Origin of the sequence: Chryseobacterium sp. Mn2064, assembly GCF_049319685.1 — a bacterium.
Taxonomy (GTDB): Bacteria; Bacteroidota; Bacteroidia; order Flavobacteriales; family Weeksellaceae; genus Chryseobacterium.
Map to the genome: position 1 here is coordinate 1 of NZ_JBMOUE010000005.1, position 57,671 is coordinate 57,671.

The following is a 57,671-nucleotide window of genomic DNA, read 5'->3' on the forward strand; positions in this document are numbered from 1 at the left end:
ACAAGTTTATTTAACATAAAATTCATCTTGAAGTAATATTAATTCCTTAAACAGCTGATAAACAAAATGAAAAATTTTAAACATTTGTTTGGAGAAGAGAAATGAGGGATGAACGAGGGTGAGAGTTGGAGGGTTTGAAGGGATGAATAGTGAAAGGTATACTCTATATAATAAGGTCATTGTGTGTTTATAAACCACAGATCACGCAGATTGACACAGATGATTGGGTTTTTATTGGGTGATAGGGAAATGGGTTTTAGAAGGAAGGAGGGATTTTGGGGGTATTTTTAATTTTCGATAAGGATTATAGCCCTGATAGTAATGATTACCCCGCAGCAGGTGTTAGAAAGCTGATGGATTTGGTGAGGAAAGCATTGGAGCGAGGAGTAAAAATGGATAGCAGGAAATAGCTTCTAAAAAACATCTTATATATTAGGAATGAAAATACCTGTTATTAATTACCTTATCAGATTGAATTAGTGTTATAGTTATATGTCTATTTCTTATAAGGGTGTTTATTTTTTAGTGATTTACCTTTTCAACTGTAATAATAGATGCAATAGTAGTGAAAACAGAAAAGTATTTTTTTTCAATTCCTTACATTTGTATTACGTTCTGAATTTTGAAGAATGAAATCTATATCTATGATCGACAAAAAATATAAGGAAACGGCTCACACCGATCCCAACCATTACGAATATACAACCATTACCCACGACGAGAATAAAGTAAGAATCTATACGTTGAAAAACGGACTTAAAGTTTTTCTTGCACAAAATTTTGATGCCCCAAGGATTCAAACTTTTATCCCGGTAAGAACTGGGAGCAATAATGATCCGGCTGACAACACCGGTCTTGCCCACTATCTTGAACATATGATGTTTAAAGGTACCTCCAAAATAGGTACTCAAAACTGGGAAAAAGAAAGTCAGCTGATTGAGCAGATCTCCTCATTGTATGAAGAGCATAAAGCTGAACAGGATGCTGAGAAGAAAAAAGAAATCTATAAAAAGATTGATGAAATCTCTCAAAAAGCCAGTGAATATGCTATTGCCAATGAATACGACAAAGCTATTTCTTCTTTGGGTGCAAGCGGTACCAATGCCCATACCTGGTTTGACGAAACGGTTTACAAGAACAATATTCCGAACAATGAGCTTGAAAAGTGGCTGAAAATAGAAAAAGAAAGGTTTTCTGAGATCGTGCTGCGTCTTTTCCATACAGAGCTGGAATCTGTGTACGAAGAATTCAACAGAGCACAGGATAATGATACGAGACTTGTGAATTATGAACTGATGGACGCTTTATTCCCTACTCATCCCAACGGGCAGCAGACCACTTTAGGAAACCCTGAACATTTGAAGAACCCTTCCATGAAGGCAATTCATAAATATTTTGATGAATATTATGTTCCCAACAACTATGCAATGGTCTTGGTTGGTGATCTCAATTTTGAGGAAACCATTCAGCTGATTGATCAGTATTTTGGTGTTTTACCTTATAGAGAATTACCTAAGAAAACACCTATTATTGAAAAACCTATTACAGAAGTTGTAACAAGAACAGTAAAAAGTCCTACTACTCCACGGGTTCAACTGGCCTGGGGAACAGAAAGCTACGGAACAAGAGAGGCCATGCTGGCTGATGTGGTTGCTAATATTCTTAGTAACAGAGGGGAAGCCGGTTTATTGGACCTTCACATCAATCAGACTCAAAAAATGCTTTGGGCACAGGCTTTTTCTGTAGGGTTAAGACAATACGGCTATTTCTCTATTGTAGCTGTTCCTAGGGAGACTCAAACATTAGAACAAGCAAAAGAAATGGTTTTGGAGGAAATTGAACTTATCAAAAAAGGAGATTTCCCGGATTGGATGCTTCCGGCTATCATTAATGATTTCAAACTTCAGCGAATGAAAGGCCTAGAAACTGCAGAAGGCTTGGCCACCAATCTTTATGATACCTATATAAAAGGAAGAACCTGGGAACAGGAACTGAATGAAATGGATGAATACGCAAACTTTACCAAAGAAGACGTGGTGAATTTTGCGAATAGCTTTTTCAAAGAAAACTATGTGGTTGTGAATAAAGAGAAAGGAGTTAACGACAGACTTATCAGGGTTGAAAATCCAGGAATTACCCCTGTAAAAATCAACCGCGAAGCTCAATCTGAGTTTTTACAAGAGATCTTGTCTGATACAACCGAAGACATCCAGCCTGAATTTATTGATTATCAAAAAGAAATTATTACAGACGATATTAAAGGTAAAAAATTAAGTTTCGTAAAAAATAAATACAACGATATTGCTCAGGTACATTTTATTTTCCCTCTGGGAAGTGATCATGACCGTGATCTGGGAATTTCAACTCAATTATTGCAATATTTAGGAACAGAACGTCTTTCGCCGGAAGATCTGAAGAAAGAGTTCTTTAAAATAGGGATCAGTAATGATTTTAAAACCAGCAATGATCAGTTGATTATTTCTCTAAGCGGATTGGAAGAAAATATAGAAAAAGGAATTGCTCTTCTGCAACACTGGATGCACGATGTGAAACCTGATCAGGAAGTGTATCTTCAGTTTGTAGGTACTGTATTGGAAAACCGCCAGGCCGTGAAGAAGGACAAAAACCGCATCATGACTGCTTTAACGAATTATACTAAATTGGGTAACAATTCACGTTTTACCGATGTTATTTCGAAAGAAGAATTGGAGAGCAGCTCTTCTGAAGTCTTCACCAACCGTATGAAAACTCTTTTCCAATATCCTTATCAGATATTCTTCTACGGAAAAAATATTGAAGGATTCAAAGGATATATCGGAAAGTATACAGAAAATGAAAGCCTTCAGATCCCGGAACCAAAGAAATATCCTGAACCTGCGACAGGAGGTAATGTATATTTCATTAATTATGATATGGTTCAAATGGAAATGAGTAAAATAGGAAAAGGAAACCTTGTAAATACCAACTATTTTGGAAAGATCAATGTTTTCAACGAATATTTCGGAAGAGGATTGTCTTCAATTGTTTTCCAGGAGATTCGTGAAAGCAAAAGCTTGGCATATTCAGCCTATGTATCTTATGCTGCCAATTCTCAATTGAATCATCCTGATTATATTTCTACCTACATCGGAACTCAACCTGATAAACTGATGATTGCTGTAGACACCATGAATGAGCTGATGAACGAGCTTCCAGAAGTAACGATACAGTTTGAAAATGCTAAAAATGCAGCTCTGAAGCAGATTGCTTCTACCAGAGTTACCCGAAATAATGTATTCTTTAATACATTAAGGCTAAAAAAACTGAATATTCATCATGATTTCAGAAAGGATATTTACCATCAGATACAGGATTTAAAGTTTGATGACATCAGGGAGTTTTATCAGACAGAGATTAAATCAGTGCATTTTAACACTGCTATTATCGGGAAAAAGGAAAACCTAGATATGGAAGCGGTAAGCAAAATGGGTACTTTTAAAGAAGTAGAACTGAAAGATATTTTCGGACACTAAAAAACAGAAACGCTCAACACATAATTTGTTGAGCGTTTTTTTATGTCTATAATATTCTCTGCCGAATTGGCCGTGGATACTTCACTACTTTCTCAGGTCATCATACAATCGGCATCACCATCCTGAAATTGAGGATTAAAATCGGCAGGCAATTCCTTGAGTAAGTCTTTATGAAAAAGATATTCTCTTTTGAAGTTTCTTTCATAGATTTTCGGAAATGATTTTGAATGCCCGATCGCCTCATTTAAACGAGTCTGATAGCTGGTAAAACCTTTCACTTTATTTTTAACAATAAAATAATGAAGAAATTGGACAACCTTATTCAAATCTGTATTGGAAAAAAGGTACGGAATTTTAAGATATCCATCCCGAAGCTGGAGCAAAAAACAGTCTGTAATAATATTATTCTCATCAAAAATCTTGATCCAGAAATATTGAAATTTCCTGGCAAAGCTTGAAAAGAGATACTTCGGATCTTTTTTCCCTTCCAAAACCCATGGACGCTCTATAAAAATATTGATTGTTTCCGCATCGCGTACACTCGGAAATGATTTGATAAAACGACTGCTTTCATCATCAATACGGGTAAGAACTTCGTAACGAAAATTCGGTTTTTCTGCTCCCATGTTTTTGATAGAGATCAAAGAGTTGGCAACAGCATCCAAAACATGGAAAAAAGGTTTCCACTTTTCTGTCTTCGGGTTTTTCTCGGGAACGATGGTAGCAGCATCCGTTCTGAAATAATACCGTTTTCCGTTTTTTGGGAAGACATCATCAAAAACACCCATAATTGTATACAAAGCTTCTGCTTCTTTCGTAAATTCTGTAATGGCAATTTTTCCGTGATACTCTTCAAAAACTTTTTTCAGTAAAATTTTCGAAGGCCTTTTTTTCCTGAATTCCGGGTTTACATAGAGTGTGCTGAGCCAGGCATAATGAATCGTTTTTCCATCTGCAATCAATTGATCAGGAAAACAACCCACATATCCAATGAGCTGATCTTCAAAAAAAGCCAAAATAAGAAGAGTATCTTCATCCGATGCCTTAGGATTTCTGACTTGTGACAAAGCCCTGTGTTTTGTAATAGGAAGAAAGTCATACTGCTGATAAGCTCCAGATACAACAAACTCTTCCAGTTCTTTTCTGTTGAACGTTTTCAGCTGTATCATTTTCTTAGAATCGTATTTTTATTGATCAGCTTTTTCAGCTTGAAGTAGGCTATTTCCTTTTTAAGAATAGCTTCACTACTCTCCCCCATTTCCATAGGAATTCGCTGGAAATTTCGCTTTTCGCTATCCAGTTTTACTCCGGCACATCCAAAGCTACAGTACATTTCTTTGTTTTTAAAAAGCTCATCAAAGAAATCCTTTTTCACCTCAAAATCGGTAAAAGGGAAAGCAAAACTTTCATACAGAAATCCATTATCTTTTAAATAAGTAAAAGTTTGGTCTGTAGTTTCCATCTGCTCTTTTAATGACAAGTCCTTGTATTTTGGATGATCCCAGCTGTGAGAGGAAATTCCGAATCCTTTACCGGTAAGTGTTTTCAATTCTTCGAAACTTAAATAAGGTTTATATTCTGCGGAATATGCTTTGAAATCAACCTCAAGTTTCTCTGCAAGCCACTCCAGAATATTTCTTTCCTGATAATTGACAGTTAAAATTTTCTTTTGTAAAATTGCTTTATCCGCATCTTTAAGTGATAATGCAAGATATATGTCGGGATCTATAGTTTTCTTTTTCTCAACAGCATCGGCAATAAGGCTGGCTTTGCACCTGAACATCATCTCCTTATTATCTACAAAAGCCGGATTGATAAAATTGCAGGCATAAATTCCTTTGCGTTCCAGAATAGGAGCAATAATATCGTAAAATTGACTGAAACCATCGTCAAAAGTAAGTAGTGCTATTTTTTTCTTCGGATTGAAGTTTCCTGAAGTAAAGTCTTTAAACTCTCTCCAGTCTACAAACTGAAAATGCCGTGAGATATAGTCCAGATCTTGTTCAAACTGTTTTGTCGTCTTATATCGGATCACATTCCGAATATGGGGAAGGTCCTGATCAGAAACGGTATGATAAAGCGGCAAACAGTAATCCAGTGGAAAAGATTTCCCAAGATGGTCTGTTTCGAGCGCAGCCAGTGCATTAATGATCTTATCTTTCATCATGATTATAATAAAAAAGAATCTATTCAAAACTTAATTTAAATAGATTCTTTAAAGGTATAACTTTTAAAAATTATTTTATAATCTTCATTTCGTCAACAAGCCATTTAGAATCGGCAAATTTCTCGATGATGAAAAGGATATATTTTGTATCTACCATGATATTTCTGCTGAAACGAGGATCAAAATTGATATCACTCATCGTTCCTTCCCACTGTCTGTCGAAGTTAAGCCCTACAAGGTTTCCGTTAGCATCCAGCGCCGGGCTCCCTGAGTTTCCTCCTGTTGTGTGGTTGGTAGCAGTAAATCCTACCGGAACATCACCTGTTTTATCTTTATAGATTCCAAAATCTTTTTTGTTGTAAAGATCGATCAGTTTTTTAGGAACATCAAATTCATAATCTCCAGGAACATATTTTTCCATAACTCCGGCTAAGTGGGTCTGATAACCGTAAGAAACGGCATCTCTAGGAGTAGATCCCTTTACTTTACCATACGTTACACGAAGTGTTGAATTCGCATCCGGGAAGAATTTTCTGTCTTTATCGGTCTGCATCTGCTGTGCCATGAATTTTTTCTGCAACGCATCAATTTTTGTCTGCATAGAAGTAAACTGAGGATCAGCAGTCTTCATATACGTCTCTCTTATAGAAACATACAACTGATAAATAGGGTCTTTTTTCAGGGTTTTGATCAGCTTATCCTGATTAGAGAATGCTTTTTCAATATCTGTATTTAATGCCGCTCCGTTTACAGCAGTTCTTCCTGTAATGATGGAGTTTTTAGACATATCTTCCACCACAGGGATATTTGGAGCTTCATCTTTATATTTGTTGAAACCAGCTGGTAAAAACTGTGGTGCTGTTTTATTAACATATAATGCCAATAATTTTGCCGTCACCTTTGCATCCAGCTCTGCACTGTAATCTTTGTAGAAAGACGTCAGTTTTGTTTTAAGCTTCGCAAGTTCTTTTTCGTCCATTCTTCCGGCTTCAACGGAAGTGATAAAGTCGTAATAATCTCCTGCCAACTTCAATGTTTCAGCATTTCTTATTACTTCTGTATAGTAAGCATTGTTTAATGCATAAGGAGCCTGATCATTGTAAAACTTGTTCAGTTGGTCTAAAGTCGTTTTGATTTCTGGATTTTTAGCCACTAAAGATCCTTCATACATTACTTTTTTCTCTACAGCATTAGATTTTTTCAAACCTTCTACTTCTCCTATCCATTTTTTCCAGTAGTTTGCTACTGATGCATATTTTGATGCATATTTGATACGCGTTTCGTTATCAACACGCATTTTCTCGTCCAATGTTTTTAAAGCAACATCACGTACGGCAATTCTTGCAGGATCTATTTCCTTCATGATCTTCTCTACCGCTACAGCAGGAAGATATTCCGTAGTTTTTCCAGGGAAACCGAATACAAAAGTGAAATCGTTTTCGTTTTTATCTTTTATAGAAACCGGAAGGTAATGTTTGGGAACGTAAGGTACGTTGTCTTTTGAATATTCTGCCGGTTTATTGTCTTTACCTGCATAGATTCTGAACATTGAGAAATCTCCGGTATGTCTAGGCCAAACCCAGTTATCGGTATCACTACCGAATTTACCGATACTTTGAGGCGGTGCTCCTACAAGACGGATATCTTTATAGGTTTCGGTGGTGTATGCATAGTATTTGTTACCATAATACATCGGCTTTACCAAAATCGACTGGTACGATTCAATTTTCTGAGAATTTTTATACACCTCAATATTATTATTGATCTTTTTAGTAAGTTCAGGTTCTGTAAGATTATCTGTACCTTCTAAAATCTGATCACTAACGTCTTTTATATCTACTATAAAATCTACTTTTACTCCCGGGTTAGGAAGTTCTCCTTCTGTATTTTTTGCCCAAAATCCATTTGAAAGAAGGTCATTCTGAACGGTAGAATGTGCCTGAATCTGTCCAAAACCACAGTGGTGGTTGGTAAGTAGCAATCCTTTAGGTGAAATGATTTCTGCTGTACATCCACCATTAAACTGTACCACCGCATCCTTTATGCTCGGCTTCTGAGGGTTGAAAATATCTTTAGCAGAAATTTTCATTCCCAAATCCTTCATTTCCTTTTCATTCAGCTCTGTAGGAATCCACATTCCTCCATATTGTTGTGCAAATGCCATTGCAGCCGGCAAAAGAAATACAGATAAAAGTATCTTTTTTGTCATAATCAAAATTTTGCCCGAATTTACGAAGAAAAATATGAATGGGCTCCATAAAACTGGCGGAAAAGTTATTATGAGGTCGTTTTTAAAAATAAAGATCGTCAATAGTAAATTTTGCTTCCCGAATAAATGGTGAATCTTTACAATCATATGGAACTTCCAGATTGATTATAAATTCATTAAAAACTGACAAGCGAAGCGAATTCACCGTTCACTTATATTTCCTTCCGTGGCTTGGTTTTTGTTGATTGGAAGTCATTTCACTTTTAAAAACCATTATTATGATGAAAAGCAAAATGCTTATTGCCGGAATGGGAGCTGCTGTATTCTTGGCTTCCTGTACTAAAAACGAAAAAGCCGGAGAATCGGTTGGTGCAGGATCAGATTCAATTGCTGTTGTTCAGCCTGCTCTTTCAGACAGTATAACCAAAGCAACTCCAACAGCTGCAGGTGATACTTCTGAAAATGCACTGGACTGGGCCGGAACCTATACCGCTACTTTACCATGTGCAGACTGCCCGGGAATAAAAACGTCTTTATTATTGAACGATGATAAGACCTTCAGCATTACGGAAGAATATATCGACAGAAACTCAAAGAATCAGGATAAGGGAATTTTTTCCTGGGACAGTACTGGAAGTAAGATTATTTTAAAAGGTAAAACAACCAATTATCAATATAAAGTCGGCGAAAATATGCTCATCCAACTAGATATGGAAGGTAAAGAGATTGAAGGCCCCAACAAGGACATGTATATTTTCAGAAAAAAATAAAAAATAAGGGCTCCGGCCTTTATTTTTTTATTTAAAATTGATAAGCTGTAATTTTCGGATCATCTACCAAACGTCTGATGACTTCTTCATGATATGTATTTTTCCCCGTAATTCTCCAAGTAACTGCCAAACTTCCCTGACTATACATCTGTTTGATCATCAAAAAACTTAGATGATGTTCTTTGAAAATAGTCTCACAATACTGAATATCTTTGGAAGTTGTTAATGATATTCTATATTCCCTTACTTTATGATAGTTATCTATAAAATTCTGAAGATACGTTAAAGCGCTCAGAATAAGAAGCACCAAGGCTGTTCCTAAAAGTGAAAGATAAACATATCCGGAACCTACAGCCATCCCTATAGAAGCCGTTGCCCAGATTGTAGTTGCTGTGGTAATTCCTTCAATCTTATTTTCTCCCTTAAAGATAACCCCTGCTCCAAGAAAACCAATTCCTGTAATGATATTGGCCGCCAAACGGTCCGGGTTGGCGACTCCTATTTTGATGGAAAGAATCGTAAACAAACAAGCCCCAAAGCAGACTAAAATAAAGGTTCGAAGGCCTGCAGACTTATTCCTGTACTCTCTTTCTGCTCCGATCAGTAATCCCAGAATCACAGAGATAAAGATAAGTACCAATTCGTTTTTTACAGCATAGTGATCCTGAAGAAAATCCATTGTTTTTTATAATTTAAACCAAAAATAAAATTACAATAAAAAAAATTACAGAACTATTTTTGATGCGAGAATTTGTTCTGTTACTCCAACTGGTTTCCCGGAAATCTTTTGTAATATTATATTTCGATATTGAAACTCTGTATGAAAAACCTTGCGTTTACATGGATTGTGCTTATCTTTGGAAGTTCATTTTTCTGTGTGCAAAAAGCATTTGAGGAATGACTTTTGGGAATTCAACATTCCGTCTGTATGATCTGAATACCGGAGATTTTATCAATCAGGACTTAGAGAAACTCAATGTTAATATTGGAGCTTCACCAGGAATTTCGATGATAACAGGGATGCTATACATTTAGGAAAAGTCCCACTTATTAAAAAATATAAAAAACAAAACGTATATAAAACTTCACTTATGGATAAAGAAATTTCACACTTCTGGTTAGGGTATTTTAAGACCGAAGAAGACTTTTATAATTTTGTAGAAGAGGATGAAAACTATTATATAGAAGAGGAAAATGAAGACCTGTATATGTCTAAATTTGCAGAATCACAAAACATTCAATGGTTTGATGACGACTTCATGGAGTATGGCTTCGAAAATGAAAACTTAGGTCTTTACGAAAAGTTCTCAGAGTATTCTTATGCAGATGAATGGCTTCCGATCCTTGAAAACAAACTGAACGAAATGAATCTGGATACACCTGTGAATGCTATTATTTTTGCGAGCAGATTTGTTATCCCTAACCCGGTTTCTGTAGATGGAGAAGAAAACAAACTCTATTATATGGGAGAAATTGAATTCAATACCTAAATTATTCTGAGATTTCATTATTTCTTTTATGGAATTCATATCAACAATATCCCGGAATATTGACTGCAAAAGTTGATGTTCCGGGATATTTTGTAAGAATATATCTATTAAAGATTAACTTCCTGAAGGTCTTTCCTGTTATTAGTTTTATCTTTACTATTATTTATTTTTACTTTTATCTGTTGAGAAATTTCTTCAATGATTCTCAAAAACTAAATATACCATGGCAATAGCAAAAAAAGGACTCAGAAAGATTGTTGTAAAGAACGAAGTTTTCTACTGGAAAATAAGGCGAAAAATCTCTCATAATGAACAACATAACAGTGATTATGAGATTCCCATACGACATGAAAGTGAAGGACGGTTTCTATTAATCAGCGTAGGTTTTTGCAGATCTATATCGTATGGACGCGAGCCCATGCAAATCACTCCTCAGCTTATTCAATCCAAAATATCTGAAGCGATTGATCTTGGATGGGTTTATAATGAACCCGGAGCCTCTGTTCAACTCATCCATGGAAAACTTTTTTATCCGGAAAAATAAATAATCCTTCCTTTCTCTATAATACCCATGAAAGTATATTCTACCCTTCAAATCGGAGACTATCATACGCTCCACTGTGAAGATGACCTTATCATCAAAAAAATAAGTACCGACAAAATGATATGCGCTGTAATGGATGGCTGCTCCACTGCTATGGACAGTCATTTTGCCTCTACTTTAATTGGGAAAATCCTTCGTAAGATTATCGTCGAATGCGGGTACAGGGAATTATATGAAAAAGATAGCAGCCTAAGTCTTGATCAACAGCTTAAAGATATTATAAAAAGTCTTTTTGAAGAAATGAGGTTTATGAAAAAGTATCTCATGTTGGACGAAAAGGAGTTACTGAGTACTCTTATTATTCTGTTTTATGACCATTCTCAAAACAAAGGAATTATTTTATCTATAGGTGACGGCATCGTTTGTATTAATGGAGAAATCACTGAATTTGACCGTGATAATAAACCTGATTATTTGGCGTATCATCTAAATAAAAATTTTGAAGAATGGTATAAGTCTCTTCATCAGAAAATACATTTTGATCATCTGGATGATGTGTCTATTGCTACTGATGGAATCCTTACTTTTTCTCAAGTAAAAAAACAGATATTGATGAATCTATCAATGGTATAGAATATCTTATGATAGGTCCAATCGATGATGAGTCCGATGAAATGCTGAATAAAAAAATAAAAAAGCTGGAACATCATTATGGAATGAAGCCAACAGACGACCTGGCATTAATAAGATTAATAAAAAAATAAAACACGTTTATATTTTGGAAAGGACTGAACCCAAATCTCACCGTTTTTTAATCTTTTTGAAGAAAATATCAATCAGCATTCTGATCATTTTCGCAATTACTATGATACAGTTCTACTGGTCGATGGGTTATCTTTCCGATCATATGTCAAGTGGCTGTCTGGAATGCAGTTTTCTAGAAGATGCTGTTTTTATGTCCTTTTTTACAGGAATGTTTCTTTCTTCTGTTTTTATTCTGTTTTCATTTATAAAAAAAATTTTTGTCCGAATTGCTATTGAATTTCTGATGTTATGTTTTGTCTGGATTTTTTGGAACTATTCTATTTTTGTAGACAGAGAGTCTTTGTGGAGCACTTACGATTTTAACGCTGAACTCTATTATACTATCTCTTCATCCATTTTTCCTGTGATTACTCTTGGATTCATCAGTATTTGTTTGCTTCATTATAGAAAAATTAAGGAAAAACTCATGCCCTGATTCCTTATCAGACGCTTCTATTACTTTCTTATAAGAATATTTCAGTTACGGATTTCCGTAAGTATATCCTCAAAATACGTCATAGATTTGATGATATAATAACAATGTCATGAAGCGTATTCTCAACTTATTTTTCTTTTTTATCCTTTGTATTGCTCCATTATCCTGCTCCACCAATTATTACACTGTTTTATTATCTGAAGAAGCCAAAATCTATAATGCTACAGATTCTTCCAATGTAGTTATGGTAATTCCTAAAAACACAGAAATTTACCTTTCTTCAAATTCGAATAAGAACAGTTATAAAAAGGTAAAATGGGGAAATTATTCCGGCTGGCTCTACAATCCGGTATATACTTCTTATAGTAACTATACTTCATTGAGCAAAAGCCCTTCTCCTGCTTCAACGTCTCAATACAAACCAAGCAGCGGTTTCTCGGGAGGAAGTGTGAGCGTAAAAGGCTATTACAGAAAAAATGGAACTTATGTAAATCCTCATACCAGAAGTGCTCCTTCAAGAAGAAGATAGTTTCATCCACAAAAAAACTTCCGCAGGGCTGCGGAAGTTTTTTATGTTTTACAATGATGGAGAGGTTATTCATTCTTTACCCATTCTCCATTCTGATATTCAAATATTTTGACGGATTTCTTACCGTTGATATATTGGTTTACTTCAACCTTATATCCTAATACATTCTGAAAATCAAAGAAAAGAGTGTCCATTACTTCTTCAGAAGATATTACCAAAGGGGTCTTATCTTTTTTAGAGTAATAAAAAAATTCTCTTTCACTTTCTTCTTTTTTTCCTTTTTTAAAACTGTTAAATATAGAACTCGTTTCTTCATCAGTATAATAAAATCCTTCTTTATAACCGAATCCGCTGCTTTTTTTACTCGGAATGATAATTTTGTCGTCAAAAACACTTCCCAGATATTTCAGGTCACCGGCAGTCCAGCTTTTACGACTGTAAAAAGGATCTTTAGTATTATATTCTTTAATACAGTTATATTCTTCCGGATCTACAGTATCACATAAAAGTTGAGAAAACTGATAACAAAAATTAATATATTTCCTTGTAAACTGTGTTTTATCCAGATCGTTAATAATGGCTCTCGTCAACTCATAGAAGTCCATTTCTGAAGCTTCTTTTTTCAATCTCATATATTCGGCCTTATCTTTTTGATTCTGCTCCTGACATTTTATCCTCTGAGAATTATACCATTCTTTCTCGGGGCTGCGTTTTGCCTGAGAAGGAATAAGAACCGGAAAAATAAAAAGAATATATAAGATTTTAACTTTCATATCTTGTTGTTTAGTGAGCTTCCAGCCAGTTGTCTCCTACTCCGATTTCTACCAGTAATGGAACCTGTGTTTTTAAAGCACTTTCCATTTCTGTTTTTATTAATTTTGAAGCAGCTTCAACCTCATCAATTGGAGATTCAAATACCAATTCGTCATGTACCTGAAGCAACATTTTGGTTTCTAATTTTTGTTCTTTCAGCTCTTTATCAATTTTAATCATGGCCATTTTTACGATATCCGCTGCACTTCCCTGTACCGGAGCGTTTACCGCATTTCTTTCGGCATGGCCTCTTACTACAAAATTGTTGGAGTTGATGTCTTTCAAGTGTCTTTTTCTTCCTAAAATAGTTTCCACATATCCTATTTCACGAGCTCTATTTACCTGTCCGGCCATGTATTCTTTCAGTTTTGGATAGGTCTCGAAATAAGCTTCGATCATTTGCTTGGCTTCTGTACGGGATAAACCGGTTTGTTCTGCTAACGCAAAAGCTCCCTGTCCATAGATGATTCCAAAGTTTACTGTTTTCGCCTGACTTCTCTGCGTTTTGGAAACTTCTTCTAAAGGAATTTTAAAGAGTTTGGCCGCTGTAGAAGCGTGAATATCTTCGCCATCCTGGAAGGCTTTGATCATATTGTCTTCTCCTGAGATCTCAGCAATAAGACGAAGTTCGATCTGGGAATAATCGGCAGAGATAATCTTTTTTCCTTCTCCTGAAACAAAAGCTCCACGAATCTGCTGTCCTCTCAAAGTTCTGATCGGGATGTTCTGCAGGTTCGGGTTCACACTGGCAAGACGTCCTGTGGCAGCCGTGGTTTGGGAGAAATTAGTATGGACTCTGTTATCTTGTTTATCAATCTGTGAAGGTAAAGCGTCTACATAGGTTGATTTTAATTTCTGATAGGTTCTGTATTCGAGAATATGTTTGATGATCTCATGTTTTGAAGACAGTTTCTGAAGTACGTCTTCTGAAGTTGCATATTGTCCGGTTTTAGTTTTCTTAGCTTTTGGATCAAGCTGCATTTTTTCGAACAAGATTTCTCCAAGCTGCTTGGGTGAGTTCATGTTGAATTCTTCTTCTGAAAGTTCGAAAATCTTAGCTTCCAACTGTTTCAAATCGTTTTCAAGATCAACACTTTCCTGCGCCAGCCATTTTTCGTCCAGAGAAATTCCGATAAGTTCCATTTTGGCTAAAACTTCCATCAGAGGCATTTCTATGTTGTAGAAAAGTTCTTCAAGGTTTTCTTTTTTCAGTTGCGGTGCGAACAGCTCATATAACTGGAATGTTACATCGGCATCTTCAGCAGCATAATCTGTCTGTGTTCTCAAATCTGCATCTCTGAAAGTTCCTTGTTTTTTGCCTTTTTTCCCGATAATAGTTTCTATGGATACAGGTTTATAATTCAGATATACTTCTGAAAGGTAATCCATTCCGTGTCTGCCATCTGGATTTAAGAGATAATGGGCAATCATGGTATCAAACATGGCTCCTTTTACGGTAATGTCGTACTGTCTAAGGATTTTATAATCGAATTTCAGATTATGAGCAATTTTCAATAGGTCTTCTTTCTCAAAAAACGGTCTGAAAATCTCCAAAGTCTGCAATACTTCTTCCCTGTTTTCAGATAAAGGAATGTAATAGGCAAGTCCTTTTTTATAAGAAAAGCTCATTCCTACCAACTCTGCTTCCAGCTCATTCAGAGAAGTGGTTTCTGTATCAAAACAGACGGCTCTTTGTTTCAATAGATTTTCTACCAATTTTTTCTGAGCCTTAGGATTATCTATGAACTGATAAAGATGGTCGTTGTGCTCAATATTAGATTTTGTAGAGGTAGCCTGATCGAGTTCTTCGAAATTGGCAAAAAGGTCAAGCTGCATGGCCTGTCCTTTCACCTCTGCTGCTGTGGGAGTCTGTTTTTCTTTTACCTCCACTTCGCTCACTACTGATGCAGTTTCTGTAGTTGCGGGAGCAAAAGCTCTGTAAAGGTTTTCATACAGCCTTCTAAATTCTATTTCTTCGAAAACTTCTTTTGCTTTTTCAAAATCAGGGGTTTCAAGATCATATTGTTCCTGATGAAATTCTACAGGAACATCACAGATAATGGTTGCTAATTTCTTAGACATGATACCGCGTTCTGCTGAAGCTTCTACTTTTTCTTTCAGTTTTCCTTTTAACTGGTCTGTATTAGCCAGAAGGTTTTCAATACTTCCATATTCTTTAAGGAACTTCATTGCGGTTTTCTCTCCTACTCCATCAAGACCTGGAATATTGTCTACCGCATCTCCCATCATGGCAAGATAATCGATCACCTGTTTTGGATCTTCAATTTCGTATTTTGCCTTCACCTCATCTACTCCAAGAATTTCTATATCCCCTCCTTTCAGACCTGGTTTATAGATTTTGATTTTGTCTGTTACCAACTGAGCAAAGTCTTTATCGGGCGTCACCATAAAGGTAGTATAGCCTTCTTTTTCTGCTTTACAAGCAATGGTACCAATTACATCATCGGCTTCATAGCCTTCTACTCCAAGAATTGGAATATGCATAGCTTCCAAAATTCTATGAATATATGGAACTGCAATTTTAATGGCTTCGGGAGTTTCGCTTCTGTTGGCTTTATAGTCTGCAAAATCATCTGTTCTTACACTTGCCTGTCCTACATCAAAAACGACTGCCAAATGGGTAGGTTTTTCTCTCCTAATCAATTCGATAAGAGAGTTTGTGAAACCAAAAATAGCAGAAGTATCCAGACCTTTGCTGGTTAATCTCGGATTCCTGATCAGTGCGTAATATCCTCTGAAAATCATCGCATAAGCATCGATGAGAAACAGCCTTTTATCTTGTGTTGCGTCCATATTATCTATAATGAACAAATATATGAAAATAGGATAGAAATTGGGAACTGAAAATGGAAAGTTGAAAACTAAAAATGAGTCCGAAATGGCTAAAAGTTTAGTACTTAAACGCTTTTGGACTCATTTTCTGAGGGTTTATTTTTGTCTTATGATTTAGCTGTTAACAGTCATGATTTTCATAGTTCAGCTTTTCCATTTTGTCTTCATAAGTCTGCATTTCTTTTTTACTTATGTTTACTTTTTTAAGCTGTACCGGGATTTGCTTTTTATTATCCGGGCTTATCCAGGTTCCGTTCATCATCTCTCCTTCTTTTTTCAAAATCATGAGACCGGTAAAACCTTCTTCTACCATGGCAAATTGTTGTTTTGCCCCTTCAGTTACATTAAGTTGCAGCCAATTGCTGACTTTTTCGTAGCGATACATACCGTTATAGAAAGGATCGCCTCCACAGCCATTTTCTACCGACTGTAGGAATAGGGTTACCTGCATTTTTCCATTTACGGTTCCTTTGTATAAAGTAGAAGTATTCTGTGCCTGTAAGGAGGTAAAGTAAGTTATAAAAGCAATAATGAGTAAAAATTTTCTGAACATTTTTTTATTTTAGATCTGAGGATTGATAACACAAAACAGTACACTCCATGAGCATACTGTTCTGTTGTAATTTTTTTATTAAAGTGTATCGGCTTATTTACCTGATGAAGGCCATAGTCCAGCGTACTCAGAAGTACCGTATCCGATAGTTTCTGCGCTTACTACGAAGCTGATCAGCATACTGTTGCTGTCGATAGCGTCAAAGTCTACTTCGTGTTGGATAACGTATCCGTTTTCCCATTTTAGAGTGATCAGCGTTCCTTCTTCGTGTGACTTGTTGAATGTAATTTCACCTACTGTAGGTTTGTATTTTCCGTTCAATAAGCTTTCTAGGATGTCTGATTTTTCAGTAGCTTCTACTGTAACTTTGATCAATGCGTTAGAAGGGTCTGATGCTACACGTCCAGATACGTCTGTAGATCTTGAAACGCTGTAGTTCATTTTTAACAGCTTCTGCCCTTCTCCGTTGTTGAATTTTAAGATTCCTCTTGAATTTCTTTCTGCCATGATTGTAAATTTTAATCGTTAGTAATAAATTGTAATTCAATAATTATATAACAAAGATAAAGCCCCAGGTTTTGAAAAAAAAGGTTTTGAGGGGAAATCTGAAAAAGTGTAGTAGTTCTACGATTTTGTGTCGTAATTCTACGACAATGGAGTTAATAAAACAACACAAATGTCTAGTAATAAATATTTTATATATCATATTGCAGAAATAAACAAGCGAAAATTAATACACAAAAATGGGAAATAAAATGAGTAAAAATGAGTACTTATTGGGTGTAAAATCCATTTTAATTTTATTCATTTATGAATAGATAGGGATTAAATAGTATGATATTTATTTTGGAGCTCCAAAACATACCCCATAATAAATAATAAACCCGCCAAGGAAAAATATCAGTTTGAATCCTAATTTTATATTATCAACATTATTGATTACAAATTTTATAGGATTTCTGTCTATATTCTGAGAGTTATTGGCCTGATGAAATCTTATTAAAACATTCTCTAAAATAGTATCAACAAAAAACAGAACAAAAAAACTAAAAAAGAATAATGAAATAATTCCCATGCATAGATTTAAAAACTGTTTTTCATACACTCGAAGGCTATTGTCATATTGGGAAGCATACATTAAAAAGACAAAATACGCTATCATTAAAAACATAAAACCGGCAATGATTCCCACTCCCGTAATGATTAAAACTTTTCTCTTTGAATATAATGTAGGGAGTTTGAAAAGAAGGAAACCATACAAAACTATAAATGTGACATATAATAAAATCTTCATTTTATCCAATTATTACGATTGTAGAACAGGCTAAATTTTTCTCTCAATAAATTTTGAACAACTTATTATATATTGATTATATATAAAACACATCCTATAGTTATTATCGAAATAAGTACTAATAACAATGGTAAATAGGCTATACAATCAACAATCAGATTTCTACTTTTTTTACCTTTCAATACTTTATCGATATATTTACTAAGCTGATCAACATTATTCGAATCTATTGTTGTGTAACTAGCCAAATCCTTTGAAACAATATAAAATATGCAGTTGCCTTTATCTGTTTTAATATGAAGTAAAAATCCAAGTCTTTTAGGTAGTATATTTCTATAATAATACTTATTTATCACATAAATATCTTCTAAAGTATTCTCATTCCCAACAACTACCAAATCAGTGTCAGCATTGAAATAAAAATTAACGACTTTGGATTTTTTTACATTGACACGATACATTATCAATGTATATAAACTTAGCCCAGCAATAATTATATAGGTTTGTTGAGTTGTATACTTCATCTCTGTACCCAAACAATAGAGAGTTCCACACAATAATATTGCCCCTATACATCCTAATATGGTGGTCCGTTTATTAGCTATTCTTACTTCAAAACTATTCATTATATTCTATTTCGAAAAGAAGATAGAAGTCAATTAAAAAATAGAATATAAATTATTATACTTTTACTGAATATATTCTATTTTTTTAACACCAGCTTTTATCTAAAAAAGACCTTTTCAGGTCTCTTATTTTATCTTTGCTTCCGCTCTAATGAATCCAATATTTTAAAATTAATTTCCAAATCAGAAGTACCTAACTGTCTGGCTTTTTCTAAAAATTGTTTGCCTTTTTCTAAATCTCCAGAATATAAATAGCTCATTCCTAAAGAAATCAAAACCTTTTCATAATCTTGAGTTCCTTTTCCATAGTCAATATCATAAGCTTTCTTTAAATTTTGAATTGCATTTCTATAATCACCAATTTTTAGGTAAGAAGATCCTAGCCCAACCAACACATCAGGTTTCTTAGTTGGATCAACATGGTTAAAATTGAAGATTGCCATTTCATATTGTTGTTTGTCATAGGCATCCCAACCATCATTATATGATTTTGTATTGGCATCAGTAAAAAAATTGTCTTTAATAATCACTATTAAAAAACCAAGTGCAATTACCCCTAAAATTATTTGTAGTATTTTTTTCATATCTTAAACTATTAAGTTGACAAACAAAAGAATAAAACATAAAATCATCATTCCACCTATTTTATGCTCTAATTGTGAGTCTTTATCTTCCTGTAATGAAACTTTAAAAATTTTCTTTGTTATAAAGATGATTATATAAGGCAATACAAGTAAGATAAAAGCAGTTAAAATAGAATAATTGTATTTCCAGATATCTAAAAATAAAAATAGTTTATTGGATTCCAAATATATTTTTCTTAGTCCAAAATAAGGGATAGGTTCTATTTCATTGAGTTCTCCACCAAAAATATCTTTCCGATGTTTTATTTCTTTGTTTTTAATTCTATCACTATCTTTTTGGCGGATATAAAAAGAAATATCGACTTTATTTTTCTTCTTATCAATATCCCAAAACCACGTATTAAGGCCTTCAAAAATTCCCGGATACTTTCTACTAATTCTTATTTCATTTCTTATAAAATTATAAGTAACAGTAGTACTTCTTCTACTGGAATAAACTGTTGTTTGATTTTCGGCCTGAATCCAATTTTCATGTTTTACATGAAAAAAATCATAGCCTGTAAGTACTAATGAGTATAAAAAATAAATTAGACAAAAGTATAATGTAATGAGATGGAATTTTGCGGCGTTTATTTTTTTCATATAATCAATCTTTCCCAGCCAATACTGTTATTTTTGCTCTTGCGGATGCTTCTTCATTTTGCATAGCCTTTATCAAATCTTCCGCTTGTCCTTTTAAAATAAAATTGGTTATTCCTTTATAAGTATCTTGTACTAATCCCATAAAAACTCCGCCTCCTTTCGGCCCTTCTTGCCTACTAAATGATGGAAGTCCTTTTTGATCCAAATAAGCATTTTTTAGTGAATTTCCAAATGTACCTGGAACATTTGATCTGCTTATTGGATTGTATTGAGAATTAGAAGTGAATTGATTTTCTTCAATAATCTGATACCGGCCTCCATAGTCTGATCCTGTTACAATTCTATAAGGAGTACCAACATTAGGGTTTCTACCTGGAATAGCTCCATCAATTCTGTTTGCTGACGATGTTTGCATTGCCCCTCTTTCTTCAATATCATCTAAACGGACCGATGAAGATGTTGTCTGCTCATAATATATTGATGTTCTATTCCCGACAGTTTCTTTTCCAACTCCTGCAGCTCCTCCTACATCATTTGTGTGTTCGTAAATGGCTTTGTCTCCATTAGAATTGGCAATTTTATAATTTTTCACTAATTCTTCTGGATCAGTTTCAAACCCATCTACATATGTTTTTACTGTATTCCCATCACCAGTAGGTACAATAGAGTAAACACCTCCTTTAGCCTGATCTATGCCCCAGCCAACACCATAAGCTGTTCCCGTTGTCAATGCAATTCCTCCTAAATAATTCCAGCCGGCAACAGCTCCGAAAGTTGCAAAAGTAGTTTTAACTGTAACCGCTGTTGTCCCTATTGCAGCCAATGCCGGATATAAAATATACGAAAGAGCTATTACTCCTACAGTATTTATAATTGTTTTTCCTAATGTAAGGTCAGTAAATTCATCTGCTGCTTTTTCAGAGTATAGTATCATCACGTTTCCACCTAGTCGACATGGTATTTGTGAATTTTCTAAAAGTGGATGTTTTCCAACAGTTAATACATCAGTATCAAAAGGAGTCCAACTATGAAGTAACATTCCACAAATTGATGGGATCAATGATGCTCCGGCTCCTGCAGCAGCTCCTGCCGCCGCAACAGCTGCAACGGCTAATGCTCCACCTGATAATATTGACCCTGCGACAAGAGCAAGACCTGCTACTGCCCCAATAATTGCTCCTGCAACAATCATCTTACCACACATAAAATTTCCACCAGGTCTATCATCTACCGTTGCTTTTAGGTATCCCCCTGCAATAGTCACTTTTCCCTGGCTGGTCACTTTTATCTGTTGTTTTTTCATTCCATTGGAGCATACCAACCATGCTCCGTCCGGCACATATAATTTAGCCATTTTTGTTGATTTTTGTAAGTTCTATTTTGTGCTCTGTCAAATGACTATATTTATTACTTGCCTGTTCTTTGATTTTAGAATGGCACAATAACATTTTACCTTGTAGAAAATCAAAATGATATTCCAAAGACCATGTTAATGAATAGCTGTAAGGCTCTTGCAAAAAGTCTTTCAATTTCGTATTATAAATTTCTCTTAAATGTCCATTTTTATTTGAATCAGACTCAGAATAGAATTTTATTTTAACAATATTTCCTTCTCTCTCCACTTTCCTTTTCTTAGAAAGAGTTACTTTTTCATTGGCAAATATTTGTGAAACATATTCCTGCTTTTCAAGTTCAGCAAAAATATTGAGTTCGGTGTACTCATAAAATACATCATTAAAAAACAAAGTATAAAGAACATTATTTTTTATCAAAGGCAAAGTATTACTGAAATCTTTATCCCCACCTTCAATCATATTTTTTTCTTCGAGTGTATTTCCGAGCTCAGGTTTTAAACTTTCTTTTAAGACATTCCAAGCTTGTCTTATTTCCTCCTGATTAGTCAGCGATTTAATATGACCTTCAGGAAAAAGTTCAACATTCAGATGTTCCAGGGGCTTATTAAATTTCTGCATATACTCGGCAAACTGTCGATAAATAGATTTAATATATTTTACCTGATGTGATTTCTGAATAATATCTCCATAAAAGCCATCCTCTTTTTTTATTTTATTAAAACCCCAGACTATTTCTGTCTCTGAATCTATCATACTGCTCCCAGCAACCTGCAAATCTATTGTTTGCAGAATAGTATACTGGCTTTCTTTAATTTCTTTCTGTGTAAGTATAACTTTTTCCGTAGACAATAAATCTTCTTTATTTTTTTTAAGAATTTCAACAGAATTCGGAATAATAATATAATCTGACCACGTAGGTAAAGTATTGTCAGCTTTAATCCATTCATGTGGCCTTGAACTATTATTATGATATTCTTTCAGTTCAGAAACAGTCAACCCAAGTTCTTGAGCTATTAAGACTAAAGTATCTGCTGTTTTTATGTAATATTTGTGTAATTCCAAATTTATATCTTAATTTTCTATGATTTGACTTCCAGAGATTGTCGTTTTTCCACTGAATAAAGCTTTTGCCGGGCTTGCACCTTCTATTGATGACGAAGTTTTTCCCTTTATTTCAATGACATCACTTTGAATGGTAATTTTTCCACTTGTGATTTCAATATAGCTGGTATCAGATACTTTTATCTTAACTGAGGTTTTCCCGCTCAAATCAATTACACCATCATTTCCCATTGTCAGGACACTTTGTCCATCTCCTACATTGTGAATACTCTTTGAAGTTACATTAACCGTGCTATTGTTTTTAATTTTCACCGTGCTATCATGTCCAATATCTTCCGTACTATCATTGCTTACCTCTGTCTTGATATTCCCGGTTCCACTCAATGTAACATGATTTCCACTCCTATCTTTAATTTCAATACCACATCCATCATGAAACTGAATGATATTACCACTTTTACTGCTTAGGCTCATCACATTATTTCCAGCTCCACCTCCAGCACCTATTCCGCCATGGAACATTCCACCCATCACAAACGGACGATCAGGATGCTGATGTACAAAGTTGACAATGACTTGATCTCCAACTTCAGGTATGGACATAAATCCTCTGTTTTTGTTCACTTTATCACTGCTTCCGGCATCAGGTGACATCACCCGGATAAATTCTGTAATATCCGGTCCGTTTTGCCAGTCAAACTGTACCTGAACTCTTCCTTGATTCTGAGGATCTGTATTGGAAATTACTTTGGCAAACTGTGCTTCCGCTCTTGGATTTTCGAACTCAGGTCTTGGAATGAAACCCGTATCTGCAGCAATGGCCTCAAAATGACCATCATAATATCCTCTGGCATCTACCTCATGAACCACTCCAATGATCATTAATTTAGTAAAATAGGCTGTATCATTAGTATCTGCTTTACGCATTTCAATGTCTGCAGTACATCCTGGATATAAAAAAGGGACAGTAGTGGTTCCCGAAGTGATAAAAACTTCTGACGCCTTACTTCCGGCCGTTCCTTTCTGAGAAGCATCAATATCCATAAAAGATGATGCCTTGATAGGTGCCACTCTTAAAGAAGGAGTGGTAAATGTTTTTTCTGAGATTTCATAAGCCCGTCTTGCAATATCTGAAGTGTGATTGATCTTTGAACTTCCGCCAGTTAATTTTTCATGCTTACTACTGTTGTATCCGTAGAAACTTGGACTTACATGCTGGGCTTTCATCTTAACAGCAATATCGCTTACGCTACTTCCATAGGTAAGTTTTATAGGTTTTTCCTGTGGAGGAAGCTTACCGAAGTGCAGCACTTCTCCATCATAATAGAACTGCTCGCCATAAGCCTCTGCCATTCTTGCAAGATAATTGTAATGGGTTTCTTCGTATTGTGAGCTGTAGGAAACATTTCCATGTTGGGCATCTACTCTAAAGTCAAATTTATTTTGTCCCAGCCCTTCCCTGATTACATGATCTGCAATACTGTTCAAACTTACAGGCTGACTGCCTCCAAAGCTTTGAATATGAGGGGCAGCATCCAATAATACGGTTGGGCTGTAACCTTTCAGTACAATATTTCCCAGACTGCCTTTTTCCTGGCTGAATCCTACTTCTGTAACGACTCCAACAAAGTTTCGTTCAGCACCTTTATCAATATCTTTATACTTGAAAACTACCGTTATTCTTTTTCCTAAAAAATTCTGTGCTTCTTCCAGGTTGTGGTTTTCTGCGCTTCCTAATGTGTCATGTGCCAATGTAAGACTGAATTCATGATGTTTGGCTGCGCTTTGTACCAATCTAAAATGTTTGAAGTGATTAATAATCTGACCTTCAATAACGATATCCAGTTTTACCACGCGGTTGATTCCCGCAATAAAACTTTCTGCAATGGCTTCTACATTATGTATTTTTGAGGTAGGCTGCTTGGCCCACACTTTATTTTCAACGATGGAAGGATTATTGGGAACGAAGGTCTGATTCATGAACAAATCTGCTCCCTGTACAGCGGCTACACTTTGTTGTCCTGTTGTTACAGTTTTTTTAATTTTTCCGCTTGCTTTACTCACTTTTTCTTCTGCTTTTTGAGTAATATTTTCTTTGACAGCATCTTTCAGCTGCTCTTTACCTGCCTTCAAGCTGGCATCGGAGTTTTCTACTCTAATTGTTTTGTCATCCTGAAACATAGTGTTTTGTGTTTTGGTTATATATTAAATAAATGATTGCTGATACAGCAAATACAGAATCAAGATATATTTTACAGCTATACTCACAAAGAATACGTCTGAAATATCATGGTATTATATGGAAAAAACAGAACAGTATACCCTTACGAGTGCACTGTCCTGTACCAATTTTATTTTTACTAAGATGATGAATAGGCTTATTTACCTGATGAAGGCCACAGTCCAGCGTACTCAGAAGTACCGTATCCGATAGTTTCTGCACTTACTACGAAGCTGATCAGCATACTGTTGCTGTCGATAGCGTCAAAGTCCACTTCGTGTTGGATAACGTATCCGTTTTCCCATTTTAAAGTGATCAAAGTTCCTTCTTCGTGTGATTTATTGAATGTGATTTCTCCTACTGTAGGCTTATATTTTCCATTCAATAAGCTTTCTAGGATGTCTGATTTTTCAGTAGCTTCTACTGTAACTTTAATCAATGCATTAGAAGGATCTGATGCTACACGTCCTGACACGTCTGTAGATCTTGCTACGCTGTAATTCATTTTTAACAGCTTCTGACCTTCTCCGTTGTTGAATTTTAAGATTCCTCTTGAATTTCTTTCTGCCATGATTTGTAAATTTTAATCGTTAATAATATTTTGTGATTTGGTGATTGTTCAACAAATATAGAAGGTCTTTTTTAGTAAAAAAAACTTTTGAATGTAAATCTGAAAAATTGTAGTAGTTCTACGATTTTGTGTCGTAATTCTACGACAATGCATTTAATAAACACGCTCAAATGGCTTCAGAAAAGCCTTTTTATATATGATTGATTACTTTAAAAAAAGGAAATTTTGCACATCACAGAGAAATAATCATGATTAAAGGGAAGAATTCTGTTCAAAAAAGGAGATCTTAAGCAACTATACTTAAACTATTTTCATAACTCTATTTTGTGCTATTTTTTTTACTATACTCAAAAGATCAATCCATAAGAAAAGATCTCCTTAATACGAAGGAGATCTCTATAATAAAAGTTTTTACTGTCATTTTATTGCTGAACGGCTGCTCCCACTTTTATGGAACGCATCAGTATTTTATTTTTTCTTAGCAGAAAATCCGGCATCAGATCAGTGGGAAGGAAAAATGTACTTTCACCTTTTTTCTGTAATTCTTCTACAATTCCAGGATTCCATGATAAAATTCGGTCTATCTCAACATTCAGTTCGTCTGCAACCACTTTCAGATTAAACCCTGCATTGATCTCTGTTTCGGCTAGGTTTTCAGTTACGGTTTTTCTATTTCCGTTTTCAAAGAATATCTTATTGATTCTTGCTGAATTATAGTTATTCAACACGCTTTGAAGTTCTCCTGTCGCATAGCAGGCATTAAGATACTTCTTTACGTGATTAATGGTCTCGGCCGGAAGATATTTATAAAATTCGTGGTATTGGGAAGACCCTGCAGCCTGCATTGCTTTCGCTATATTTCCTTCACCACAGTTATAGGCAGCTACTACAGTTACCCAATTGTTGTACTTTTTATAAAGATTACTCAAAGAGATCGTTGCTGTTTTGGTACTCTTATAAATATCTGTACGCCCTTGTTCCGTGAGCCCGTATTGATTGGCATGAGCGGTCATAAACTGCCAGATTCCCACAGCACCGGCTCCTGAGGTAATATTTTTATTAAAATGTGATTCTATAAGAGCCAGGTTTCTCAAATGCTTTGGAAGTCCTTTTTGAAGGAGCAACTGCTCAATAAATTCAACAAGATCTTTGTTGGCATTAATGATTCCCTGGTATCTTTTTACACTGCTTTCTGAGGTATCTGAAGCCTCCAGGAATTGTCCGTTTACAAAAACAACGGTTCCTAAAAGCATCACCCCTGTAAAAATGTTTCTGAAAATCGTTTTCATTTTAAATATATTTGAAAGGCAAAAAGGTAAAAAATGGATTCGTAAATTTACTTTTTTGCTTCATGATTAATCTACTTTCCAGCTTAGTTTTTCTTCTTCTTTATTCCAATCTACATGAATAGTCTGTCCGGATTTCACTTCTTCTCTAACGATCATTTTAGAGATTGGTCTTGCAAGCTGTGCACGGATAACTCCTGAGATCTGTCTGGCTCCATACTTACTGCTGAATCCTCCTAAAGCAAGGTTTCTTACGGCATCATCACTTATTTTTAAAGCAATTCCCAGTCTTGTCAGTGAAGTATGAAGTGATTTCAGCTGAATATTGAAAATTCTTTCTGCAATAGATTCTGTAATCGGAGCAAAAGGAATAATTTCTGTAATTCTGGCCAAAAATTCGGGTCTGAATCTTCCCGAGTTGGACATAATCTGCATCAACGAGGATGATTCCGGGATTTTCCCTTCTTCAAATTGTTTTACGATTTCTTCGCTTCCGATGTTTGAGGTAAAAAGGATCAAAGCATTGCTGAAGTCTCCTTCTTTTCCCAGTTTATCATGAACTTTTCCTTCGTCCATGATCTGAAGAAATACATCAAATACGGAATGGTGTGCTTTTTCAATTTCATCAAACAAAACAACGGTATAAGGCTGCTGTCTGATTTTATTCACCAGCATACCTCCTTCTTCATACCCAACATATCCCGGAGGCGCTCCATATAACAATGCTGCGGAATGTTCTTCTTTAAATTCCGACATATCGAAACGTACCATCGCTTTCTCATCATTGAAAAGCAATTCTGCCATAGATTTTGCCAGCTCTGTTTTTCCGGTACCGGTAGGCCCTAAAAGAAAGAATGATCCAATTGGCTGGCCTGGCTTATTCAGACCACTTCGGTTTTCAACGATAGCATCGGAAAGGATTTTCAGAGCATGATCCTGACCTACAACTCTGTTCAATAGCAGAGATTCCATATTTAGGAGTTTTTCCTTTTCCTGAGCCTGAATTTTTCCGATCGGGATATTAGTCTTTGCAGCCATTACTGCGGCCAGTTCAAGTCGGTCTACTTTCTCTCTCTTCTTAGCAGCGTGTTGTAAAAGTTCTGCGTAAGTATCTTCAATAATCTTCTGAATCTGATCTACAGGCATAGAATTATCTATCGCCGGCTGCTCACTGAGTGATCCCCAAAGAATAGGGCTTATTTTATCTCTCAGGAGATTGTAAGTCCAGATCAGTTCGTCTGCTTTATCTTTATTGTCTGTAAATTCTTCTTTTAAAATAGATTCATAGCTTTCTTTCCAGCTTTCCAGTTCTTTTTCGGAAAGTTCATCGAGCATTTTGATGGCAGCCATGGTTCTATCTAATAAATCGATGGCAGCATCTGGTAATTTTTTACCTTTTGCATATCTTTTTGCCAATCTTACACATTCCGGAAGGGCTGTTTTTTCAACTTCAATACCGTGGTGCTTTTTATAACCTTCCAGCAATACATCAATCATTTTCACACACGTTTTTTCATCCGGTTCGTTCACTGTTAACACTTCAAAACGACGGTTGAAAGCCTGTTCCGGTTCAATAATTTTTCTATATTCTTCCTGAGTGGTGGCTCCAATTACAGTAATTTCACCTCTTGCAAGTTCCGGTTTCAGAAGATTCGCTACATTTCCGATGCTTCCTTTTGGATCTAAAAGGGTATGGATTTCGTCAATAAACAAAATGGCCTTTTCAATTTTCTTACATTCATTGATCACCTTTTTCAGACGGTCTTCTATTTCACCTTTATATGAAGTTCCTGCTAATAGTGCTCCGGTGTCCAACTCCAAAAGGGTTCCGTTTTTCAACATTTCCGGTACATTTCCTTTGGTTATTTCGATGGCGAAACCTTCTACCAAAGCTGTTTTTCCAACACCGGGTTCACCGATGATGATGACATTTGGTTTGCTTCTGCGACAAAGGATTTCTACAAGCATTCTAAGCTCTTTATCTCTACCAATGATATTTTCAAGATCTCCTTTTCGGGCCTGTGCTGTTCTGTCTACACAATAGCTTTTAATGGATGGAAAAGATGAATCTGAATAGTCTGATCCATTTGAAAATACGGAAGAAAAATCTCCATCTTCTGAAATAGTAAAAGGTGTATCTTTTCTATACAGATTGAATATATCGTGTTCTCTTAGCGGAAGAGATTTTAACTGTTGGAGCGAGAATACGACTTGCGGCTTTACGATAGCTGTCAGAATACAGATGGGCGTAATCTCATCCAGTCCCAGTTTCAAGCGGATGTCGTCTGCTTCTTCGATAAGGGTGTCTACTGCATCATCCTGCCCCACTTCATCTGGGAGATGAGCTGTTTTAGGATATTCTTCAATACGAACATCTGCCCATTCATAGAAATAGCCTGGATCTTTATCTATACTTTTCAGGAATTCATTAAGTCCGATATCTTTATGCATCAACGCCTGCAGGATATGTGGTCCTCCATACGTTCCGTTATAGTTTTCCTTCGCTATCGACTGAGCAATGTGAAATAGTTGCTTTACTGTTTCGTTGGTTACTAGTACTCCCATTTATAATTTTTCTTATATTAATATATTTGCGTTCTGTTTTACTTTTTTCAGATGATTTGATGTCTGAATTTTCACTTTTCTCTTCCCTGGTGATGGAGGAATGAAAAACGAGTATTTTATTTTGCTAAAATTAAATATTTTATTCTAAATGTGATAAAGATAGTTAATTCTTCAGTCAGAGAAGTAATAGCCGTTGTTTTCCTCTCTTTGGGTGTGTTGTATGGTAAAGTTGAAACCTCCAATTTCTTCTTTTAATTTCCTTTCTTCTACCCAATAATTATATATTCAAAAAATACAGAAGAATCAAACTTATCCACTGAAGTCCAATGTAGATATAAAATATCATCGCAGAAGGTTCTGCTAATTCATGGAGCTTTTCCAGCAATTGGATTTTAATGATTTCTGAGAAGTCTGCATTTTCCGCTCCAAGATTCAATTCATCAAATTTTATCTTGTTGAGAGTATAACCAATGATCTTTTTGAGTATTTTGTTTTCAGAGCTGTTTTTAAATTCGTTCAGCAGTTTAACTTTCGCTATGGCAAAATCTGCACTGGACCTAACTACTGTAGGCTGCTTTGCTTTAAATACATTAATCACCTTATCAATAAAAGGAGTTACAATGGTTTTTGAATGATCCTGAAGCAATTTATGAATGACAACCGACATTGCATATTTCGTAGCAAAAACAGCGGTAAAAAACGGTGCAACAATTGTTAAAATATAAAATAAACCTGCAGACACCGGCTTTGCCATTACAGTTGCCACTAAAAAAGCAGCAGCTCCGCTATGTCCCAATGATGAGCCCAAAGTTTCTGAAAGGATATAAATTCCCAGAACCAGAGTAATAATGGTTGAAAAAACTCCTAATGCATAAATTTTAAAAAGGCTGAAAACAAAGACTGCGGAAAGTTTTGAAAAATATTTGAGGTGAGTGGTAATGGTATTCATTGATGGTTTAGTTTTTATATGATGTCTTAATGTAAAGGCTGTATAACCCTCTGCGTTCTTCTCTTTAAGAAACTTAGTAACAGAGTACATAGAGAAAAAAACGTTAGCACAATATACATTACATTTTCCAAAGCCTCAAATCTTGGATTGTAATAAAACAATTCAGAGATGTAGAATAATTCAAGAAAATATATCAAGATGATTCCTATACAAGCTATAATACGATGCCAGATGGATTCCTGCTCTATAAGAAATGCCGAAAAAAGCAATACGAAAATATTGACAATAAAAAGCAACAACATGGCTACGGCAGAGCCTAGTTTTATGATATTGAAAAATAAAACCAGCAGTACAACCATTAGATATTGATACTTCTTTTTTAGGATCAATCTTCCCGCTACTATTAGTATAAACAATAGAATCCAATTAAAAATAATGCTTTTTTGAGCCATTTCATAGCAGTCTGTACTCACATCGCAAAAAAGTCCTAAATCAAATGAAGAATTGTATACTAAACGATACCCAAAATAACTGACCATACCGATCAGAAGGTATATTAAAAAAAAACGGATTGTTGCTTTCATGGTTTGTTCTTAACGTATACTTTTTTGTTTTTTTGAATAGTACTAAAGATAAAAATAATTTACAAAACTGCCTTAAAACTAATTGATTTACAAAATATTGTATAAAAATTTCGCAGTCAAAAAAGACTGCCTTCAGTAGAGACAGTCTTTTTCTTATGAATGTTGATAATGTGTATAAATTCTAGCTGCTTGGCCAAAGTCCTGCATATTCTGAAGAACCGTAGTCGATAGTTTCTGCGCTTACTACGAAGCTGATCAGCATACTGTTGCTGTCGATAGCGTCAAAATCAACTTCATGCTGGATAACGTAACCGTTTTTCCAATTTAGTGTGATTAATGTTCCTTCTTCGTGTGATTTGTTGAATGTAACTTCTCCTACTGTTGGTTTGTATTTTCCGTTCAGTAAGCTTTCAAGAATATCAGATTTCTCAGTAGCTTCTACTGTGATTTTGATAAGAGCATTGGAAGGATCTGATGCTACGCGTCCGGAAACGTCTGTAGATCTAGAAACGCTGTAATTCATTTTTAACAGCTTCTGTCCTTCTCCGTTGTTGAATTTTAAGATTCCTCTCGAATTTCTTTCTGCCATGATTGGTAAATTTTAATCGTAATTAATATTTTGTGATTCGGTGATTGTTCAGCAAATATAGAAGGTCTTTTCCTGTAAAAAAAACTTTTCTTCATAAATCTGAAAAATTGTAGTAGTTCTACGATTTTGTGTCGTAATTCTACGACAATGGATTTAATAAAATCACTCAAACAAGCATTGGAAAGTATTTTAGAACTCCTAAAAAAACACAAATAAAAAGGATATTTTACACATAAAAGAGAAATAAACGCTCTAAAAAGCCAAAAATATTCATTATAAATGGATAATTCATCATACCCATTGAGGGCTCAAAATTTTAGTTTCAAAATGGCTCATCTTTGCAAAAACAGAGCTTCAATTTCTACTTTTATCTTCTCATTTTCAAAAAAAAATAAAAAAAGCAGAAGTACGAGCCTTCTGCTTTCAATAATTATAAAAATTAAATATTTGTTTTCTTTTAATGCTTAGTATATTCCGGTTGTTCCGTCGGAATTCTTGTTGGGGTAAAGTATTCGTTCAACCAATAGAAAGTCTGTCCGTTTTGCTGAATTTTTACCGCCGGGTTATTTCTGTTGGCAAGCATTCTATCCGCTAAATCTTTGTAATGATGGAAATAGTTTCTTACGGTTTCGCTGGAAACGATTTTTGATTTTTTCCATCCTTTCAATTTATACTTAGACATCAACTCTTCTTCTGAAAGGTCGAAACCTGTACTCATTCCGACAGCATAAGCCATTGGCATTTCATAAAGAGCGCCTTTATCCAGAAACTTGATGGTCGGGTTATATTTCTTCAGCAACTTCACGTATTCTTTGATCGCTTTAGACTGGCTGAATCCTGGTTTGTCTGCTTCAGTATTTCTATAGACTTCTGTGTAGAATGCTTTTAAGTTATCATATTCTGCTTCAGAAATAAGGATTCCTTTTTCTATACCAGGTGTGAATTCTTTTAATTCTTTAGGGATATAACCTTTTACAAGGAATGGGCTTCCATAGTTGATCAGCTGAGCCGCAATTCCTGCAGAAACCGGATTGGTAAGCCCTGGATACAGATATTTGTATTTCACGTCTACATCTGTTCTTCCTGCTCCCACCGATGAATGGAAATATGCATTCAGAGATTTGTCAACAGTCTGATTATCTAAAGTAACCTGAGAAATAAGGCTGTCTACTGATTTTTTCAGGAACCCCGGAGTTGTGATGTCTCCTTTTTTAGGGAAAATTACAAATCCTTGAGACATACTCTGCTTAGGATAATCTAAAGAGAAAAATCCTGCGTCTCCTTCTACAAGGCTAAAGTTATTTTTGGTAAGAACATCGTATTGGTTAATGAGCTTCTGTTTTTTAAGTTCCGCAATGTTTTTTGCCGTATTGGTTACTACATTTTCGGCCATTAATACAAAATCGTTATAAGTATCTGAAGATCTTGCACTGGTCTGGAACATGATCAGCCTGGCCTGAGCCTGGGTAAGTGAACTGATAACGCTGTACATATTTCCGCTCTGGTTGGCAGATGTTCCTACTGTTACAACAATATTGGTTTCATCGGAAACATTGGAAAGTAGATTTCCTGCTGCAGTAAGCGCTTCCCCAACAGGTTGATAGCCATTATTGCTGGCACAGTTCATTTCATTGGTTTTCTGATCAATAAATGAGCTGATCTTGCTATAGTCTGTACTTAAGTTTGAAACAGAAATATTGTTTCCACAAGGATTATTTTTATATAAAACCACTCCGTATTTTACATTGTTGAAATAAGATGGTTTTTCAAATCTAAGCTGAAGATCCTGCAGCAATGATTTTACAATAGGAGTATAAGGGGTGTTCGGCGCACTGATGTCCAATGCAAAAACAATGTTTATATTCTTATCTCTCTCTGTAATTTCTCTGTACCTGTCAAAGTAAATAGGTTCTCCCAATACGTTAGAAACAAAGTTTTTGCTGTAATCTAAAATATTAGTAAAATATTTCGTTTTTGTATCAGGAGCCGGAGTTTCTTCTAAGGAAAGATTCACAGGGAAGATATTTTCAAGAGGAGTTCTCTTGTTGACTTCTGTAAGAAGTACCGCAGTCTTATTTTCAGCATCGGAAGCTGAACCTCCGGGATATCCTTCGTGAATTCCCAAAGCTGATTCGTTAATTCCTGTTGTATTTTTCAGTTTTATAGCAGAACGTTCGCCCCACGAAGAGATTACGTTGGAGCTTACCCATCCGTAAAGCCCTGTATTGATGCTATCTATATCTATTGAAGGTCTCTTACCTACTAAAAATCTTTTGTTATTTTCAGCCTGTTTATAGACGTATACGATCTGACCGTTAGGAATTTTTACTTTAGCATTTTCAATAAGGCTTGGTGAGTTGAACACCATGATAGAGTCATTTTTATAATACCTTTCAGCGTTTCTGATAACTTCACTATTGCTTGGTACTACTGCGACTCTTACCGGATACCCTGTTTTTTCGCTTTTTAAGGAGTTGTTCCAAAGAAGCAAATCAGATTCATGAATCCAGCCGTATGTTTTAACTGATTTTGGTGAAACTTTTTTCATTAAAGCATCCGGAACATATTCCGCTACTTTCACCATTCCGTCTCTATGTTTTAAAACCATCAAAGGTTCAAGGAACTTTACTTCTTTGTATGATTTTTCGTTGTCTTTGTCTAAATAAGCCGTATTTCTGGATCTGTCGGAAATAACGATCCAGGGAGTAGACTTTTTAGGATACCCATTGACTACAGGAGAGCTGTCTATCTGCCCATACTGGGAAGGTTCAGGCGTCTTCTTTGATGGAAGCTTTACCTGACAACTCGTCAACAATACCGATAGTCCTATATAATATGCTGCTAGAGGAAATTTATTTTTCATCCTATTTTATCTTTTTATGATTGGCACATCCGTACAAACGGACGATATTATTTGCTTTGATTGATATCTACTTTAGTGACACAGTTTTGTTTATCATCCAGGTTCACTTTTACTGTCTGGATCACCACGTTTTTGTCAAACTGAAGACCGGCACAATACATATAGAAGTTATTTGCCTTACTGTCATTTACCTTTACTACCGTGTTTTCGTTGTTACACAAGTATGTTTTCAACAGGTAATTATAGTGCATATTGAAACTGTTTCCGTTGGCAATCTGCTGCAGGTGATATTTGAAATCGCTGTCAACCTTTGCATAAGAATCTTCTACTGATACTTCATCTTCTGCAAGAGCGTCATAAACAGGAAGAATTTTGATACGGTGATAGATTGGCTCTTCTGTTTCTTCTGTGTATAAAGTAACCAGATAATCTCCCGGCTTTTTATAAGAATAAATAGTAAACTTGTCTTTAGAGTCTGTATTTCCCGTCTCTCCGAATTTCCATGCAAATTGTTTTGCTTCAGAAACGGCACGAAACTGTACGTTTTCGTTCTGCATAGCCTGTAGTGGTGCTTCAATTGTTGTTTTAGCCTTCACCGTATCTTTGGCTTTAATGCTTCTTGCCGATACCATTACCGGGAAAGATTTTGTGTACTTGTTGTCCACAATAAGACTCACCTGATAGTATCCCGGTTTATTATAGAAGTGAATCCCTGTATTTTTATCAGAAGTAGTACCGTCTCCGAAATTCCATCTTTTGGTTTTTGCAAATTGGGTTTTATCTTCAAATAAAAGGGTATCTCCTACCGCCAGTGAAGACGGATAAACCACTCCAACAATATCGTCGGCAGAGTGTATCACTTTTTTCTGCAGCCATAGAGCCACAAGTGCAGCAATGAGCAAGGTTGCGATAACACCGATAATAATGTTTTTCTTGTTCTTTTGAAAATAATTCATAATTAAGTAATTGTGATGTGTTTTATAGTTCCTAGTATTTAAATTTTGTTTACTGCATTCTTTCCTTTAATGCTTTTTCACGGTCATAAAGTTTGTTCTGCTTATCTTTAAATCCAATTCGACATTCTTCTACCTGCTTCTGAAAGATCTTAATGTCTTCAGTAGTTGTAGAAATTACTTTCTTGTCGTCGAAATACATTTTATAGAATTTTGCAATCTGAGGATAAGCATCTTTTCGGATGTCGATTACGTCATAGCCATTAAAGTAGCTGTTGAGATCGTTTACACCTAGCTGGATATTATTTTCCACAAAGGGCTGTGGTGCTTCATTGGTAAGTTTGCTGATCATGGTATAAGTACTGTCCATGATGGGTAGAATTACTTTTTGGTGGCGTTCAAATTCTGCTTTTTGTTCAAGATTCTGGATTCCTCTTACGTCTTCATCGGAAAACGGAGATACAAATCCTTTTAAAAAGATAACCCCCAAAAATAACATGGCTGTTACAAGCATTAGTATCAAATAAAAAAACTGATAATGCCTTTCTTTCTTAGATAGTGTGATTTGTCCTTGCATATCTTTTCTTTTTATTTCTTTTTCTTACTTCCGGTGAAGTTTCGGGTAGGGTCTATTCTAAGCTGATTGTTTGTAACCCTTACTTTGCCAATACATTCATCAAGATCTCTTAAAACTCTCTTTTTGTCGGTTTCTACCTCAATGATTTTGGCTTTCAAATTCATCATAGGAACGATCTGCTTCATCAGTATTGCATAATGCTTAAAGCTTTGGGCACTGTCTTTACCCATAATATTCTGAGCATCCCTCACGTTATCCATAATACTGGTTCTGAGGAAAATGTCATTATCCACCTTATTAATACTAAGCTGGTTCATTTTTTCATAAATATCATCAATATGATCTTTCAGTACATCGCTTCGAAGCATCAGTTCTTTATAAGCTTCTGCTTCTCGGCTGATTCCTTCCCGCTGTATATCATAACTCTTAAAGAAGAGAAATAGACAAGCAAAAGATACCACCGACAAAACGGCAAAAGATAGTATAAACTTCCAAATGCCTATTCTGACGTCAGATTTGTTCAATTTTTTTTCCCTGTTCGAAGACATAATTTGCGATTTGTTTGGCCTGTGAAAATATAAAAAAAAAATTTTATGCACAATACGTAATTTCCCCGTGGCGGTTTCGTGAAATCCCTGATTAACTTAATATTAATTTTCATTTTAATAAGTTTTTCCTAAATTAGGCCTCTGAATTTTAAATATCAGTTGCCAAATCGATATTAAGAATGAGTAAAATATTATCTAATACCGTACGTTTTTCTATTGCAGACAGTGATTTTTATTTTAAAAAAATAATGATCAAAACACTGATGGAAAATCCTTTCTATATGCTTCTAAATGACTGTAATAACGGGCATGAGCTTGTGAACAGAATATACAGAAGACAGGAAGACGTGTTCGTTATTGAACTCTTTATGCCGGTATTAAGCGGAATTGAAGCCATTAAGTACATCAGGAAAAACAATACTGAAACTCCTATTATCACCTATTCCAACACGTATCAGGAAGATATGGCTGATATTCTTTCAAAGATTCCTAATATATATTACTGTCAGAAAAAAAGTACCATTATTAAGGATATTATTAAAGGAAGTATTGCTTCTGAAGATTTCGACTATCAGTCTTACTCTAAAGAATGGGAGCAGCAGCCACTGGCCGTGCAAGAATATATGGACCGTCAGAAAAAGGGCCAGGAAGAGCTTTCTCCTGCTGAAATACAGCTTATGAGATTCTGCTATGAGGGATTCAGTAACAAAGAAATTGCGGAAAAACTTAACCTGAGTACAAGAACCATCGATACCTATATCAATCGTCTTACAGAAAAACTGGGCCTTAAAACCAAACTTCATCTTATTCGTTTTTGTGTAGAAAATGGTTATTATAATTCCAGCCTTTAAGAAGGAAAATCAGGAACAGAAAATTTTACACGGGTTGGAACAGAAAACCTTGATAAATATCAATATAAGTCGTTTTTTCAAAATATTTCCATAGTTTTTTATATTATTATTGTACTATGTTATTTTATTATTAATTTAGCTGCGGCCGCCTTAATATAGAGTATACATGAAAACGTCCAACTCTCTGAACAAAAATATTTTGCCACTAATTTGCTAGTATTCAATTTTTTTAACTAAATTTGCACACCTAAAATTTAAAATTAAAATAAGGAAATGACAAAGGCAGAATTGGTAAACACCATCTCAAATAAGTTGGGAACAGAAAAGAATGAAACACAGAAAGTTGTAGAAGCTTTTATGCAGGAGATCAGAACTTCTATGTATAATGGGGATAACGTTTATCTGAGAGGTTTTGGATCTTTTATCATTAAAACAAGAGCTGCTAAAACAGGAAGAAATATTTCTAAGAATACTGCGATTGAGATTCCTGCTCATAACATTCCTGCTTTCAAACCTTCAAAATCTTTTGTTGAGAAAGTAAAAACTAAAGTTGCAGTAAAATAAGAACATTAACTGAATATTAACTAGTTACTAAAAAATTAAAATTATGCCAAGCGGAAAGAAAAGAAAAAGACACAAGGTTGCGACTCACAAAAGAAAGAAAAGAAGAAGAGCGAACAGACATAAGAAAAAATAATCTCCTCTTCTCGAGATTTACAATATAATAATATAGTTGGTGGTTTTAAATTTCTAAAGTTCACCGACTATATTTTTGTTTGCAACTATAAGATTTCGCGGAAAACGGATGGTTTCAAATATTATTTTAATAAAAATATAATGATTTTCATTCAAAATCCTTATATTTATTAGATGAATTAATCGACAACATTACCGAATTTCCTATAATCTTAAAATTTTTATCTTATACCAAAATGAAGAAAGAACTAATAGTTTCGCATGAAGATGATCTTACAAAGATTGCCCTGCTGGAAGACGGAAGACTATGTGAACTTCATGAGCAAGAAGACAAAAGCGATTTTATAGTTGGAGATCTGTTTATAGGAAAAGTAAAAAAGCTGGCTCCTAACCTGAATGCGGCATTCGTAAATATAGGATATGATAAGGATGCATTTCTGCATTATCAGGATCTGGGCCCTCAATATCTTACATACAGAAAGTTTTTAAGAGATACTATTTCTAAAAAACAAACTACTTCAAGCTTAAAAAATTTCGAGATACAACCCGAAATAGATAAAAACGGAACGGTAGATAAAGTAATTGCCAAAGACGATGTCGTTTTGCTGCAGATTACCAAAGAACCTATCTCTACCAAAGGCCCCAGAATATCTACCCAGATTTCACTTACGGGACGTTTTCTGGTATTAATTCCTTTCGACAACAAAGTTTCTATTTCCAAAAAAATCAGAAGCGCTGAGGAAAAAGAAAGACTAAGAACCCTTATCGACAGCATCAAACCTGAAGGTTTTGGGGTAATTATCAGAACAGTTGCCGAAGGAAAAAAAGTAGCAGACCTTCATAATGATATGAACCAGCTGGTTCAAAAATGGGAAAGCACTTTCAAAAACATCCAGAAAAACAAAGTTCCATCCAAAGTTTTAAGCGAAGAAGACAAAGCTTCAGCTATTTTAAGGGACAATTTTAATCAGGATTTCGTGAATATTATCTGTGATGACGAGCAGATGGTGAATGAAATGAAAAATTACGTCGAAGTAATTGCTCCTGAAAAGAAAAATATTGTTCAGTTTTATGATTCTCATATTCCTCTTCTGGAATATTACAATGTTGAAAAACAGCTAAAACAGAGCTTCGGAAAACACGTTAACATTCCAAGTTCTAAAGGCGCTTATCTTGTTATTGAACACACAGAAGCACTTCACGTGGTAGACGTCAACTCCGGAAACAATATTACCACCGGAACCGCCGTCAACAAAGAACACGCACTGAAAGTGAACAAAATGGCAGCCACCGAAATCGCAAGACAGCTTCGTCTGCGTGATATGGGAGGTATCATTGTAATCGACTTCATCGATATGCCAAACTCTGATCATAGAAGAGATCTCTATGAGCACCTTAAAGAGGAAATGAAGCGCGACAAAGCTCGCCACAAAATACTTCCTCCAAGTAAATTTGGACTGATCCAGATCACCAGACAAAGAAACCGTCCGGAGAAACAGATTGAAACCAAAGAAGAAAACCCGAACAAAGACGGAGAAATTGTAGCTCCTATCGTTATCGTGGAAAGAATGGGTGAAACTTTAAGAAATATCCTGCAGAAAGAAAAAGGAAAAATCTACCTGCACGTACACCCTTTCGTAGAAGCCTACCTAACCAAAGGCATCAAAAGTATCCAAATGAAATGGTTCATTAAATACAAAAAATGGGTAACCATTGTACCAAGGGATTCTTTTAAATATTTAGAATACAAGATCTACAATTCCAAAAAAGAAGAATTGATAGAATTCTCTAATTAAGACAAAATTCAAACCTCTAGTTTCTACTGGAGGTTTTTTATTGTTCTGAAGAGGTTATTACTAAAAAACATCCTTACATTTAAACTGGCGTGAACCAATATAATTTTACTATAGATTTACAGTATGAAAAAGCACCATTACAAAACCATGATCCACTGGACAGGCAATAAAGGAACCGGAACGAGCAGCTATAAAGATTACGAAAGAAGCCATACTATTTCAGCAGAAAATAAAATTACGATTGAAGCTTCCTCTGATCCTGCATTCCGTGGAGATAAAACGAAATACAATCCCGAAGAAATGTTACTCTCCTCCCTATCGTCCTGTCATATGCTTTGGTACCTCCATTTCTGTTCTCAAGCGGGAATTATTGTAACAGATTATACAGACGAAGCTATAGGAATAATGAATGAAACGACTAATGGAAGCGGGTATTTTGCAGAAGTTACTCTACATCCTATTATTACGGTAACAGAGGAGTCAATGATTGAAACTGCCAAGGAACTTCATCATAAAGCTAATGAATATTGCTTCATCGCTAACTCGGTTAATTTTCCTGTAAAACATATCCCCACAGTGTTAGTTAAATAAATTCATTCTCAATAAAAAAATCACCTAACTACCTATATCACTACATTTTCACAACAATAATTCTAACTTTTTCAATAAAAACTCAACAAAAAGAGATTTATTTACAAAATAAACAACAAAAACAATATTTCATTACGAATAAATACGCATAAAATTGAAAATATCTGACAATTACCATTCAAATGTGAAGTTTTTTTTATATTTTTATATAAATAAAACAAACCATGATGAAACCAAAATTAACGATTTTTGATGAACCCATTCTGTATACTGAAGGGTTATCAAAACTACTTACACAAAGCAAAATTTTCAATACCATTGATATTTGTAATTCCCTGGAAACCCTTTCCAGACACTTAAAAGAAGAGCCCCCCGAAATTCTTGTGATGAGTTCCAATATGCTAATGCTTACCGAACTTTATAAAGTCATAGAAAATGTTATTTCCGAGCATAATAGCATTAAAATTATCATTATCGGAAACTGTTATGATATGATTGATATCAGAAAGCTTTTCAACAAGGGTATCAAAAGTTATCTTGATAAAAACAGCAACTATAATGAGTTTTTAAAATCGATCAACGCTCTCCTACTCAACGAAATTTATATTTGTGATCATGCAAAAGAAAGGATGATCAGTTTCATCAGTAATGAGCAGGATAAACGAAATCCACACATCAAGGAACCTCTTACCCGTCGTGAAATGGAAATCCTTAAATTGATCTGCGATGGGCTAAGCAGTAAAGATATCTCAGAAAAACTTTTTATCAGCATCAATACGGTAGAAACACATAGAAAAAGAATTCTTTTAAAACTTAATGCCAAAAATTCTGTAGGCATCGTAAAATACGCGATCGAAAACCATATTATAGACTGAACAATCTATTTATACAGAACACAAACAATTCCGGGCCGTACGGCCCGGAATTGTTTTATCCATAAACTTTTGTTAGCATGAAAAAATTTTATGATAAAGCCCACTCAAAAAAGATGAAAAAACCAGAGGCAAGACCTGCAAGTATCATAAGAATTCTTAGACTTGAAGGCTTGAACTTTAAACCCTATTCCGGTCTTTCATCTTTAAAGCTGACTAAACTGATTATTCGTAGTCCGGCATCTCTCCATTAGTAAAAACGGATGACCTTGAAAGATCTGTCATACTGCTGTTCAGATCAATCACCATAATATTCTTCTGTGAGATATTATCATTGGAAGTATTCATAAAGATCACCTGTGCGTTATTTGGTGAGAATCTTGGATCGAGATCGTTGGTTCCCATTGGTTTTTCGCTTTCTGCAGAGATATCATTTACGGTATCATTGGTGAGATTGTAGATAAAAATATGAGTATCGAGCTGACGATAGTTTCCACTTCCATCCTGATATCCGGAAATATCACGGGTAAAGAGAAGAAGTTGTCCGTCTATGGAGAAGTTCAATCCCCCGCTGGCTCCTGAAGCACCTGTTAAAACCGTTTTCATAACATTACCGTTTGTATCAATAACATAGATTTTAGTATTATAGCCGCTATAGTCGTTGGTTTTGAGAGCTATTTTACTTCCATCATAGCTCCAGTCACATTCTGAGATCATACTTCCATCAGGAGTTGTATATATCAGGTTCAGACCACTGCCATCTTTATTAATCCTATAGAGTTTATTAAAGTTTGAATAAATGATCTCCTGTCCGTTGGTACTCCAGGAAAAGTCCATTTCATAATTATTAAAACCTGCGGCAGCCACCGTTGTCACTTTAAAAGGATTGGAACCATCAGGATTGACTGTATAAATATGGGTACTTCCACCTTCCGTACGAAGAAATGCAATAAGGCCGGCATTATTATTTTTCCTTGGTCTCCAACTGTTGTAAGATGAACTCGTAAGCTGAAAGCTATTACCCTGTCCGTCACTTGAAATGATCACGAAATTACCGTTCTGTTTCTGTACATAATGATACCTGTTGACAGGAACTGTATTGGTGGTAAATTTACTGATCTGACTTAAAACTGGCTGGTGAATGCCGTCCGAAACAGACACCTGCCAGAAGTAACTTACACCAAACTTCAAATTTGAAAGCGTATAATGATTAGCCGTCAAATCATTAACCTGAATCACATTAGTGTCAAGATTATTTTTAATTGTCAAACTGTACTTTAAGACATCCGTAGTATCAGGATCTGTGGCATTCCAGGTCAATTCAACACTTAAGGGCTGATTAACCGCATTATCAATCGGACTGAGCAGCTGCGGTGCCGTGGGAGGAGAATTGAGTGAAGTATCATCACTCATCTCAAAAACAACCGTTACCACCTGATTTTGATTCTGTATATTAACGGCCTGGAAATTGGTTATGTATCCTGAAAGTTCTGCCTTTACAGAATAATTTCCTATGGGCATAGATGGAATCTCAAAGGATCCGTCTGCAGCACTGAAAACCGTTTGTGTAGTAGGTGTGGTGAAAATCTTCACATTGGCAAGAGGTACATTACTTCCTCTTTTTACTACTTTTCCTTTTAAAGCTCCTGTCTGAGCCTGTTCTACAAGATCTTCACTACATGAAAACAGACAAAAGGCAAAGATCAATATGCTGAATATTTTTATTAGAGTTTTCATAATTCGTGTTTTTATTTGTTTCCAAGGTAAAAATTGATTCCCAATGCAAAGCGTAAAGCCTGGTCTTTTCTTTTTCCGTTTACAAGGCCTTCCCAATCGTCTTTGAAACCGAGATCATACTGAGCAGAAGCTCTGACAGAAACGGTATGGCCAAGCATATATTCAAGTCCGCCTCCCAACTGTCCCTTATACTGAGGTTTATATTTCGAATACATCGCACCGGCCCCACCATAAATAAAAGGGCTGAATCTATATTTTGGAAAAAGGAGATATTCAAGATTAACTTCAGGAACGAAATAGTTTCGTTTTACAATATTTGTATTCTCAATGGTAAAATAACTTCCGTTGAGCTCTACATTAAAATTTGGATTGAGAAAATATTTAAATCCAAGTTTTCCTCCTACGTTCATTTTAGGATTTACATAATCATCTCTTACTTTCTGTGCCTCTACATTGGCAAATACGGACATTTTCTGTCTGCCATATTCCGGAAATCGGTTTCCTATTACTCTTCCGTTGTTTTGTTCCTGCTCATTGTTGTATTCATTGATCAAAGATTGATAGCCATTTGTTCCATCTACTGCTTTTCCCCAGATCTTGTCTCTTATTCCCTCTACAATCAGAGATTTTACAGCTTTTTCAATAGCCTCGGTTACAGCAAGTTGAACAGGTTCGTTTTGGGTAAGTCCCACTTCCGCTTCCAAAAGTCTTTCCGTATCAATGTATCTGAAAAAACTTCCGTTTACGCTGGTAGAAAGTATGGTTTTTGAGGTATAAACAGTTTTAAGAATTTCCCCGTTAAGTGTAGAAACAGCGCGCAGATAGATAGTAATTCTGTCCTGGCGATATTGGGTAGAAGCTCCTATACCGAAATATCTGGCTCCAAGCCCGCCCGTCAAAATATTACTGTCATAAGAAATAACACCGCCTTCCAGAAGAATTCCGGCATAGAGAAGCGGTGGCAGTGACTGGCTGTTTTTATCGGCGTCTTTTATATATTCCTGTCTTGTAGAGCGGATGATTTGTCTTTCGTTGAGAAGATTGGCAATATTTTCTCTTTCAATAGGAATAAACCATCTGCTGTCTTCCAATGCTTTAATAAGGATTGTTGTCGTTCCCTGAGGTACGGCAGTACTCCAGTTATTTCCGGTTTCTGAAGGTTTGTATTGCCCGGTTTGGTCTCTGAATTTATAAACTCCTATTACAATTTTCTCTTTAGGCAAAGGAAGGTTTTTGAGTTCTGTAGTGGAAGTTGTAATCTCCCCAAGTGTAGGTTTTTCGGGATCGGAAGGCAAGCCAAAGATAGAACTACAGGCCTGCAAAACACATAGCAGAAAACTACAGAAAAAAATTCTGGTGTAAGTGTAAGTTCTCATGGTAAGTTCTTTTTTTAGTTAGTATTTATTTTGGAATTACGATCTCGGACTGATCGCCTGTACTGGTATCCAAAATATTGATCAAAAGTCCTTGGTTGGTAGTAGTGATCTGTAAATAGAGGGATCCGAAGAGATAATTTCCGGGTTTCAGACTTCCCTCTCCAAACTGATCTTCAAACAATTTTCTTGACAGTTCGCTCAGCACCTGTCTGTTGATACTTTGTGTGAAGCTGTCGAGAGAATTCACACGATCCAGCAGGTCGCTGTAATTATTTTTTTCATCAAACTGATTTTGTGCATTTGCGGAGCTTAGAAGCCATTGATAGTTAAAAGTATCACCTCCAAATGCAGGATTGATCGGTTTATAAACAAGTTGTTGAGATTTTCCGTAAAAAATACCAGCAATAAAGATCAAAATAATGGTTAAAGTTTTCATAGCGGACATTTTTAGTAGATAAATTCATTTTTAATGAGGTTTTTCTTGGCGTTAAATTCTTTGATATATTTTAAACTATAGGTAAGCTGTTCCTGTAAATAATCTTCTCCTGGGTTGGTCATAAAACTGTAAATCACTTTATCATCTATCTGAATATTGATCTGACCACTTGTTCCACGGAGAGGCAGTTCAGAAATGGTGATAATGCTGTTGCTTTTATCAGGTTGTTGGCTGTACTGCATATAAAACAGGTCATAAAAATCTTTTCCTACCTTCGTTTTAGTTTCATCAATGGTAAGTCCTTTGAGTTCAAAAGCTGCATCTTCTTCTTCTATTTTGGCTGATTTTTTCCTGAAAAGATCGCCATTAAGTTCTACGCTGTCTTTGGCTATCAATTTCTGGGTTTCTTCATCCCGGATATATAGAAAAGCTTTCAAAGCATCTGCCCGGTCAAGGTTTACACTGGTTTCGGAGAGAACTTTCACTTCATTAGGATTGATTGAAAATTTGCCACTCTGCTGATTTTTGGAAAGATTTCCGCTTCCACCTTTTTTGATGGATACCAAAAGATAATTCAGTTCTTTATAAACAGGAGTATTGTTGGCGACAACGGCTTTAAGTCTGATCTGATTTTCGATGGGGCTCTGTTCCAGCCTTGCAATTACTTTTTTATCTTCCTGCCCGTAAGTGTGAACAGACAGGAAGATCAAAAAAGTGTACAGACTTCTGGAGTATAAAATTTTCATCACCTGTGTTTTTAATAATTTCTCACGAAAATAGTTTTGTTGTCTCCTTTTACATTAATCTGCATTCCATCGGACACACTGTTACTTCCTGTAACATCAATAATATTGTTATTTCCCTGTGCCGTAATGCTTGTTTTGTTTTCTTTATCGGTAAAAGAATTGATAAAATAGAGCGTATTATAATCTCCCAACTGTTTTACATCAATATCTGTTTTGGCATTCAAAGAAAGTTCTGCCTTGTTGTAATCACCTATTTGAATAACATTGGAGTAATAAAGATCCTGTCCCAAATGCTGTTCGGTGATGATATTGAAGATCGTGTTGCTGTTGATTTTATCCCAGTCGATTTGCTGTGCGTGTAAGGGAAGTACAATAAAAGAAAACAATACCCCCCATCCTAAGTTAAACATGGTATGTGTTTTTATTATATTAAAGGTACATCAATTGAATATCGAGAAAAACACGTATTACAGGGAATTATAAAAACTCACGGTTTCCCGGTATATTTCAAGCCAAAATAAAAAGGAGAAACAATGCAATGCTGATTATTTCTCCTTTAGTTTCTAAGATGTACAGCATTATTGCCATAGAGCTTATTTAGTTGGATTGATTTACAATCATTGAGTTGGCATTACCAATCTGAGTTCCTAAATGTACATGAGAATCACCAGTCTGAGTTACCCAGGTAAAGTTTCCGTTACCCATCTGTAAGTCCACAGCTGTATTGGAGTTACCTAACTGAACTTGATATAATTGGTTACTGTTACCTACCTGCATACCTACAGCCGTGTTATCATCACCAATTTGAACAGATCCAGCTACATTACTGTTACCAAGTTGAACATGAGTAGCACTGTTATCATCTCCGTCCTGATACTGAACAAGTAAGTTACTAGATCCTACCTGAAGACCATTAGCTTCATTTCTTCTTCCAGACTGTATTTGATACATTGCATTATTTGCGCCTAGCTGAATGGCAGAAGCATCATTTCTTCTTCCATCCTGATATTGAATAACAGAGTTACCCACCCCCACTTGTACTGAAGAAGCATCATTTCTTCTTCCTATCTGAGTTTGTTCTGTAGAATTCAGAAGTCCAATCTGTAAAGTAGAAGCAGAGTTTCTATTTCCTTGTTGCAGTACGTCATTGGAGTTTCCAATACCGATTTGGTCTACATCTACGGAGTTTCTGTTCCCAATACTTTGTGCAGTATTCACATTTAAGATTCCTACCTGATCAATATCTGCTGTATTACGATTTCCGGTCTGTGTTAAAGAATTCATATTCAAAAGACCTGTCTGATCTACAGTTGCTACATTCAAGTTTCCTGTTTGGCTAGTCACATCAATATTAAACTGAGCGAAGCCAAAGCTCATGGCCAATAGTGTAAATACACCTGTAAGTAAATTTTTCATTTTGATAAAATTAATTGGTTAATAGTATGACAAAGGTATAGGGTACCACAAAATGAAAAACCACCATCAAAGTGTAAATTTTAAAAATCACGGTTTACGGTTGAGGAAGTCATTATTTCTGGTAACCCAATCTATCGGAATCATCACCGGAATCCGTGAGGGAAAAACCCGGAAAAAGAAACGTCGACAATTGCAGTTTTTTACCTTCAATACTACATTTTCGGCTTTTACCTCTCAACTTATCATTCTACATAGGTTAATATATGTTAAGTGTCTTATTTCTTCGAGATATATTATTAAATTTGAGCTATGGAAAGTTTTGGAAAAGATTTATTACGAAAAATAAAAAGTGTCGCTCTTCCCGGCGAACCTGCTCATGGAGTATTTTCTCCTCCCTATCGACCCGTTTTTACCTACGATGAAGTACTCTCGAAAAATCCCAAATTTGCTGCAGTGAACATCGTTTTGTATTTAAAAGACAACGAGTGGTATTTTCCATTAATCCAAAGAACGATCAATGAGCACGACAGACATAGCGGTCAGATTTCATTACCCGGCGGAAAGCGTGAGGAAATGGACAAAGATTTCGCAGAAACTGCTGTACGGGAAACATCAGAAGAAATTGGCATTGATAAACATTATGTAAGGATCATCAGAGAAATGTCTCCAATATATATTCCACCAAGTAATTTTTATGTGTATCCTTACATCTCCTACACGAAAAAAAATCCGGCTTTCATCCTCCAGCAAAGTGAAGTAGAGGAAACCATTGAATTTCCTATCACTTCATTTTTAAGTTTACCCGACACTCCGGAGATCATGGCACTTCCCACTGCCGGAGGGCATGAAGTTCCTGTTATCAACTTCAATGGATATATTATCTGGGGAGCTACAGCCATGATATTAAGTGAATTCAGTCAGTTGCTGAAAAAAATGTAACTTTGCACTACCGTGTTTAATTAAAAATGGCGAAGAAAAATATTTTCACCGATGCATTCGGAACACCTTATTTTTTAAAAAGGTTAATTATTTTTATTTTAGGACTTGTATCCTACAGAAGATTCAATGGCTTTAATAAACTGAAAATTACCGGAACAGAACATCTTGTGGACCTTCCGGATTCCAATGTATTGTTTGTGTGTAACCATCAAACATATTTTGCTGACGTAGCTGCAATGTACCATGCCTTCTGTGCCGTTAATAATGGATATTTAAATACCATTAAAAATCCAATCTATCTATTGAATCCTAAGATCGACTTCTATTATGTAGCGGCTGAAGAAACAATGAACAAAGGTATTCTTCCAAAAATATTCAAAATTGCAGGGGCTGTAACCGTAAAAAGAACCTGGAGAGCGGAAGGAAAAAATGTAAACAGAATGGTTGATATGAGCGAGGTAGACAATATCATGAAAGCCCTGGATAACGGCTGGGTAGCTACTTTCCCTCAAGGAACAACTTCTGCTTTTGCACAAGGAAGAAGAGGTACCGCAAAATTGGTGAAAAATCAACGTCCTATCGTTATTCCCATTAAAATAAACGGATTCAGAAGAGCTTTTGATAAAAAAGGACTCAGAGTAAAGGTTACCGGTGTAAAACCTACCATGGAGTTTAAAGCCCCATTGGATATTGATTATGATAACGAAAAAGCACCGGAAATTCTGTTGAAAATCATGACTGCCATAGAACAGACTGAAGCTTTCAACCTATTACACAGTTATGATGAAGAACTTAAAGCTAAAAAATTAGAACAAAAGGACTCAAATAATTAAAGTAAAAAAGAAAATTATGAACAAAATACTTGGAATCTTATTCGCAATCATAGTATTAGTTTCATGCAACAGCCAGAAAGTATATTCGGATTTTGACATCAGCTATTCGAAAAGCGGAGGCTTTGCGCCTGTTTATGAAAATCTGCTTATAAAAGGAAACAGTGTACACTACTCTTTCGAAGGACAGGGTAAAAAATATAAGCAGGATTTTAAAATTTCCGACGAAGATTTAAAAAAGCTGGATCAGGTTCTTTCTCAAAATAATTTCAGAAGAATACAGGAAGATCGTAAAAAGCTTTACGACAATATTTCAATTTCTATCAATGTTAAAAAAGGACCTAATGAAGGAAGTAAATCGGACGCAAGTTTGATTATTCCCAACTATCAGACCAATTGGAAAAACATTGTTGAAGCATTCCAGCAAATCATTAATACTAATGTTAAAAAACAGTAAATACAATTGAAAACCCACTTCATAGCCGTTGGCGGCAGCGCCATGCACAATCTTGCTATTGCACTAAAAGATAAAGGATATCAGGTTACAGGTTCGGATGATGCCATCTTTGAACCCTCAAAATCCAGATTGGAGAGAAAGGGAATTCTGCCTCAGGAAATGGGTTGGTTTCCGGAAAAAATAACTTCGGATATTGATGCTGTTATTCTGGGAATGCATGCTCATCAGGATAATCCTGAACTGGCAAAAGCTAAAGAATTGGGTCTGAAAATATATTCTTATCCGGAATTCCTTTACGAGCAGTCTAAGAACAAAACAAGAGTTGTCATTGCAGGTTCTCATGGTAAAACCACCATTACTTCAATGATTCTTCATGTCCTAAATTTCCATCAGAAAGATGTCGATTTCATGGTAGGAGCACAATTGGAAGGTTTCGACTGTATGGTAAAACTTACACAGGATAATGATTTTATGGTACTGGAAGGTGATGAGTACCTTTCTTCACCTATCGACCTTCGTTCGAAATTCCTTTTATACCAGCCGAATATTGCTTTAATGAGTGGTATTGCATGGGATCATATTAATGTTTTCAAAACATTTGATGATTATATTGATCAGTTCAGAAAGTTTGTAGCAAGTATCACAGCCGGAGGTGTTTTAGTATATAATGAAGAAGATCCGGAGGTAGTAAAAGTAGTGGAAAACGCTGAAAATTATTTCAGAAAAATACCTTACAAAACGCCTGAATATGAGATTTCCAATGGAAAAGTATACCTAAAAACCGAAATGGGCGATGTTCCGCTTTCTGTTTTTGGGGCACACAACCTGTTGAATCTGGAAGGAGCAAGACATATCTGCCACCATATGGGGATTATGGATGAAGATTTCTATGAAGCAATTATGAGTTTCAAAGGGGCATCCAAACGTCTTGAAAAGGTAGAAAGAGAAGATAAAGGAACGCTTTACAAAGATTTTGCCCATGCACCCAGTAAGGTAAAAGCTGCGGTAAAAGCCTTTTGTGAGCAGTTTAAAGCCGATAAAAAATATGGTTTCTTAGAACTTCATACCTATTCCAGCTTAAATCCTGCTTTCTTAGAGCAATACGACCATGCAATGGATGGTTTGGATGAAGCGGTAGTTTTCTATTCTGAAGATGCTTTGAAAATCAAAAGAATGGAACCTATATCTCCTGAATTCATCAAGGAAAAATTCAAAAATGAACATTTAAAAGTTTTTACCAATGCTGAAGATCTTCATGCCTATTGGGAAACTTTAGAAAAATCCAAAGGAGTCTATTTAATGATGAGCTCCGGGAATTTTGGAGGTCTTGATTTGACAAAATAAAATAAAAAAGCTTCAGAAAAATATTCTGAAGCTTTTTTATTATGTATACTTTACGGGCATTCAATATCTAATCTGCCAGCTTTTTATTATGAGTCAGTTCAATACTTTTAACGGAACCTAAAGGCATAATTTTTATGGTTTTATTTCCTTTCGACAGATAAATATAATACATACTGTTGGATCCTATGAGGCTGATCTCTTCAGAATTTTGATCACCGTAGTTTAAAGTGTAATCATACTTAAGACGGTTTTCTTTTATCTTTTTAGTCAGTTCCATTCCTTCTCCCACTCCTATTCCCAGGAAGAAAGAGAGCATCATCATCGCTAAAAACCTTATAAACATATTTGTAAAGTGGTTCTCAATTTCCTCTTTGCTCATACTTTCGTGTTCTTTAAGCGCAGCCATTTTTATTGCCCATTTTTTGTTTTTATTGGCTTGTTTAGACAAAAATGAGGGAAATGCAAATGAAGAGATCACCAGACCTATCACTGCAATCAAAATAATCGGGTGAGAAGTTAATGTAGCGATTGGACTAATCAGAATGTCCATTATTGTTGAATATTTCAGAATGTTGATACCAATCTGATAGTAAAAAACACTCTCTTTCAATATTCCCATTATTACAAGAAAAAGATAGCCAAAGGGAAGCAATCTCTGAATTCCTTCTGAAAATTTCATGTCTGTTTTCGTTGATTTTTAGTTTTTATAAATGATCAGATCATTATTCCTGAAATGTTTCAACAAAAAAACAAAATTCCGGTACTTTGAAATGATATTAAGTCACGAAAATATAAAATTATCATCAAATTAGAGTTATCCAAAAACTACCTTTCACATTCTTTGATCAGTTTTTTCAATATTTCTTCTGTAGAAAGCTCACTATATCGATGAATAGACTGTCCAATCCAGATTCCTACAAACTCAGGATTCTGTAAAGATTTTGCCGCTTTGCGTAATGCATTCGTCAATTTATTCTGATAAGGATAAGGTAGAATATACTCCGAGCCTTCTACAGCTTGGATGTATTTGTTATTAATTCCTCTGGCGTATCTTCCTGAGAAGCTTTTGGTAAGTAAGATATCTTCTTCTTTTACGTGTTGCAACCTTTCTTTCTCAAATGACAACAAAGCACTTTCCTGGGAAGCTAATAAAAGATTACCAACCTGGAAACCCTGAGCCCCCAAATCTTTTACAGCACGTAAAGTTTTCGCATTATAAATTCCGCCCGCATAGATCAACGGAACATTGACATGATCGTAGATATGTGACAGCAAAGATAATCCTCCGATTTGCAGGATATGATCACCATCAAACGTTCCGCGGTGGCCCCCTGCTTCAATACCTTGAACACATATAATATCAATTCCCGATTTCTCAAGAATCTGAGCTTCTTTCATAGAGGTACAGGTTCCTATGAGGGTTGCACCGCTCTCTTTCAATTTTAAAATACTCTCATCATCCAGATTGCCAAAAGTAAAACTTACAATCTTACACTGCTCCTGGATAATCGCTTCTACCTGCTCATGATAGGAATTCACTTTAATCTCTTCAAGATCAGGAAGTTTTACTTCAATATGATGATCCAAAGCCAATTGTTCTATGAACTGCTTCGTTTTCAGAAATTTTTCCTTTAAAGCCGCCGTAATTTCAGAAATATTGTGAACAAAAATGTTTGCAGCAAAAGGCTTATGGGTTAATTTTTTCGTTTCTCTGATCAACGCTACAGTTTGATCGGCAGAGAGATCCGCCAGTGCCAGAGATCCCAGACACCCTGCTCTCGTAGCAGCAGCCACCATCTCTGTTGTACTCACTCCAAACATAGGAGCCTGAATGACAGGGTATTCTATCCCCAATTTTTTACTGATTGTATCTGACCAGAACATAAGAATTATTTTTATAAAAATTTACGAAGAAAGAAGCAATGCCCACACCGGAATCACATGATATAGCTCACAAAGATGTCTTTCCATAAAAAATCCCGCAAATTTCACCAGTCTCACAGAATATATCTGTATTGTCAGCGAAATCTGCGGGAATAGTTTTCAATTTCTAACCATTAAATATCGGCTACAGAATTAAGCATTTTTTGCTCCCACTCCGGATCTTTCGGATCAAAGAACAGTCTTTTTCCTGTGTCCAAAGAACGTACTACGTTCATTTCATCTTCTGTCATTTCAAAATCAAATACATTGAAATTTTCTTCAATTCTTGACGGAGTTACAGATTTTGGAATCACTACAAAACCTTCCTGCAAATGCCATCTTAAAATTACCTGCGCTACTGTTTTACCATACTTTTCAGCAATAGATTTCAATTCAGGATTACTTAACAGATTAGCATTCCCGTTTCCAAGAGGACTCCAAGGCTGTGTTACAATATTATTTTCTCTATCGTATACCTGAAGTTCTTTTTGCTGAAATACCGGGTGAAGTTCAATTTGGTTGATGACAGGTAAAATGGTTGAATTAGCTTTTAATTCTTCCAGTTTTTCAACGGTAAAATTACATACTCCAATTGCTTTGATCTTCCCTTCTTTATATAAATCTTCCAAAGCTTTCCAGGTTCCGATAAAGTCCCCATAAGGCCAGTGGATAAGATACAAATCAAGATAATCCATTTGTAATCTGTCTAAAGTTCTCTGAAAAGCGGCTTTTGCTTTTTCATACCCGTGATCCTGAACCCACACTTTTGATGTGATAAACAACTCATCTCTGTTTACACCGCTACTTTTCACTGCTGCACCTACTGCCGTTTCATTCTGATAAATGGCAGCTGTATCAATCATTCTGTATCCGGTCTGGATAGCTTTGATTACAGCATTCTCACATTCTTTCAGATCCTCCATCTGCCATACTCCAAATCCTAAAGCCGGAATATCTACTCCGTTATTGAAAGTTACCACAGGCTGTCCTGTATAGGTTTTCTTTTGCATACTTGTTTATTTTTGATTTTAATATAAAGTGATTAAACAAATTTGCGACAAAAAATCGGGATTTCCGCTTACCAATTTTACTGTTTCTATTAAATTTTTCAAGCAAAAAAAGCTATTCAAAGAAACCAAGATTTCATTTTCCCTCTATGAATGTCTATTTTTCATTGGTGAATTTAACGGTATCATTGTCATTCATTATCTATGGTTTTTCTTTTACCTACCTCAATTTTTCTATTTTTGTATAAATTTATAAGTATGTCGCATTCAATTAGACTGGCCAATGCTGAGGATTATTCAAGAATTATGGAAATCTGGGAATCGGCAGTACAGGCTACCCACGACTTTCTTGCAGAAGAAGATTTCAATTATTTCAAAGAAGCGATACCAAGAGACTATCTTCCGAATCTGGAAGTATATTTAATTACAGAAAACGATGATGCCAAAGGTTTTGCGTCTGTAGTAGAAGGTAACCTGGAAATGCTTTTCATTCATAATGATGTTCGTGGAAAAGGTTTTGGTAAAGAGCTTTATCATTTTATGAAAGAGAAAACCGGGCTTACCAAAGTAGATGTTAACGAGCAAAACCCACAGGCAATAGGTTTCTATGAAAGAATGGGATTCAAAAAAATCGGAAGATCTGAGAAAGATGGTTCTGGAAAAGATTATCCACTTATTCACATGAGTTTATAATGGAACATTTTACTTTTAAACTTCTGGAACCGGGGTCTAAAATCCCGTATGATCTACTGCTTTTAGCCGATGAAACCACTGAAGCTATTGATCAGTATATTTTCAATTGTGATATTTATCTTTTGATTGACGGAGAACAAAACATTGCTGTAATGGCTCTTCACAAAAATAATGACACTGAACTGGAAATAAAAAACATCGCAGTCATTGATGCTTACAGAAGTAAAGGAATTGGAAGTATTCTCATCAATAAGGCTAAAGAAATTGCCCAAGCCCATCATTACAAAAAACTGACCGTTGGAACTTCGGACACCGGCTTCCAACAGATCAGGTTTTATGAGAAAAACGGATTTCTGAAAACAGGTGTAAAGAAAAATTTCTTTATTGAAAATTATCCTGAACCTATTTACGAAAACGGTTTACAAATGCGGGATATGGTTCTACTTACCCATCACTTTTCGGAATAATCCTTTGATGTGTTCTATTTCCGTCTGGTAATTGGTTTTCTTTCTGCATCCGAAATACAAAGTATTTTCCAGCTTCTTTTTTCCTTCCCAAATCAGTTTAACGTCTCCGTTTTCAATTTCATTTTTACATAAAAAGTCCGGAATAACGGCCAGTCCGGTCCCTCCTTTCAGACAGCGGATGATTGAATTTAGGTTAGGAACGATATAATTGGGTCTAAAGTCAGGTTTATGCCCGAAATTTAAAGTCCAGAAATGAAAGAGATGTTCCATATCACCTGTCGTTCCGTACCATTTTTCGTTCTTCAGCCAATTTTCTATCTGTTCGGCATCTTTTGATTTCAACACTTTATTAAAAGCTGCTGTATCCGTATCTTTTCCGCCAACAAGAACAATTTGTTCCGAAGAGAAAGCCTCGTGCTCTATATTGGGAGAAGATCCTTTTTTGGGTGTGATAATAAGATCCAGAATACCTTTATCCAGTTGATCCAACATTTCGGGATATTCTCCAAAACTGATAATCAGGTTAAAAGACAAAGAGGAAACATACTGCTCCAAAGTCGTCTGAAAAGTCTCAAAGCACATTCCCACACTAATGGTCGGGGTATGTTTTTCTGTTGATTTTTGAAAATTTTTCTCTACATCTTCGAGCTTAGTGATGGGTTCGGCAACGGCATTAAACAAAACTTTTCCTCTTTCTGTAGGAATCATTTTTCTGCCCGTTCTGTCAAACAGTTTATAGCCCACATAAGCTTCAAGAGAACTTAAATGCAGACTTACTCCTGGTTGCGAAATGAATAAAGCATCTGCTGCTCCGGTGAGTGTTCCGGTTTTATAGATGGCTTTAAAAGTACGATACCATTCTAAATTGACCATAACTTATATCATTAATATTCTGATACAAAGTTACAAAACAATTATTATATTGATAACTTTTCGTTTCTTAAAAATGAAGCATAGTAATTCGGAATCCCACTTTCTTCGATCTGACGGGCAACTTCTTCAAGAGGATAGCTCAATTGTATGATCTCCGGAATGATATTTTCTTCGTTGAGCGTAAGAATCAGATAGGAAGCCAATCTGTTTTCCTCTTTGGAACGACCTACAGAACCGCAGTTAATGGCCCAGGTTCCATTTTCAAATTGTTTTTTGAATGATAAATGGGTATGCCCCATCGCTACGAGGTCAGATTGAGATTCTCTCAGCATATTGGTAAACACCTCATCATTTTCGGATTCATACAAATAAGTGTCATTGCTTTCCAGGCTGGAATGTACAAGCTGTATTTTCCAATGTTTTTCACCCACTTTATAGTTGAGTTTGAAATGAAATGGCAATTCTGCTAAAAAATTTTTGTTTTCTTGTGTAATATGTTTTTTAGAATGATCTATAGCAATAAATCTGGCGCTGGTTTCTTCTTCCGAATGCTTAGACAAAGCAACAACAGGGATATCAAAGGCAATTCTCTCATCGTGATTTCCCATTAAACAAGGAATATTCAGATTTTTAATTTTCTTTATAACTTCATTGCCCCACGGAGCAAAATCTACAAGATCTCCTAGGCAGAATTTCTGATGAATTCCTCTCTGCTCAATATCATTCAGTACTGCCTCCAATGCAGGAAGATTCCCATGCACATCACTAAAAACTGCAATCTGTATCATTGTCCTTCAATTTGTTATACAAATTTACGAGACAAAAAGGAATTCGTCTTCAGATATGATATGACATTTTACCATAAAGAGAAGATTCATCAATTGTTACTTTTCTCTTTTTAAAATCAATGCTGACTTAGGAATTTTCAACATACAGTATTTTACAAACTATAACTATTATAATACTTTGATATAATTTATATTATTTTTATTATACAATATTCCCTTCTAACTTTGCAGAGTAAAATTTAAACAATCATAAAAAAATGAAAAAAGTATTAATCATCAACGGAGGACAGAACTTTGGACATTCTGGAGGAAAATATAATCAGACTATTGCAGAGAATACTTTAGCGGTCCTTAAAGAATTCGATAATGTAGACGTAAAGATAACCAATGTAAGTGAGGGGTATGATAAAGATGAAGAGGTTCAAAAATTTGTATGGGCCGATTATATTATTTACCACACTCCAATCTGGTGGTTTCAGCTTCCCAATGGATTAAAAAAATATATTGATGAAGTTTTCACTGCCGGTCACGCCAAAGGTATTTATATGAGTGACGGAAGAAATGCTGAAAACCCGGAAATTAACTATGGAACGGGAGGAATGCTTAACGGAAGAAAATATATGCTGACTACAAGCTGGAATGCCCCTGCTACCGCTTTCACCCTTCCCGGAGAGTTTTTCAGTGAGAAAAGTGTAGATGATGGACCATTATTTGGATTCCATAGAATGAACGCCTTTGTTTCATTAGAAAAAATGAAAAGTTTCCACTTTCATGATGTAGAAAAGAATGCTAATGTAGAACGTGATATGAAATTGTACAGAGAGCATGTAAGAAATGTATTTGCCACAGAATTAAAACCAGAATTAGTATAATGAAAATTCACCTTACCGCAGTTATTAAAGCCAAAGAAGAACATCAGAAAGAAGTATTGGAAGTTCTTCAGAATATGGTTCAGGAAACCAGAAAAGAAGAAGCCTGTGAATTGTATAATCTTCACCAGGGAATAGAGGACAAAAATCAGTTCATCTTCTACGAAATCTGGAAAAACGAAGCAGGATTGGAACAGCATAATCAGCAACCTTATATCCAGGCTTTCGGAGCTTTGGTAGATGAAAAGCTTCAGGAAACGCCACAAATTTATTTAACACACATTCTTTAATTATGAAAAGGTTTGCTTTATTAATACTGGCTGTCTTCGCTATAGGAATCGTTCAGGCACAAACCAAAAAATCAAAACATATGAAAAAGAAGATTTTATTTGTAGTCACCAGTCACGATAAAAAAGGAAGTACCGGTGAAGATACAGGATACTATTTGGGAGAAGTTTCTCACCCTTGGGAAGTTCTTCACAAAGCAGGGTATGAAATCGACTTTGTAAGTCCAAAAGGAGGAACTCCTCCGGTAGATGGTTTCGATTTAAAAGATCCTGTAAACAAAGAATTCTGGGAAAATAAAGAATACAAAGATAAAATTGATCATTCTTTACAGCCTTCTCAGGTGAATCCAAAAGAATATTCTACTATTTTTTATGCAGGAGGTCATGGAGCCATGTGGGATTTCGCTGATAATACAGAACTGGCAGCGATTGCTTCTACAATCTATGAAAATGGAGGAATTGTAGCAGGTGTTTGTCATGGTCCGGCAGGTTTGGTTAATATTAAACTTACCAACGGAAAATATCTGGTAGACGGAAAAAAGATCAATGCCTTTACCGATGAAGAAGAAGCGGCAGTAAAACTTACAGACGTAGTTCCTTTTTTACTGGAAGATAAACTGAAAGAAAGAGGGGCTAAATTTGAAAAATCGGGGCTCTGGCAAAATCATGTAGTAACCGACCAAAGAGTGATTACAGGCCAAAATCCTCAATCGGCAAAAAGTGTAGGA

Annotated in this window: 57 protein-coding genes (1 of these 57 running past the window's edge); 22 read left to right on the top strand and 35 right to left on the bottom strand. The window is 35.5% G+C overall.

The annotated features are described in order from the left end of the window. Positions 1–644 precede the first annotated feature (644 nt). Positions 645–3,512 carry a M16 family metallopeptidase gene (locus tag ACL9RH_RS17555; RefSeq protein ID WP_422694646.1) on the top strand — a complete coding sequence of 956 codons (2,868 nt, stop codon included), beginning with the start codon at positions 645–647 and terminating at the stop codon, positions 3,510–3,512. Between the two features lie 92 nt (positions 3,513–3,604). Here the strand turns inward: ACL9RH_RS17555 and ACL9RH_RS17560 are convergent, their stop codons facing one another. The 3 genes from ACL9RH_RS17560 to ACL9RH_RS17570 all read right to left on the bottom strand — a co-directional run bounded on the left by ACL9RH_RS17560 (position 3,605) and on the right by ACL9RH_RS17570 (position 7,888). Further along, positions 3,605–4,681 (bottom strand): GNAT family N-acetyltransferase, encoded by a 1,077-nt coding sequence (locus ACL9RH_RS17560; RefSeq protein WP_422694647.1) that lies wholly within the window; start codon positions 4,679–4,681, stop codon positions 3,605–3,607. Further along, positions 4,678–5,679 (bottom strand): polysaccharide deacetylase family protein, encoded by a 1,002-nt coding sequence (locus ACL9RH_RS17565; protein WP_422694648.1) that lies wholly within the window; start codon positions 5,677–5,679, stop codon positions 4,678–4,680. The genes ACL9RH_RS17560 and ACL9RH_RS17565 overlap by 4 nt, the downstream gene beginning before the upstream one ends. A 70-nt stretch (positions 5,680–5,749) precedes the next feature. After that, positions 5,750–7,888 (bottom strand): S46 family peptidase, encoded by a 2,139-nt coding sequence (locus tag ACL9RH_RS17570; protein ID WP_422694649.1) that lies wholly within the window; start codon positions 7,886–7,888, stop codon positions 5,750–5,752. A gap of 278 nt (positions 7,889–8,166) precedes the next feature. Here ACL9RH_RS17570 and ACL9RH_RS17575 point away from each other — a divergent pair, with 278 nt between their 5' ends. Further along, positions 8,167–8,658 (top strand): copper resistance protein NlpE, encoded by a 492-nt coding sequence (locus ACL9RH_RS17575; RefSeq protein ID WP_422694650.1) that lies wholly within the window; start codon positions 8,167–8,169, stop codon positions 8,656–8,658. Positions 8,659–8,689: 31 nt separating this feature from the next. Here the strand turns inward: ACL9RH_RS17575 and ACL9RH_RS17580 are convergent, their stop codons facing one another. Next, positions 8,690–9,337 carry an MgtC/SapB family protein gene (locus ACL9RH_RS17580; protein WP_422694651.1) on the bottom strand — a complete coding sequence of 216 codons (648 nt, stop codon included), beginning with the start codon at positions 9,335–9,337 and terminating at the stop codon, positions 8,690–8,692. A gap of 218 nt (positions 9,338–9,555) precedes the next feature. Here ACL9RH_RS17580 and ACL9RH_RS17585 point away from each other — a divergent pair, with 218 nt between their 5' ends. The 6 genes from ACL9RH_RS17585 (at position 9,556) to ACL9RH_RS17610 (ending at position 12,461) form a co-directional block, all read left to right on the top strand. Then, positions 9,556–9,693, top strand: coding sequence for a hypothetical protein (locus tag ACL9RH_RS17585; protein ID WP_422694652.1), 138 nt, complete (start codon positions 9,556–9,558; stop codon positions 9,691–9,693). A 56-nt stretch (positions 9,694–9,749) separates the two neighbouring features. Next, on the top strand, positions 9,750–10,148 hold the full coding sequence (locus tag ACL9RH_RS17590; protein ID WP_422694653.1) for an immunity 22 family protein: 399 nt from the start codon (positions 9,750–9,752) through the stop codon (positions 10,146–10,148). Positions 10,149–10,371: 223 nt separating this feature from the next. After that, positions 10,372–10,692, top strand: coding sequence for a hypothetical protein (locus ACL9RH_RS17595; protein WP_422694654.1), 321 nt, complete (start codon positions 10,372–10,374; stop codon positions 10,690–10,692). Positions 10,693–10,719: 27 nt separating this feature from the next. Then, positions 10,720–11,325 carry a protein phosphatase 2C domain-containing protein gene (locus ACL9RH_RS17600; RefSeq protein WP_422694655.1) on the top strand — a complete coding sequence of 202 codons (606 nt, stop codon included), beginning with the start codon at positions 10,720–10,722 and terminating at the stop codon, positions 11,323–11,325. 8 nt (positions 11,326–11,333) lie between these two features. Next, a complete protein-coding gene (locus ACL9RH_RS17605; protein WP_422694656.1) occupies positions 11,334–11,456 on the top strand; it encodes a hypothetical protein in 123 nt (40 codons plus the stop codon). 585 nt (positions 11,457–12,041) lie between these two features. Then, entirely contained in the window at positions 12,042–12,461 is a 420-nt protein-coding gene (locus ACL9RH_RS17610; protein WP_422694657.1) for a hypothetical protein, read from the top strand. 65 nt (positions 12,462–12,526) lie between these two features. Here ACL9RH_RS17610 and ACL9RH_RS17615 read toward each other — a convergent pair whose 3' ends face one another. The 20 genes from ACL9RH_RS17615 to tssO form a co-directional block, all read right to left on the bottom strand. Then, a complete protein-coding gene (locus ACL9RH_RS17615) occupies positions 12,527–13,234 on the bottom strand; it encodes a hypothetical protein (protein ID WP_422694658.1) in 708 nt (235 codons plus the stop codon). A 10-nt stretch (positions 13,235–13,244) separates the two neighbouring features. Continuing rightward, the gene (gene polA, locus ACL9RH_RS17620) at positions 13,245–16,088 is read right to left on the bottom strand and encodes a DNA polymerase I (RefSeq protein ID WP_422694659.1); all 2,844 of its coding nucleotides are present in this window, start codon (positions 16,086–16,088) and stop codon (positions 13,245–13,247) included. Positions 16,089–16,248: 160 nt separating this feature from the next. Continuing rightward, entirely contained in the window at positions 16,249–16,680 is a 432-nt protein-coding gene (locus tag ACL9RH_RS17625) for a hypothetical protein (protein ID WP_422694660.1), read from the bottom strand. A gap of 93 nt (positions 16,681–16,773) precedes the next feature. Continuing rightward, positions 16,774–17,187: a type VI secretion system tube protein TssD gene (gene tssD, locus ACL9RH_RS17630; RefSeq protein WP_422694661.1), complete on the bottom strand. Its 414-nt coding sequence runs from the start codon at positions 17,185–17,187 to the stop codon at positions 16,774–16,776. 334 nt (positions 17,188–17,521) lie between these two features. Then, complete coding sequence (locus tag ACL9RH_RS17635; RefSeq protein WP_422694662.1) at positions 17,522–17,974, bottom strand: hypothetical protein; 453 nt, start codon at positions 17,972–17,974, stop codon at positions 17,522–17,524. Positions 17,975–18,039: 65 nt separating this feature from the next. Continuing rightward, the gene (locus ACL9RH_RS17640; protein WP_422694663.1) at positions 18,040–18,600 is read right to left on the bottom strand and encodes a hypothetical protein; all 561 of its coding nucleotides are present in this window, start codon (positions 18,598–18,600) and stop codon (positions 18,040–18,042) included. A 131-nt stretch (positions 18,601–18,731) separates the two neighbouring features. Continuing rightward, positions 18,732–19,184, bottom strand: a complete 453-nt coding sequence (locus ACL9RH_RS17645; RefSeq protein ID WP_422694664.1) for a hypothetical protein — start codon at positions 19,182–19,184, stop codon at positions 18,732–18,734. 3 nt (positions 19,185–19,187) lie between these two features. Continuing rightward, complete coding sequence (locus tag ACL9RH_RS17650) at positions 19,188–19,826, bottom strand: hypothetical protein (protein ID WP_422694665.1); 639 nt, start codon at positions 19,824–19,826, stop codon at positions 19,188–19,190. 4 nt (positions 19,827–19,830) lie between these two features. After that, positions 19,831–21,180 (bottom strand): PAAR-like protein, encoded by a 1,350-nt coding sequence (locus ACL9RH_RS17655; RefSeq protein WP_422694666.1) that lies wholly within the window; start codon positions 21,178–21,180, stop codon positions 19,831–19,833. Further along, complete coding sequence (locus ACL9RH_RS17660; protein WP_422694667.1) at positions 21,173–22,243, bottom strand: hypothetical protein; 1,071 nt, start codon at positions 22,241–22,243, stop codon at positions 21,173–21,175. Before ACL9RH_RS17660 ends, ACL9RH_RS17655 begins: the two co-directional genes overlap by 8 nt. Positions 22,244–22,252: 9 nt before the next feature. Next, positions 22,253–24,424: a type VI secretion system Vgr family protein gene (locus ACL9RH_RS17665; RefSeq protein ID WP_422694668.1), complete on the bottom strand. Its 2,172-nt coding sequence runs from the start codon at positions 24,422–24,424 to the stop codon at positions 22,253–22,255. Positions 24,425–24,621: 197 nt separating this feature from the next. Beyond that, positions 24,622–25,035, bottom strand: a complete 414-nt coding sequence (gene tssD / locus ACL9RH_RS17670; protein WP_422694669.1) for a type VI secretion system tube protein TssD — start codon at positions 25,033–25,035, stop codon at positions 24,622–24,624. A gap of 422 nt (positions 25,036–25,457) precedes the next feature. Further along, positions 25,458–26,324, bottom strand: a complete 867-nt coding sequence (locus tag ACL9RH_RS17675) for a lytic transglycosylase domain-containing protein (RefSeq protein WP_422694670.1) — start codon at positions 26,322–26,324, stop codon at positions 25,458–25,460. A gap of 66 nt (positions 26,325–26,390) precedes the next feature. Beyond that, on the bottom strand, positions 26,391–28,886 hold the full coding sequence (locus tag ACL9RH_RS17680; RefSeq protein ID WP_422694671.1) for an ATP-dependent Clp protease ATP-binding subunit: 2,496 nt from the start codon (positions 28,884–28,886) through the stop codon (positions 26,391–26,393). A gap of 277 nt (positions 28,887–29,163) precedes the next feature. Then, on the bottom strand, positions 29,164–29,835 hold the full coding sequence (locus ACL9RH_RS17685) for a hypothetical protein (RefSeq protein WP_422694672.1): 672 nt from the start codon (positions 29,833–29,835) through the stop codon (positions 29,164–29,166). 765 nt (positions 29,836–30,600) lie between these two features. Further along, positions 30,601–31,008, bottom strand: coding sequence for a type VI secretion system tube protein TssD (tssD, locus tag ACL9RH_RS17690; RefSeq protein ID WP_422694673.1), 408 nt, complete (start codon positions 31,006–31,008; stop codon positions 30,601–30,603). Between the two features lie 457 nt (positions 31,009–31,465). Next, complete coding sequence (gene tssR / locus ACL9RH_RS17695) at positions 31,466–33,871, bottom strand: type VI secretion system protein TssR domain-containing protein (protein ID WP_422694674.1); 2,406 nt, start codon at positions 33,869–33,871, stop codon at positions 31,466–31,468. 47 nt (positions 33,872–33,918) lie between these two features. Beyond that, the gene (locus tag ACL9RH_RS17700) at positions 33,919–34,827 is read right to left on the bottom strand and encodes a PKD domain-containing protein (RefSeq protein ID WP_422694675.1); all 909 of its coding nucleotides are present in this window, start codon (positions 34,825–34,827) and stop codon (positions 33,919–33,921) included. Positions 34,828–34,876: 49 nt separating this feature from the next. Further along, positions 34,877–35,401 carry a type VI secretion system transmembrane protein TssO gene (locus tag ACL9RH_RS17705; protein WP_422694676.1) on the bottom strand — a complete coding sequence of 175 codons (525 nt, stop codon included), beginning with the start codon at positions 35,399–35,401 and terminating at the stop codon, positions 34,877–34,879. Between the two features lie 11 nt (positions 35,402–35,412). Then, entirely contained in the window at positions 35,413–35,925 is a 513-nt protein-coding gene (gene tssO / locus ACL9RH_RS17710; protein WP_422694677.1) for a type VI secretion system TssO, read from the bottom strand. 203 nt (positions 35,926–36,128) lie between these two features. Between tssO and ACL9RH_RS17715 the strand changes: the two genes are divergently transcribed. From ACL9RH_RS17715 to ACL9RH_RS17735, 5 genes are all read left to right on the top strand, one after another. Beyond that, positions 36,129–36,800, top strand: a complete 672-nt coding sequence (locus tag ACL9RH_RS17715) for a LuxR C-terminal-related transcriptional regulator (protein ID WP_422694678.1) — start codon at positions 36,129–36,131, stop codon at positions 36,798–36,800. Positions 36,801–37,073: 273 nt separating this feature from the next. Beyond that, complete coding sequence (locus ACL9RH_RS17720; RefSeq protein WP_002984212.1) at positions 37,074–37,364, top strand: HU family DNA-binding protein; 291 nt, start codon at positions 37,074–37,076, stop codon at positions 37,362–37,364. Between the two features lie 368 nt (positions 37,365–37,732). Then, on the top strand, positions 37,733–39,292 hold the full coding sequence (locus ACL9RH_RS17725) for an Rne/Rng family ribonuclease (RefSeq protein WP_422694679.1): 1,560 nt from the start codon (positions 37,733–37,735) through the stop codon (positions 39,290–39,292). A gap of 123 nt (positions 39,293–39,415) precedes the next feature. Then, positions 39,416–39,883: an OsmC family protein gene (locus tag ACL9RH_RS17730; RefSeq protein ID WP_422694680.1), complete on the top strand. Its 468-nt coding sequence runs from the start codon at positions 39,416–39,418 to the stop codon at positions 39,881–39,883. 227 nt (positions 39,884–40,110) lie between these two features. Beyond that, positions 40,111–40,758, top strand: a complete 648-nt coding sequence (locus tag ACL9RH_RS17735; protein WP_422694681.1) for a DNA-binding response regulator — start codon at positions 40,111–40,113, stop codon at positions 40,756–40,758. Between the two features lie 222 nt (positions 40,759–40,980). Here ACL9RH_RS17735 and ACL9RH_RS17740 read toward each other — a convergent pair whose 3' ends face one another. The 6 genes from ACL9RH_RS17740 to ACL9RH_RS17765 all read right to left on the bottom strand — a co-directional run bounded on the left by ACL9RH_RS17740 (position 40,981) and on the right by ACL9RH_RS17765 (position 46,466). After that, complete coding sequence (locus ACL9RH_RS17740; protein WP_422694682.1) at positions 40,981–42,492, bottom strand: carboxypeptidase-like regulatory domain-containing protein; 1,512 nt, start codon at positions 42,490–42,492, stop codon at positions 40,981–40,983. 11 nt (positions 42,493–42,503) lie between these two features. Then, positions 42,504–43,868 (bottom strand): CsgG/HfaB family protein, encoded by a 1,365-nt coding sequence (locus ACL9RH_RS17745; protein WP_422694683.1) that lies wholly within the window; start codon positions 43,866–43,868, stop codon positions 42,504–42,506. A 25-nt stretch (positions 43,869–43,893) separates the two neighbouring features. Then, positions 43,894–44,304 (bottom strand): curli production assembly/transport component CsgF, encoded by a 411-nt coding sequence (locus ACL9RH_RS17750; protein WP_422694684.1) that lies wholly within the window; start codon positions 44,302–44,304, stop codon positions 43,894–43,896. An 11-nt stretch (positions 44,305–44,315) separates the two neighbouring features. Further along, on the bottom strand, positions 44,316–45,050 hold the full coding sequence (gene csgH, locus ACL9RH_RS17755) for a curli-like amyloid fiber formation chaperone CsgH (RefSeq protein WP_422694685.1): 735 nt from the start codon (positions 45,048–45,050) through the stop codon (positions 44,316–44,318). An 11-nt stretch (positions 45,051–45,061) separates the two neighbouring features. Next, positions 45,062–45,460, bottom strand: a complete 399-nt coding sequence (locus ACL9RH_RS17760) for a hypothetical protein (protein WP_422694686.1) — start codon at positions 45,458–45,460, stop codon at positions 45,062–45,064. A gap of 187 nt (positions 45,461–45,647) precedes the next feature. Then, entirely contained in the window at positions 45,648–46,466 is an 819-nt protein-coding gene (locus tag ACL9RH_RS17765) for a hypothetical protein (RefSeq protein ID WP_422694687.1), read from the bottom strand. 309 nt (positions 46,467–46,775) lie between these two features. Here ACL9RH_RS17765 and ACL9RH_RS17770 point away from each other — a divergent pair, with 309 nt between their 5' ends. Genes ACL9RH_RS17770 through ACL9RH_RS17785 form a run of 4 tightly spaced genes read left to right on the top strand, consistent with a single transcriptional unit; the run spans position 46,776 to position 50,036 of the window. Beyond that, on the top strand, positions 46,776–47,405 hold the full coding sequence (locus ACL9RH_RS17770; RefSeq protein WP_422694688.1) for an NUDIX hydrolase: 630 nt from the start codon (positions 46,776–46,778) through the stop codon (positions 47,403–47,405). Between the two features lie 26 nt (positions 47,406–47,431). Beyond that, on the top strand, positions 47,432–48,238 hold the full coding sequence (locus ACL9RH_RS17775) for a lysophospholipid acyltransferase family protein (RefSeq protein ID WP_422694689.1): 807 nt from the start codon (positions 47,432–47,434) through the stop codon (positions 48,236–48,238). 16 nt (positions 48,239–48,254) lie between these two features. Further along, positions 48,255–48,692 carry a hypothetical protein gene (locus tag ACL9RH_RS17780; protein WP_422694690.1) on the top strand — a complete coding sequence of 146 codons (438 nt, stop codon included), beginning with the start codon at positions 48,255–48,257 and terminating at the stop codon, positions 48,690–48,692. A 6-nt stretch (positions 48,693–48,698) separates the two neighbouring features. Next, positions 48,699–50,036 carry a UDP-N-acetylmuramate--L-alanine ligase gene (locus tag ACL9RH_RS17785; protein ID WP_422694691.1) on the top strand — a complete coding sequence of 446 codons (1,338 nt, stop codon included), beginning with the start codon at positions 48,699–48,701 and terminating at the stop codon, positions 50,034–50,036. Between the two features lie 67 nt (positions 50,037–50,103). On the opposite strand, the gene ACL9RH_RS17790 is transcribed toward ACL9RH_RS17785, so the two are convergent. From ACL9RH_RS17790 to ACL9RH_RS17800, 3 genes are all read right to left on the bottom strand, one after another. After that, entirely contained in the window at positions 50,104–50,715 is a 612-nt protein-coding gene (locus ACL9RH_RS17790; RefSeq protein ID WP_422694692.1) for a hypothetical protein, read from the bottom strand. A gap of 146 nt (positions 50,716–50,861) precedes the next feature. Further along, positions 50,862–51,920 carry an NAD(P)H-dependent flavin oxidoreductase gene (locus tag ACL9RH_RS17795; protein WP_422694693.1) on the bottom strand — a complete coding sequence of 353 codons (1,059 nt, stop codon included), beginning with the start codon at positions 51,918–51,920 and terminating at the stop codon, positions 50,862–50,864. Between the two features lie 173 nt (positions 51,921–52,093). After that, entirely contained in the window at positions 52,094–52,969 is an 876-nt protein-coding gene (locus tag ACL9RH_RS17800) for an aldo/keto reductase (protein WP_422694694.1), read from the bottom strand. Between the two features lie 255 nt (positions 52,970–53,224). On the opposite strand from ACL9RH_RS17800, the gene ACL9RH_RS17805 reads away from it, so the two are divergent. Further along, positions 53,225–53,659, top strand: a complete 435-nt coding sequence (locus ACL9RH_RS17805; RefSeq protein WP_422694695.1) for a GNAT family N-acetyltransferase — start codon at positions 53,225–53,227, stop codon at positions 53,657–53,659. After that, complete coding sequence (locus ACL9RH_RS17810; protein WP_422694696.1) at positions 53,659–54,126, top strand: GNAT family N-acetyltransferase; 468 nt, start codon at positions 53,659–53,661, stop codon at positions 54,124–54,126. Before ACL9RH_RS17805 ends, ACL9RH_RS17810 begins: the two co-directional genes overlap by 1 nt. Here ACL9RH_RS17810 and ACL9RH_RS17815 read toward each other — a convergent pair. After that, a complete protein-coding gene (locus tag ACL9RH_RS17815) occupies positions 54,100–54,999 on the bottom strand; it encodes a LysR family transcriptional regulator (protein ID WP_422694697.1) in 900 nt (299 codons plus the stop codon). The two genes, ACL9RH_RS17810 and ACL9RH_RS17815, sit on opposite strands and share 27 nt — an antisense overlap. Positions 55,000–55,043: 44 nt before the next feature. Beyond that, positions 55,044–55,787, bottom strand: coding sequence for a metallophosphoesterase family protein (locus ACL9RH_RS17820; protein ID WP_422694698.1), 744 nt, complete (start codon positions 55,785–55,787; stop codon positions 55,044–55,046). A 257-nt stretch (positions 55,788–56,044) separates the two neighbouring features. On the opposite strand from ACL9RH_RS17820, the gene ACL9RH_RS17825 reads away from it, so the two are divergent. The 3 genes from ACL9RH_RS17825 to ACL9RH_RS17835 all read left to right on the top strand — a co-directional run. Beyond that, a complete protein-coding gene (locus ACL9RH_RS17825; RefSeq protein ID WP_422694699.1) occupies positions 56,045–56,659 on the top strand; it encodes an NAD(P)H-dependent oxidoreductase in 615 nt (204 codons plus the stop codon). Beyond that, the gene (locus ACL9RH_RS17830; RefSeq protein ID WP_422694700.1) at positions 56,659–56,946 is read left to right on the top strand and encodes a putative quinol monooxygenase; all 288 of its coding nucleotides are present in this window, start codon (positions 56,659–56,661) and stop codon (positions 56,944–56,946) included. Before ACL9RH_RS17825 ends, ACL9RH_RS17830 begins: the two co-directional genes overlap by 1 nt. Before the next feature lie 80 nt (positions 56,947–57,026). Continuing rightward, positions 57,027–57,671, top strand: partial view of a type 1 glutamine amidotransferase domain-containing protein gene (locus ACL9RH_RS17835; RefSeq protein WP_422694701.1) — the 5' portion only. 30 nt of this gene lie beyond the right edge of the window; only the first 645 of its 675 coding nucleotides appear in the window; it begins with the start codon at positions 57,027–57,029; its stop codon lies beyond the right edge, outside the window.

Excerpts from the sequence above, each read along its gene's own strand:
- ACL9RH_RS17555 (WP_422694646.1), top strand. The coding sequence starts at position 645 with ATGATCGACAAAAAATATAAGGAAACGGCTCACACCGATCCCAACCAT.
- ACL9RH_RS17560 (WP_422694647.1), bottom strand. The coding sequence starts at position 4,681 with ATGATACAGCTGAAAACGTTCAACAGAAAAGAACTGGAAGAGTTTGTT.
- ACL9RH_RS17565 (WP_422694648.1), bottom strand. The coding sequence starts at position 5,679 with ATGATGAAAGATAAGATCATTAATGCACTGGCTGCGCTCGAAACAGAC.
- ACL9RH_RS17570 (WP_422694649.1), bottom strand. The coding sequence starts at position 7,888 with ATGACAAAAAAGATACTTTTATCTGTATTTCTTTTGCCGGCTGCAATG.
- ACL9RH_RS17575 (WP_422694650.1), top strand. The coding sequence starts at position 8,167 with ATGATGAAAAGCAAAATGCTTATTGCCGGAATGGGAGCTGCTGTATTC.
- ACL9RH_RS17580 (WP_422694651.1), bottom strand. The coding sequence starts at position 9,337 with ATGGATTTTCTTCAGGATCACTATGCTGTAAAAAACGAATTGGTACTT.
- ACL9RH_RS17585 (WP_422694652.1), top strand. The coding sequence starts at position 9,556 with ATGACTTTTGGGAATTCAACATTCCGTCTGTATGATCTGAATACCGGA.
- ACL9RH_RS17590 (WP_422694653.1), top strand. The coding sequence starts at position 9,750 with ATGGATAAAGAAATTTCACACTTCTGGTTAGGGTATTTTAAGACCGAA.
- ACL9RH_RS17595 (WP_422694654.1), top strand. The coding sequence starts at position 10,372 with ATGGCAATAGCAAAAAAAGGACTCAGAAAGATTGTTGTAAAGAACGAA.
- ACL9RH_RS17600 (WP_422694655.1), top strand. The coding sequence starts at position 10,720 with ATGAAAGTATATTCTACCCTTCAAATCGGAGACTATCATACGCTCCAC.
- ACL9RH_RS17605 (WP_422694656.1), top strand. The coding sequence starts at position 11,334 with ATGATAGGTCCAATCGATGATGAGTCCGATGAAATGCTGAATAAAAAA.
- ACL9RH_RS17610 (WP_422694657.1), top strand. The coding sequence starts at position 12,042 with ATGAAGCGTATTCTCAACTTATTTTTCTTTTTTATCCTTTGTATTGCT.
- ACL9RH_RS17615 (WP_422694658.1), bottom strand. The coding sequence starts at position 13,234 with ATGAAAGTTAAAATCTTATATATTCTTTTTATTTTTCCGGTTCTTATT.
- polA (WP_422694659.1), bottom strand. The coding sequence starts at position 16,088 with ATGGACGCAACACAAGATAAAAGGCTGTTTCTCATCGATGCTTATGCG.
- ACL9RH_RS17625 (WP_422694660.1), bottom strand. The coding sequence starts at position 16,680 with ATGTTCAGAAAATTTTTACTCATTATTGCTTTTATAACTTACTTTACC.
- tssD (WP_422694661.1), bottom strand. The coding sequence starts at position 17,187 with ATGGCAGAAAGAAATTCAAGAGGAATCTTAAAATTCAACAACGGAGAA.
- ACL9RH_RS17635 (WP_422694662.1), bottom strand. The coding sequence starts at position 17,974 with ATGAAGATTTTATTATATGTCACATTTATAGTTTTGTATGGTTTCCTT.
- ACL9RH_RS17640 (WP_422694663.1), bottom strand. The coding sequence starts at position 18,600 with ATGAATAGTTTTGAAGTAAGAATAGCTAATAAACGGACCACCATATTA.
- ACL9RH_RS17645 (WP_422694664.1), bottom strand. The coding sequence starts at position 19,184 with ATGAAAAAAATACTACAAATAATTTTAGGGGTAATTGCACTTGGTTTT.
- ACL9RH_RS17650 (WP_422694665.1), bottom strand. The coding sequence starts at position 19,826 with ATGAAAAAAATAAACGCCGCAAAATTCCATCTCATTACATTATACTTT.
- ACL9RH_RS17655 (WP_422694666.1), bottom strand. The coding sequence starts at position 21,180 with ATGGCTAAATTATATGTGCCGGACGGAGCATGGTTGGTATGCTCCAAT.
- ACL9RH_RS17665 (WP_422694668.1), bottom strand. The coding sequence starts at position 24,424 with ATGTTTCAGGATGACAAAACAATTAGAGTAGAAAACTCCGATGCCAGC.
- tssD (WP_422694669.1), bottom strand. The coding sequence starts at position 25,035 with ATGGCAGAAAGAAATTCAAGAGGAATCTTAAAATTCAACAACGGAGAA.
- ACL9RH_RS17675 (WP_422694670.1), bottom strand. The coding sequence starts at position 26,324 with ATGAAAACGATTTTCAGAAACATTTTTACAGGGGTGATGCTTTTAGGA.
- ACL9RH_RS17680 (WP_422694671.1), bottom strand. The coding sequence starts at position 28,886 with ATGGGAGTACTAGTAACCAACGAAACAGTAAAGCAACTATTTCACATT.
- ACL9RH_RS17685 (WP_422694672.1), bottom strand. The coding sequence starts at position 29,835 with ATGAATACCATTACCACTCACCTCAAATATTTTTCAAAACTTTCCGCA.
- tssD (WP_422694673.1), bottom strand. The coding sequence starts at position 31,008 with ATGGCAGAAAGAAATTCGAGAGGAATCTTAAAATTCAACAACGGAGAA.
- tssR (WP_422694674.1), bottom strand. The coding sequence starts at position 33,871 with ATGAAAAATAAATTTCCTCTAGCAGCATATTATATAGGACTATCGGTA.
- ACL9RH_RS17700 (WP_422694675.1), bottom strand. The coding sequence starts at position 34,827 with ATGAATTATTTTCAAAAGAACAAGAAAAACATTATTATCGGTGTTATC.
- ACL9RH_RS17705 (WP_422694676.1), bottom strand. The coding sequence starts at position 35,401 with ATGCAAGGACAAATCACACTATCTAAGAAAGAAAGGCATTATCAGTTT.
- ACL9RH_RS17715 (WP_422694678.1), top strand. The coding sequence starts at position 36,129 with ATGAGTAAAATATTATCTAATACCGTACGTTTTTCTATTGCAGACAGT.
- ACL9RH_RS17720 (WP_002984212.1), top strand. The coding sequence starts at position 37,074 with ATGACAAAGGCAGAATTGGTAAACACCATCTCAAATAAGTTGGGAACA.
- ACL9RH_RS17725 (WP_422694679.1), top strand. The coding sequence starts at position 37,733 with ATGAAGAAAGAACTAATAGTTTCGCATGAAGATGATCTTACAAAGATT.
- ACL9RH_RS17730 (WP_422694680.1), top strand. The coding sequence starts at position 39,416 with ATGAAAAAGCACCATTACAAAACCATGATCCACTGGACAGGCAATAAA.
- ACL9RH_RS17735 (WP_422694681.1), top strand. The coding sequence starts at position 40,111 with ATGAAACCAAAATTAACGATTTTTGATGAACCCATTCTGTATACTGAA.
- ACL9RH_RS17740 (WP_422694682.1), bottom strand. The coding sequence starts at position 42,492 with ATGAAAACTCTAATAAAAATATTCAGCATATTGATCTTTGCCTTTTGT.
- ACL9RH_RS17745 (WP_422694683.1), bottom strand. The coding sequence starts at position 43,868 with ATGAGAACTTACACTTACACCAGAATTTTTTTCTGTAGTTTTCTGCTA.
- ACL9RH_RS17750 (WP_422694684.1), bottom strand. The coding sequence starts at position 44,304 with ATGAAAACTTTAACCATTATTTTGATCTTTATTGCTGGTATTTTTTAC.
- csgH (WP_422694685.1), bottom strand. The coding sequence starts at position 45,050 with ATGAAAATTTTATACTCCAGAAGTCTGTACACTTTTTTGATCTTCCTG.
- ACL9RH_RS17760 (WP_422694686.1), bottom strand. The coding sequence starts at position 45,460 with ATGTTTAACTTAGGATGGGGGGTATTGTTTTCTTTTATTGTACTTCCC.
- ACL9RH_RS17765 (WP_422694687.1), bottom strand. The coding sequence starts at position 46,466 with ATGAAAAATTTACTTACAGGTGTATTTACACTATTGGCCATGAGCTTT.
- ACL9RH_RS17770 (WP_422694688.1), top strand. The coding sequence starts at position 46,776 with ATGGAAAGTTTTGGAAAAGATTTATTACGAAAAATAAAAAGTGTCGCT.
- ACL9RH_RS17775 (WP_422694689.1), top strand. The coding sequence starts at position 47,432 with ATGGCGAAGAAAAATATTTTCACCGATGCATTCGGAACACCTTATTTT.
- ACL9RH_RS17780 (WP_422694690.1), top strand. The coding sequence starts at position 48,255 with ATGAACAAAATACTTGGAATCTTATTCGCAATCATAGTATTAGTTTCA.
- ACL9RH_RS17790 (WP_422694692.1), bottom strand. The coding sequence starts at position 50,715 with ATGAAATTTTCAGAAGGAATTCAGAGATTGCTTCCCTTTGGCTATCTT.
- ACL9RH_RS17795 (WP_422694693.1), bottom strand. The coding sequence starts at position 51,920 with ATGTTCTGGTCAGATACAATCAGTAAAAAATTGGGGATAGAATACCCT.
- ACL9RH_RS17800 (WP_422694694.1), bottom strand. The coding sequence starts at position 52,969 with ATGCAAAAGAAAACCTATACAGGACAGCCTGTGGTAACTTTCAATAAC.
- ACL9RH_RS17805 (WP_422694695.1), top strand. The coding sequence starts at position 53,225 with ATGTCGCATTCAATTAGACTGGCCAATGCTGAGGATTATTCAAGAATT.
- ACL9RH_RS17810 (WP_422694696.1), top strand. The coding sequence starts at position 53,659 with ATGGAACATTTTACTTTTAAACTTCTGGAACCGGGGTCTAAAATCCCG.
- ACL9RH_RS17815 (WP_422694697.1), bottom strand. The coding sequence starts at position 54,999 with ATGGTCAATTTAGAATGGTATCGTACTTTTAAAGCCATCTATAAAACC.
- ACL9RH_RS17820 (WP_422694698.1), bottom strand. The coding sequence starts at position 55,787 with ATGATACAGATTGCAGTTTTTAGTGATGTGCATGGGAATCTTCCTGCA.
- ACL9RH_RS17825 (WP_422694699.1), top strand. The coding sequence starts at position 56,045 with ATGAAAAAAGTATTAATCATCAACGGAGGACAGAACTTTGGACATTCT.
- ACL9RH_RS17830 (WP_422694700.1), top strand. The coding sequence starts at position 56,659 with ATGAAAATTCACCTTACCGCAGTTATTAAAGCCAAAGAAGAACATCAG.